The sequence below is a fragment of the Flavobacterium rhizophilum genome (assembly GCF_046000485.1).
Lineage (GTDB): Bacteria > Bacteroidota > Bacteroidia > Flavobacteriales > Flavobacteriaceae > Flavobacterium > Flavobacterium rhizophilum.
The window spans coordinates 57,672-106,366 of the sequence record NZ_JBELQB010000014.1; the positions used below are offsets into that span (position 1 = coordinate 57,672).

General features: G+C 39.1%; 32 protein-coding genes (1 of these 32 only partly in view). 21 read left to right on the forward strand and 11 right to left on the reverse strand.

Going from position 1 to position 48,695, the window contains the following annotated elements; genetic code table 11:
* On the reverse strand, window positions 1-847 hold the 5' portion of the coding sequence (locus ABS768_RS15800) for an imelysin family protein (protein WP_408075918.1). 254 nt of this gene lie to the left of the window's left edge; 847 of the gene's 1,101 nt are visible here — the first part of the coding sequence; its start codon is at window positions 845-847; its stop codon lies beyond the left edge, outside the window.
* A 187-nt stretch (window positions 848-1,034) separates the two neighbouring features.
* Here ABS768_RS15800 and ABS768_RS15805 point away from each other — a divergent pair, with 187 nt between their 5' ends.
* The 3 genes from ABS768_RS15805 to hemN all read left to right on the forward strand — a co-directional run bounded on the left by ABS768_RS15805 (window position 1,035) and on the right by hemN (window position 5,222).
* Window positions 1,035-2,222 carry an imelysin family protein gene (locus tag ABS768_RS15805; protein ID WP_408075919.1) on the forward strand — a complete coding sequence of 396 codons (1,188 nt, stop codon included), beginning with the start codon at window positions 1,035-1,037 and terminating at the stop codon, window positions 2,220-2,222.
* Between the two features lie 85 nt (window positions 2,223-2,307).
* Window positions 2,308-3,705 carry a di-heme oxidoreductase family protein gene (locus ABS768_RS15810; RefSeq protein WP_408075920.1) on the forward strand — a complete coding sequence of 466 codons (1,398 nt, stop codon included), beginning with the start codon at window positions 2,308-2,310 and terminating at the stop codon, window positions 3,703-3,705.
* A gap of 152 nt (window positions 3,706-3,857) precedes the next feature.
* A complete protein-coding gene (gene hemN, locus ABS768_RS15815) occupies window positions 3,858-5,222 on the forward strand; it encodes an oxygen-independent coproporphyrinogen III oxidase (protein WP_408075921.1) in 1,365 nt (454 codons plus the stop codon).
* Window positions 5,223-5,305: 83 nt separating this feature from the next.
* Here hemN and ABS768_RS15820 read toward each other — a convergent pair whose 3' ends face one another.
* From ABS768_RS15820 to ABS768_RS15855, 8 genes are all read right to left on the reverse strand, one after another.
* Complete coding sequence (locus ABS768_RS15820; RefSeq protein WP_408075922.1) at window positions 5,306-6,007, reverse strand: sulfite exporter TauE/SafE family protein; 702 nt, start codon at window positions 6,005-6,007, stop codon at window positions 5,306-5,308.
* A gap of 24 nt (window positions 6,008-6,031) precedes the next feature.
* A complete protein-coding gene (locus ABS768_RS15825; protein WP_408075923.1) occupies window positions 6,032-6,481 on the reverse strand; it encodes a FixH family protein in 450 nt (149 codons plus the stop codon).
* Between the two features lie 12 nt (window positions 6,482-6,493).
* Window positions 6,494-7,912, reverse strand: a complete 1,419-nt coding sequence (gene ccoG, locus ABS768_RS15830) for a cytochrome c oxidase accessory protein CcoG (RefSeq protein ID WP_408075924.1) — start codon at window positions 7,910-7,912, stop codon at window positions 6,494-6,496.
* Window positions 7,913-7,924: 12 nt separating this feature from the next.
* The gene (locus tag ABS768_RS15835) at window positions 7,925-8,881 is read right to left on the reverse strand and encodes a cbb3-type cytochrome c oxidase N-terminal domain-containing protein (RefSeq protein WP_408075925.1); all 957 of its coding nucleotides are present in this window, start codon (window positions 8,879-8,881) and stop codon (window positions 7,925-7,927) included.
* A 20-nt stretch (window positions 8,882-8,901) separates the two neighbouring features.
* On the reverse strand, window positions 8,902-9,087 hold the full coding sequence (locus tag ABS768_RS15840) for a CcoQ/FixQ family Cbb3-type cytochrome c oxidase assembly chaperone (protein ID WP_408075926.1): 186 nt from the start codon (window positions 9,085-9,087) through the stop codon (window positions 8,902-8,904).
* Window positions 9,088-9,093: 6 nt separating this feature from the next.
* On the reverse strand, window positions 9,094-11,295 hold the full coding sequence (ccoN, locus tag ABS768_RS15845; protein ID WP_408075927.1) for a cytochrome-c oxidase, cbb3-type subunit I: 2,202 nt from the start codon (window positions 11,293-11,295) through the stop codon (window positions 9,094-9,096).
* 1 nt (window position 11,296) lies between these two features.
* Window positions 11,297-11,473, reverse strand: a complete 177-nt coding sequence (gene ccoS, locus ABS768_RS15850) for a cbb3-type cytochrome oxidase assembly protein CcoS (RefSeq protein ID WP_084596082.1) — start codon at window positions 11,471-11,473, stop codon at window positions 11,297-11,299.
* Window positions 11,474-11,556: 83 nt separating this feature from the next.
* Window positions 11,557-13,938 carry a heavy metal translocating P-type ATPase gene (locus ABS768_RS15855; RefSeq protein WP_408075928.1) on the reverse strand — a complete coding sequence of 794 codons (2,382 nt, stop codon included), beginning with the start codon at window positions 13,936-13,938 and terminating at the stop codon, window positions 11,557-11,559.
* A 104-nt stretch (window positions 13,939-14,042) separates the two neighbouring features.
* On the opposite strand from ABS768_RS15855, the gene ABS768_RS15860 reads away from it, so the two are divergent.
* The 11 genes from ABS768_RS15860 to ABS768_RS15910 all read left to right on the forward strand — a co-directional run bounded on the left by ABS768_RS15860 (window position 14,043) and on the right by ABS768_RS15910 (window position 27,702).
* Window positions 14,043-14,717, forward strand: coding sequence for a Crp/Fnr family transcriptional regulator (locus tag ABS768_RS15860; protein WP_408075947.1), 675 nt, complete (start codon window positions 14,043-14,045; stop codon window positions 14,715-14,717).
* 172 nt (window positions 14,718-14,889) lie between these two features.
* Complete coding sequence (galA, locus tag ABS768_RS15865) at window positions 14,890-17,730, forward strand: beta-galactosidase GalA (protein ID WP_408075929.1); 2,841 nt, start codon at window positions 14,890-14,892, stop codon at window positions 17,728-17,730.
* A 66-nt stretch (window positions 17,731-17,796) separates the two neighbouring features.
* Window positions 17,797-17,997, forward strand: coding sequence for a hypothetical protein (locus ABS768_RS15870; protein WP_408075930.1), 201 nt, complete (start codon window positions 17,797-17,799; stop codon window positions 17,995-17,997).
* A gap of 143 nt (window positions 17,998-18,140) precedes the next feature.
* Entirely contained in the window at window positions 18,141-20,651 is a 2,511-nt protein-coding gene (locus ABS768_RS15875) for a heavy metal translocating P-type ATPase (RefSeq protein ID WP_408075931.1), read from the forward strand.
* Between the two features lie 210 nt (window positions 20,652-20,861).
* Window positions 20,862-20,945, forward strand: a complete 84-nt coding sequence (locus ABS768_RS15880) for a multicopper oxidase domain-containing protein (RefSeq protein WP_408075948.1) — start codon at window positions 20,862-20,864, stop codon at window positions 20,943-20,945.
* 369 nt (window positions 20,946-21,314) lie between these two features.
* On the forward strand, window positions 21,315-22,667 hold the full coding sequence (locus ABS768_RS15885) for a TULIP family P47-like protein (RefSeq protein ID WP_408075932.1): 1,353 nt from the start codon (window positions 21,315-21,317) through the stop codon (window positions 22,665-22,667).
* Window positions 22,668-22,705: 38 nt separating this feature from the next.
* A complete protein-coding gene (locus ABS768_RS15890; protein ID WP_408075933.1) occupies window positions 22,706-24,898 on the forward strand; it encodes a TULIP family P47-like protein in 2,193 nt (730 codons plus the stop codon).
* 3 nt (window positions 24,899-24,901) lie between these two features.
* Window positions 24,902-26,308, forward strand: a complete 1,407-nt coding sequence (locus ABS768_RS15895) for a TULIP family P47-like protein (protein WP_408075934.1) — start codon at window positions 24,902-24,904, stop codon at window positions 26,306-26,308.
* A gap of 12 nt (window positions 26,309-26,320) precedes the next feature.
* Window positions 26,321-26,830, forward strand: a complete 510-nt coding sequence (locus ABS768_RS15900) for an inclusion body family protein (RefSeq protein ID WP_408075935.1) — start codon at window positions 26,321-26,323, stop codon at window positions 26,828-26,830.
* 13 nt (window positions 26,831-26,843) lie between these two features.
* Entirely contained in the window at window positions 26,844-27,365 is a 522-nt protein-coding gene (locus ABS768_RS15905) for an AidA/PixA family protein (protein WP_408075936.1), read from the forward strand.
* A 7-nt stretch (window positions 27,366-27,372) separates the two neighbouring features.
* Window positions 27,373-27,702: a hypothetical protein gene (locus ABS768_RS15910; protein WP_408075937.1), complete on the forward strand. Its 330-nt coding sequence runs from the start codon at window positions 27,373-27,375 to the stop codon at window positions 27,700-27,702.
* Window positions 27,703-27,765: 63 nt separating this feature from the next.
* On the opposite strand, the gene ABS768_RS15915 is transcribed toward ABS768_RS15910, so the two are convergent.
* Both ABS768_RS15915 and ABS768_RS15920 read right to left on the reverse strand, forming a co-directional pair.
* Window positions 27,766-28,482 (reverse strand): LytR/AlgR family response regulator transcription factor, encoded by a 717-nt coding sequence (locus ABS768_RS15915; RefSeq protein ID WP_408075938.1) that lies wholly within the window; start codon window positions 28,480-28,482, stop codon window positions 27,766-27,768.
* Entirely contained in the window at window positions 28,479-29,507 is a 1,029-nt protein-coding gene (locus tag ABS768_RS15920) for a sensor histidine kinase (RefSeq protein WP_408075939.1), read from the reverse strand. Before ABS768_RS15920 ends, ABS768_RS15915 begins: the two co-directional genes overlap by 4 nt.
* A 192-nt stretch (window positions 29,508-29,699) precedes the next feature.
* Here ABS768_RS15920 and ABS768_RS15925 point away from each other — a divergent pair, with 192 nt between their 5' ends.
* The 7 genes from ABS768_RS15925 to ABS768_RS15955 all read left to right on the forward strand — a co-directional run.
* Window positions 29,700-31,055, forward strand: a complete 1,356-nt coding sequence (locus tag ABS768_RS15925; protein ID WP_408075940.1) for a TolC family protein — start codon at window positions 29,700-29,702, stop codon at window positions 31,053-31,055.
* A gap of 12 nt (window positions 31,056-31,067) precedes the next feature.
* The gene (locus ABS768_RS15930; protein ID WP_408075941.1) at window positions 31,068-34,301 is read left to right on the forward strand and encodes an efflux RND transporter permease subunit; all 3,234 of its coding nucleotides are present in this window, start codon (window positions 31,068-31,070) and stop codon (window positions 34,299-34,301) included.
* Window position 34,302: 1 nt separating this feature from the next.
* The gene (locus ABS768_RS15935; protein WP_408075942.1) at window positions 34,303-35,391 is read left to right on the forward strand and encodes an efflux RND transporter periplasmic adaptor subunit; all 1,089 of its coding nucleotides are present in this window, start codon (window positions 34,303-34,305) and stop codon (window positions 35,389-35,391) included.
* Window positions 35,392-35,606: 215 nt separating this feature from the next.
* Window positions 35,607-39,533, forward strand: a complete 3,927-nt coding sequence (locus ABS768_RS15940; RefSeq protein WP_408075943.1) for an ATP-binding protein — start codon at window positions 35,607-35,609, stop codon at window positions 39,531-39,533.
* Window positions 39,534-39,630: 97 nt separating this feature from the next.
* Window positions 39,631-41,019 (forward strand): peptide-N-glycosidase F-related protein, encoded by a 1,389-nt coding sequence (locus ABS768_RS15945; RefSeq protein ID WP_408075944.1) that lies wholly within the window; start codon window positions 39,631-39,633, stop codon window positions 41,017-41,019.
* 95 nt (window positions 41,020-41,114) lie between these two features.
* Complete coding sequence (locus ABS768_RS15950) at window positions 41,115-43,907, forward strand: Ig-like domain-containing protein (protein ID WP_408075945.1); 2,793 nt, start codon at window positions 41,115-41,117, stop codon at window positions 43,905-43,907.
* A gap of 136 nt (window positions 43,908-44,043) precedes the next feature.
* A partial coding sequence (locus ABS768_RS15955) for a fibronectin type III domain-containing protein (protein ID WP_408075946.1) occupies window positions 44,044-48,695 on the forward strand: 4,652 nt, incomplete at its 3' end.

Genomic DNA, 48,695 nt, shown 5'->3' on the forward strand with positions numbered 1-48,695 from the left:
GGCTTGCACCTGTTGTTGTACCGTTAAAAGCCTTACCGTTAAAAAAATCCTGTTGCGCTTTTATACCGGCAGCAAGCAATGTTTTTGAAACATCATTTTTATAGTAAGCCTCTACTTTATCGGCATAAGTAACTCCGTTAGAGAAAATACCTGCAGGGATACCTACTTTACCGCTTCTTACATCTTTCTCAAAATTCTTGATAAAGTTGTTTGTTGTAATATTTATTGAGCTGCTTACAGATGTACTGTTGTTGTTTACATAAGTATCTCTGTAGGTTCCGTTCCAGTCGTTAGTAACCTGTTCAGCAATAGTTTTTAATTGGTTTACTATAGCGTTTAGGTAATCGGCGGTTGCCTGGTTGCTGTATGAAGCAATAATTTCGCTATCTGTACCGGTACCATATATCAGGTAGTCTATCGCAGGGAACCCCTGACGGCTAAACTGTATTTGTGTACCAAGGTTATAACTCCCCGAAGCAATATTAGCCTCAATTCCGGCAACATCAGTAGGGTAGGTATTAGCGCTTAATTTAAGGTAAAGCAGGGATGCTTTTCCAAAATCATAAAGTGCTACATATTGGTAAGCGACATAAGCATCAAACCATGCAGTTCTTAATTCTGCAAGTCCTGTTTCATCAGGAGTTTGTGTAAATGTTGCAGCCTTTTCACTTAGTGTTGTAACTTTTGCAGTATAATTCTCGTAAGAAGGGATTATAATATTATCGGCCCAGTTTACAAGTATGGCACTACGGTCAAAACTAGGTGTGTTGTTAACTTCTTCATTATCATTAGATGAACATCCTAATCCAACTATTGCCAAAATAAATAGCGAAAGTACTTTTTTCATTTCTAAAAAATTTTTGCAAAAATAAAAAACTGAAACTACTTATCTATAATTATTATAAATAATTTATCCGCAATTTCATTTTGGTTCAAAAAACTGAAATTAATTCTTTTGAGATATGATATAAGTTTTTACATTTGCCTTGTTTTTAATAAATCTAAATAACATTAACCAGACAAATATTCAAATAATGAAAAAACTTACTCTTGGGTTTTCAATTGTTGCAGTAGCAGGCTTAGTATTAGCTTCTTGTAGCAGTGATGACGATCAAAGTACTCCTGCGGGGAATCAGGTGTCAAAATCAGCAGTAATAGAGAACTATGCTAATATTGTTTACCAAAATTATAAGGATGCTTATGATGACGCAGTAGCACTTGAAACAGCTATCAATACTTTTGTTGGGGAACCTACAGATGCTAATTTTACCGAAGCTAAAAACAAATGGAAAGACGCAAGGGAAAGTTACGGAACTACTGAGGCATTTCGTTTTGCTAACGGACCGATTGATGATGAGAACGGACCCGAAGGTTTGCTAAACGCATGGCCGCTTGATGAAAACTATATTGACTATGTAGATAATAACGGTACTGTTTTAAACGGTGGTATTATTAACGATACAGAAAACTTTCCTGAAATCACTAAGGAACTCCTTATTAACCTAAATGAAGATGGTGGGGAGAAAAACATCAGTACCGGTTACCATGCTATTGAGTTTTTACTATGGGGACAGGATTTAACTGCTCCTGCTGAAAATTTACCGGGACAGAGAGCATACACTGATTTTGTTGATGAAGGCGGAACAGCACTCAATGAAGACAGAAGGCGTGAGTACCTTGTAGTATGTGCCGATTTACTTACAGATCACCTTTCTTACCTTGTTGATCAATGGAAAGAAGGTGGAGAATACAGAGGTGTTTTTCTTGCTTTACCTGAAGATGAGGCTTTACAAAATATGTATTTAGGTATCGTTACTCTTGCATCTGCCGAACTTGCTGTTGAGCGTATGGATGTAGCTCTTGCTAACATGGATCAGGAAGATGAACACTCTTGCTTTAGTGATAACACCCACCGTGATGTTTACCTAAACTATAAAGGTGTGATTAATGTTTATAGAGGTGAGTATGGTGCTGTATCAGGAGCTTCTCTTGAAGATCTTGTTGCACAGGCCGATGCTGAGACAGCTCAAAATACAAATGCAGCTATAGCTACTACAGAGGCTAGTATTGCTGCAATTGCAATACCATTTGATTATGCTATCTCTGGCGGAGCAACTTCTGAAGAGGGAGCTAAAGTAAAAGCTGCAGTACTTAATTTACAACAGGAATTAGGGGCTAACTTACTGGCAGGAGCAGCTAAGCTGAACTTGGATATAGAGTAACTATTAAGTAGTTTTGCACGCAAATTAAATCATACCAAAGTGCCCTCTTTTTTAAAGAAGGGCACTTTGCTGTTACTATAAAGAAATGAAAAAAGTTATCTGTTCAGTAATGTTTGCTTCCCTTTTTATTACAGGATGTAGCAATAATGATGAAGATTATGTAAGCCTTTCTCCTGAAGAAGGAGAGCAGTATTCCGGTGGTGTGGCTACGGTAAACAATGCAACCGAAGAGGCTTTTGGTTTTGCATACACAGGGTTAACACCAGATCAGTCCACCGATTTCGGAGTGGGTAATTCTTTTTTCAGGCAAACATGGGTTTCGGCACCATCAAGCACTACTGCGCGCGATGGTTTAGGACCTTTTTACAATGCCGTTGCCTGTTCCAGCTGTCACTTTAAAGACGGTAGGGGACGCCCGCCTATGTATGATGGTGAACTGGGAAGAGGACTTCTTTTCAGGTTTAGTGTTCCGGGGGTTAATGCTCACGGTGCTGCGTTATCCGATCCTGTTTACGGAGGCCAGTTACAGGACAACGTAATTTTAGGACCTGTTCGCGAAGGGCAGATGACCATTACTTACCAAACGATTACAGAAACTTTTGCAGACGGTACTACCGTAGAACTGCAAAAGCCAACATATACAGTGACTGATCTTGGTTACGGAAGCCTTGCTGCAAATGTGCAGATTTCCCCTCGTATAGCGAACCAGATAGTTGGTTTAGGGCTCCTGGAGGCAGTACCTGAGGCTACATGGTTATCTTTTGCCGATGAGTTTGATGCCAATGGTGACGGAATTTCAGGAAGGGCAAATTATGTATATGATGTGGAAAGCGACTCACAACGTATGGGACGTTTTGGCTGGAAAGCAAATCAGCCTAATGTGAGGCAACAGGTTGCCGGGGCGCTTAGTGGTGACATGGGGATAACTTCTCCTGTATTTCCTGAGGAAAACTGCCCACCGGGTGTAGACTGCAGCACTATCCCTAACGGAGGTGACCCTGAGATACCCGAACTTGCCTTTAATAGAATGGTACTGTATTCCAGTGCGCTTTCTGTTCCTATCCGCAGGAATTATGATGACCAGTCGGTACTAAGAGGAAAGCAGATTTTTAACGATATTAATTGTGTGGCATGCCATATACCGAAAGTACAAACCGGAAACAGTTACTACATTTCAGGGTATGCTAACCAAACCATAAGGCCATATACTGATTTGCTTTTACACGATATGGGTACTGAACTGGCAGACAATGCTCCTGATTACCTCGCAACAGGCAGCGAATGGAGAACCCCGCCATTATGGGGTATTGGGTTGGTTGAAACCGTAAACGGGCATACCAACTTCCTGCATGACGGCAGGGCGCGTAACATTACTGAGGCTATACTTTGGCACGGGGGGGAAGCGCAAACTTCTAAAAACATGTTTAAGGAACTTTCGGCTTCCGAAAGGGAAGACCTGCTTAAGTTCCTTAATTCACTTTAAATTTTATTATACTATTTAATAAAATCTGACTGAAATCCGTATAGGGCAACCCGTGCGGATTTTTTTTATTTTCCAAAATCGGCTACATGACAATTGTCATTTTTTAGCAGTAGCGTGTGGCATAATTTTGATATTCAAATAAATCAGTCAAAATGGAAAATAATATACTTCAAAAATATAACGTTCCGGGACCACGCTATACCAGCTATCCTACAGTACCTTACTGGGATAATGGCGGTTTTACGGGAGACGTTTGGAAACAGAGTTTTTTACAGGCTTTTAATGAAAGCAATGCGACCGAGGGCATAAGCCTGTATATCCATTTACCGTTTTGTGAAAGCATGTGTACTTTTTGCGGATGCAACAAAAGGGTAACCCGAAGGCATGAGGTGGAAACCACATACATAACGGCGGTACTTAACGAGTGGAATATGTATTGTGATTTATTACCTGAAAAACCAAGGGTAAAGGAACTTCATTTGGGTGGTGGTACACCTACTTTTTTCAGTCCTGAAAATCTGGAAATTCTGATAAACGGGATTTTTGACAGGGCTGTAAAAGCACCTGATTATGAATTCAGTTTTGAAGGACATCCTAATAATACCACAAAAGAGCATCTGCAAAAATTATATGATTTAGGTTTCAGGAGAGTGAGTTTCGGGGTACAGGATTACGATATTATTGTACAAAAAGCCATTCACCGTATACAATCGTTTCAAAATGTGGCAAGAGTGACTTTTTGGGCAAAGGAAATAGGTTATACCTCCATAAGCCATGATTTGGTTTTCGGACTTCCGTTCCAAACCGTAGAAACTATGGTAGATACCATTGAGAAAACTAAAGCCCTGAATCCTGACAGGATTTCGTTTTACAGCTACGCCCATGTACCTTGGATAAAAGGTAACGGACAACGAGGTTATGATGAGAAGAACCTGCCAAAAGATGAGGAGAAACGTAAGTTATATGAAATAGGTAAACAACTGCTTGGAGAGAATGACTACTATGAAATAGGTATGGATCATTTTGCCCTTAAAAGCGATGCTATGTATACGGCTTACAAAGAAGGTAAACTACACCGCAATTTTATGGGGTACAGTGCTTCTAAAACCCAGCTTATGATTGGGCTGGGGGTATCATCAATTAGTGATAGCTGGTATGCCTTTGCACAAAATGAAAAAGCCCTGGAAGACTATTATAAACGAATAGAGCTTAATGAACTTCCAGTTTTCAGGGGACATTTATTAACCGATGAGGACCTGATTATAAGAAGACATATTTTAAACCTTATGTGCAGTTTTAAAACATCATGGGAAGATAATTCACTTTATTTTCCTGAGCTACCTGAAACATTATTAAGCCTTAAGGAAATGGAAAGTGACGGGCTGCTGGAGTTTGGTAAAAATAGTATTACTGTTACAGAAGTAGGTAAAGCCTATGTAAGAAATATTTGTATGGCCTTTGATTTAAGACTAAAAAGGAAAACGCCGGAAACCAAGTTGTTTTCGATGGTTGTTTAAATCACTCCTTACAACCTGACCAAAGAAAAAGCCTCTTAATCAAATAAGAGGCTTTTTAGATTTGTCGAACTATCATTTTTAAACTACTTGCAATGAGGTATTTCCTGTACATACAGGCTGGTATTACCCGGTGAGATATAAGGGATACCCAGCCCAAGTCCTCTTACAATAAAAAACACGCCAATAATGGCAACTGCATAGGGGATAAGTTTGTTTATCTTATTTCTAAAAGGAGAAGTAAGCAGAGTACTAATATATACAACTGCACTCATCATGGGGATGGTGCCCAGGCCATACAGTACCATGAATAAAGCTCCCAGTAGTGCATTTTGCATGGCTATGGCCCCAAACAGGGCAGCATATACCAGTGCACAGGGTAAAAAGCCATTAAGGAGCCCGGTTACAAATATCGCTTTATTGGTTTTTTTTCTAAACTGGGCTCCAAGGCTACTTTTTACACTACTTATTATTTTGTATACCGGTTTTGAAAAGTTGTATTTGGCAAACTTTTTTTCCGGTATGGCAATTATGGTTATCATAATGATTCCAGATGCTATGGCCATGTTTTGTTGCATTCCGGCAAGGTAAAGCCCCCTGCCCAAGAGCCCGAAAATCAAACCAAGAGAGCCATAAGCCGTGAGTCTGCCGGCATGATACAAAAGTATTTGTATCGTTTTTTTTGTTTCGTTGGATCGGTCTACCGGCAGCATCATGGCTATGGGCCCACACATACCCATGCAGTGCAGGCTTGATATTAATCCTAATAAAAGAGCTGAATATAGCATACTCTTATTTTTTAGTGTTGTTAATTAGTACACTGTGACCTCTTTTTTATTGAGGTAACCTTTACCTTCATATTCCCAGTCTACAGTAATGTTCCAGCGGCCGCCTACCAAATCACTTTTAGGTATGAGCAGATTAGAAGCAGATATTGATATTGGTTTTTCAATATCCAGCTTTTGGTTAGACGGCCTGTACAGGAACACTTTTCCTTTTATTTTGGCAGCATCAAATCCGGCAGGGAATTCTATTTCCACACCGGCTTCGGTACTGTTTATTTTTAACTGATGTTGCAGGCTTACGGCATTTTCCTGCCTGTTTAACTGATCCTGCAAAATTCTTTCCTGTTTATAGTAATCTTCTACAACCAGTTCGTTGTCATATTTACTGTCTGACTGTACCCTGAATACAAAAAACAGTATAAAGCTCATAAACAGAGCAAATGCGATTACGATTCCCGTTCCCCAGTTAATTTTCATAATCAGTAGTTTTTAGTTAAATGTCCTTGGGCCTAAAAAGTTTGTCGACTCGGTTTCTATAAGTCTGTCGCCATTATAAACCTCAAGATGTATTTTAGTTTTGTCGCTTTTTAAAAGCGCTTCGTTTATTTCCACAAATAGGGTTCCCTGTGCAGTACCCGCTTTAGGTACTGTAAAATGAGAAGCCCCTACTACTTTTATTTCTCCTTTAGGTGATTTAAGCTTAAAGTATACATCATTAAAGTCTTTTGTGGTTTTGTTTATAATTTTATAGGTAAATACATTACTTATGTTTTCACCTTTATGTTCATACAATTGTCCAGGCAGGCGTAGTACTGTTGCTTCAACATCGTTCCTTAAAAACATCATTCCGGTAAATATGCCCATCAGTATAAACAGTACGGCTGTGTAACCTTTCATTCTTGCTGTGAAAACAAATTTTTCCTTTTTGGTAATCTCATCCTCACTTGCATAACGTATAAGTCCTTCTTTAAAACCAACCCTGTTCATTACCGTATTACATTCGTCAATACAGGCAGTACAGTTAATACATTCCAGTTGGGTTCCGTTTCTTATGTCAATACCTGTAGGGCAAACATGTACACACAGTTTACAGTCTATACAATCTCCTTTGCCTGCAGCAGCCCTGTTTTCATTCTTAACTATTTTACCACGTCCGTTTTCACCTTCTCCTCTTTTATGGTCGTAAGCAACGATAATAGATTTGTTATCTAGCAGAACACCCTGAAGCCTGCCGTACGGACAGGCAATGATGCAAACCTGCTCCCTGAACCATATATAGATAAAGTAGAAAACTCCGGTAAATATCAGTAGGGCAATTAGAGTACTTACATGCTGTCCCGGCCCATCGGTAATCATTTGTATAAGTTTGTCACTTCCGGTAAGGTAGGCAAGAAACACATTGGCAATCAAAAATGATATTATAAAGAACACAAACCATTTAAGGCTTTTTTTTCTGATTTTCTCGGCATTCCACTCTTGTTTTTCCAGTTTTATCTGGGCATTCCTGTCACCTTCAATCCAGTACTCAATTCGGCGAAAAACCATTTCCATGAATATGGTTTGCGGGCAAATCCATCCGCAGAAAATACGTCCAAAGGCTACCGTAAAGAGTGCTACGAATATCACTCCGATTATCATTGAGATAACAAACAGGTGAAAATCCTGTGGCCAGAAAGGGAAACCAAATATGTTGAACCTGCGTTCCAATACATTGAACATTAAAAACTGGTTTCCGTTTATTTTTATAAACGGAGCAGCAAACAGGAAGAGGAGCAAAAAATAACTAACTAATTTGCGGTATCTGTATAGTTTACCCGAAGGCTTTTTGGGGTATACCCAAGATCGTTTACCTTCCTGATCAATGGTGCCTATCCTGTCCCTAAACTCTTCTTCCTGTATATTGCTCATGGTATTTTAGCTTTAGTTTGCTGCTACTTCAGGTGTTTCTTCAGTTATTTCCTGCTTAGCTTCTTCAGTTGGCTGGTCGCCATCGGTTTTGGTTTCATCTTTCCATATTTCCCCGTCAGGAGCTTTAGGGTCTACAGGGTTTGTACCTTGTAAAGACAATACATAACTTGCTACCAGCTGAATTTCTGATGGTTTAAGTGTACCTTTCCATGCCACCATACCTTTACCGTCACGACCACCTTCTGTAATAGTGTGGAATACATTTTTAATTCCGCCACCTAAAATCCAGTACTCATCAGTAAGGTTCGGACCAATCGCACCACCACCATCTGCCCTGTGGCAGGCTACACAGTTGGTTTCAAATATCTTTTTACCGGCTGCAAGGTCTCCTTCATCTGTAAGTAGTGTAACACTATTGGCATCAATAAGATCTTTAGCCGTTTTTTTGTATTCTTCCACAGCGAGGCGAGCTTCTTCCATTTCAATCTCAAACTCTTTTTTCTGGTCGGGTCCATCCATTATGTGGTATTTTACCAGATAAACCAAACCGAATATTATAGTCACATAGAAAAGGTTTATCCACCAAGGCGGAAGTACATTGTCTAACTCTTTAATACCATCATAATCATGATTAAGCAGTATTTCTCCTTCTTCCTCAATAGGCTTAACTTTTACAAACCAGCTTTTTATTTTTTTGTATAGTTTAGAGTCTGTAAAGTCTAAAGAATCGGCTTCGGCCAGTTTTTTCTTTTGTTCTTCGGTAAGGATACTGTAAGTAACCTTATCAATAGCACTTATGGTAATCTCAATGGCTATTTGAAGGAAGAGGAAGAAAAACAGGAATATTGATACTTCAGGGTATTTAAGGAATGCAGGCCTGTCTCCCGAATCTATAAAGTATTCCAGTGCCATGAAAACGAGGGCAAAAATTACAGGGACCCTAACGTATACCGGTATAAATTTTTTCATAGTTATAAGTTTATGTTCAACTATTGGTTGTCGTTGTCGTTATCTGAAAACGGTAGGTTACTCATTTCGTTTATCTTATCTTTTTTGTAGGTATACACCCAGGTGTATAGTGATACAAAGAAGATGAAGAAAATAAGCAGCGATATGATAGGGTATATCTCAATCCCTGAGATAGTATCCATATTGTGTTTTATAAACTTTAGCATGGCTTATTATTTTGAGTTATCGGCAGTAGCGGCCGGTTTAATTTTAATATCAGTACCCAGGCGTTGCAGGTAAGCAATAAGTGCTGTGATTTCCCTGTCTTTCATAGGGACAAACTCTTCGCCGTTTGCCTGTGCAGCCTTTTTGCTGGCTTCATAACTTTTTACAAAATCAGGATCAACATGAAGACTTTCTTCAATTTTTGCAGCCTGTTTGTCCATAGCCTCTTGTGCATTGGCAATATCCTCATCGGTATACGGTACTCCAAGTTTTACCATTACCTGCATTTTTTTCTCAATTTCGCTTCGGTCCATTTTCTTGTTGTCAAAAAGCCATTTGTAAGACGGCATTATAGAACCTGCCGATGTACTTTGAGGATCCCACATGTGGTTAAAGTGCCAGTTGTCACTGTATTTTCCACCTATACGCATCAGGTCTGGTCCGGTACGTTTAGAGCCCCATAGAAATGGATGGTCGTACACATATTCGCCTGATTTTGAATATTCCCCGTAGCGTTCTACTTCCGATCTGAACGGACGTATCATTTGAGAGTGACAGTTAACACAACCTTCTCTTATGTACAGGTCACGACCTTCAAGCTCCAGTGGAGTATAGGGCTTAACTGTAGAGATGGTAGGTATGTTTGATTTTACCATTATTGTAGGTACTATCTGGATAATACCACCTATTAGTATAGCGATAGTAGCCAGTATGGTAAGTTGTATAGGTTTTCTTTCCAACCAAGGGTGGAATTTCTCACCTTTCATTCTTTTACCTGTTATTCTTTCAAGGGCAGGAGCTTCGGCAAGTTCATCTTCAACAGTCTGTCCCTTACGAACCGTCATTATGATGTTATATACCAATACCAGTAAACCGATTACGAATAGTGTACCACCAATGGCTCTCATCCAGTACATTGGCATAATCTCCTTCACAGTTTCAAGGAAGTTACCATATTTGAGTGTGCCGTCCGGGTTAAACTGTTTCCACATAGATGCCTGAGTGAATCCGGCAACATACATTGGTAGTGCATATAATATAATACCCAGAGTACCTATCCAGAAATGGAAGTTGGCCAACTTAACAGAGTATAGTGATGTTTTTGTCATTCTTGGTATTAACCAGTAAATCATACCAAAGGTTAGGAAACCGTTCCATGCCAGTGCACCTACGTGAACGTGAGCCACAATCCAGTCGGTAAAGTGAGCAATGGCATTTACGTTTTTAAGCGAAAGCATTGGTCCTTCAAACGTAGCCATACCATATCCGGTAACGGCAACTACGAAGAATTTTAAAACAGGATCTGTACGTACCTTATCCCATGCTCCCCTTAGGGTTAGCAGTCCGTTAATCATACCTCCCCATGACGGAGCGATAAGCATTACAGAGAATACCACACCCAGGTTTTGAGCCCAGTCCGGCAGGGCAGAGTATAACAGGTGGTGAGGTCCTGCCCATATATATATAAAAATTAACGACCAGAAGTGAATAATAGACAGCCTGTATGAATATACCGGTCTGTTTGCCGCTTTTGGTAGATAATAATACATTAAACCAAGGAAAGGTGTTGTAAGGAAAAATGCCACGGCATTGTGACCATACCACCATTGTACAAGAGCATCCTGTACACCGGCATAAACCGAGTAACTTTTCATTCCGTTTACCGGAAGTTCAAGGCTGTTAAAGATATGCAGAACAGCAACTGTTATAAATGTTGCTATATAAAACCAAATAGCTACATAAAGGTGGCGTTCCCTTCTCTTTAAAATGGTACCTATCATGTTGATACCAAAAACAACCCAAACAATAGCAATTGCAATATCTATAGGCCATTCCAGTTCGGCATATTCTTTTGAAGTAGTATATCCTAGAGGAAGTGATATGGCTGCAGCCACAATAATAAGCTGCCAGCCCCAAAAGTTTACATTACTTAAAAAATCGCTAAACATACGCGCTTTAAGCAGCCTTTGCATAGAGTAGTAAATCCCGGCAAAAGTGGCGTTACCCACAAAGGCAAAAATTACTGCATTGGTGTGTAAGGGCCTTAACCTACCGTAGCTAAGCCACGAAATACCTTCGGTTAATCCCGGAAACATGTACATAGAGGCTATTAGCAAGCCCACAAGCATCCCTACCACACCAAATACTATTGTGGCATAGAGGAATTTTTTAACTATTTTATTGTCATAATAAAATTGCTGCACTTCCATATTAATTTGTGTTATTGTGATTGTTTTCTTTTTTCTTTAGTTCGTCGTCAAAAAGCATTCTTACAGACGGGGTGTAGTCATCGTCATACTGGCCGCTTTTTACGGCTTTTATAAAGGCAAAACAGAATAGTATTGCCACAACGATACTGATGGAGATTAGTAAATAAATGACACTCATACCTAATTAATTTGTGTTAACAAAACTACTGTGGGGCAGCAGGAAAAAACATGATATTTGTCATGCCCGCACATTTTTTTAGATTAAATTTTTGATTCTTTTTTAGCATAATAATTACTCATAATAGTCACGAAACTTATTATGGTTATGGTACTTAGCGGCATAACAATGGCAGCGGTTAACGGAGATAGTTTTCCGCTTATGGCAGCCGTAAGTCCAAAGACATTATAGGTTAGCGAAATACCAAAACTCATTTTGATGGTTTTAATCGCTTTTTTTGATAGTTTAAGGAAGTAAGCAATACTTTCAAATTTCGTAGCATCCAGTATACCATCGCAGGCAGGTGAGAACACATTAATATCTTCAGATACTGATATACCTACATTACTTTGTGCCAAAGCCCCGGCATCGTTTAATCCGTCGCCTATCATCATTACGTTTTTGCCTTCCTTTTGCAGGTTTTCTATAAAAGTCAGTTTCTGTTCCGGCTTCTGGTTAAAAATGCATCGTGTACCGGGAGGCAGTAATTGCTTGAGTATTTCGCGCTCCCCTTCGTTATCGCCCGACAGTATTTTGAGTTCGTAATTATTACTAAGGTTTTCAAACAGGTTTTTTACACCATTGCGGTAACTGTTGGCAAAAACATATTTCCCTTTAAATTCACCGTCAATACTTATATATACTGCTGTTTGCAGGGTAAGTTCTTTGTTAAGGCCTATAAAATGAGACGAACCTATTTTGATTTGCTTACCGTTTATTATTCCTTTAATACCCTTGCCTATGATTTCGGTAAAATCATCGGTAAGTAATGTATCTGTAATTGGGAGGAAGTCGTATAATCTCCGGCTTAGCGGGTGATTAGACCCTCTTAATACGTTTTTGATAAGCAGGAGTTCGTCATCACTAAACGGAGTACCCTCATATACTATATCTGATTTCTTATTGGTGGTTATCGTACCTGTTTTATCAAAAACTATGGTGTCTACTTTAGCCATCTGTTCTACCACCGTGGCATTTTTGAGGTATAGTTTTTTACGCCCCATAATGCGGAGTATATTGCCCAGTGTAAAAGGTGCACTTAATGCCAGTGCGCAGGGGCAGGCTACAATAAGTACCGCGGTAAACACATTAAAGGCGGTATTAAGATCTATAAATGCCCAGTAAGCAAAAGACAGGCCGGCAATAATAAGTAGGGCAGGTGTAAAATACCTGCTTATGGTATCGGTTATGGTTTTGAAATCCTGTCTGTCTTTTTTTGTAAATATATCATTGCTCCAAAGCTGTGTAAGGTAGCTTTGTGATACCGAGCTGAGCACTTCCATTTCTATGATTTTGCCTATTTGTCTTCCTCCTGCAAAAAGCTTATCGCCCGATTTTTTATTTATCGGGTCGGCTTCTCCGGTTACAAAGCTGTAATCAATTGCCGTATCGTAACTAATAAGTATACCATCTACAGGAATAAGTTCCTGATTACGTATAAGCACCCTTTCTCCGGCAGTCACATCATAAACCGATACAGATGTTTCACTTCTGTCTGGCAGTATTTTGGTAACCGCAATAGGGAAATAGGATTTAAAATCCCTTTCGAAAGAAAGGAAGTTGTAGGTTTTTTGCTGGAACAAACGTCCTAACAGCATAAAGAATACCAGCCCCGTAAGACTGTCAAAAAAGCCCTGCCCGTAACCGAAAACAATATCTACAGTACTCCTTATAAACATGACTATTATGCCCAGGGCAATAGGTACATCTATATTGAGCATTCCGGCTTTAATGCTTTTCCACGCCGATACATAATATCCGCTTGCTGCATAAAGGAAAGACGGTAGTGAAAGCCCGAAAATCAACCAGCGGAAAAAGCCTTTGTAATTGTCCAGCCAGTATTCTTCCATCTCAAAATACTCAGGGAAGGATAACAGCATCACATTACCAAAACAAAAAAAGGCTACTCCAAGTTTATAGATAAGTTCGCGGTTTACCTTTTTTTTGCGGGTTTCATAATTGTCCAGACTTATGTAAGGTTCGTAGCCTATATTACATAGTAGGTGTACAATCTCTTTAAGGGTTGTTTTTTCGGGATTAAAAACAATACGTACCTTTTTATTATGGAAGTTTACCTGCGAACCACTTATACCAATATTAAGCCTGTTGAGGTTTTCCAGTATCCATATACAGGAGCTGCAATGAATATGCGGAATGTAAAGTGAAATAATATGGGTGTCCTGTTCATGAAATTCTAACAGGCGGTATGCAATTTCCTGATTTTCCAGAAAATCGTATTTCCCGCTAATTTCGGTTGGTGTTGCACCCGGTGTTTTTTCAAAAGAATAATAATCTGTAAGCCCGTTAAGGGTAAAAATCTCATATACGGTTTTACAGCCATTACAGCAAAAAGACTTATCGTCAAAAACAATTTCATCTTTATCTGCATAGCCTAACCCGCAATGATAACAATTTTGCGTGTCCATAATCTGCTCATTTACCTAATACAAAGGTGAGACACCGACAAAAAATAAAATATGATATTTATCATACAATGAGTACATTTGCACAACTAATCAATAATTGCCCTATGAGTAAATGTGACCAGTGTATTGTAAGGGAATTCAGCTCGCTTAAAGCGCTGAATAAGGAAGAGCTACTCAAAATGGCCAACTGTAAAACATCTTACATTATCAAAAAAGGGGAGCCTATTTTTACTGAAGGTGAAAATGTTAACGGCATTTTTTGTGTAAAGGATGGTGTTTGCAAACTCTCAAAACTTAGCGAGAACGGTAACGAGCAAATATTAAAACTGGTAAGTAAAGGTGAGCTACTGGGACAACGCTCTATGATTAGTGACGAACCCGTAAACCTTAGTGCTGTGGCACTGGAGGATATGGAAGTTTGTTTTGTACCAAAAAGCGAGATACTTGGCTTTTTTAATGAAAACAACCAGTTTTCCATGAATGTGATGAAATCCATTTGCGGAGATTTAAAAGAAGCCGATGATCATTTGGTTAATATGGCTCAGAAATCAGTTAGACAAAGACTCGCTGAAACACTGCTGGAACTTCACGAAACTTTTGGTACTAATGAAGACAAGAGCCTCAGGATAAAATTATCCCGCGAGGAAATTGCCGGAATGGTAGGTACGGCAACCGAAAGTTGTATTAGGCTATTATCAGAATTCAATAAAAACGGACTAATCGAACTTTCCGGTAAGAAAATAACCCTTAAAGATTTAAAAAAGCTAAGAAGCATGTAAGTAGAGCTTAAATTCTTCTATTAATAAATTAGGAACCCTTACAGTAAACTGTAGGGGTTTATTTTTTTTTGTAAAAAGTGTATATAAGTTGGTAATATGACAAAATACTATAAACTGTACTAATGTAAAAAAGGTATTTTTACGGGTTTAGCATCAAAAATCAATAGTAGTTATGGGGAGTGCCTTGAAAAGGATAAAAGCTTTAGGTTTTGTTTTATTACTTACCATGTGCTGTTTTGCACAAAATAAAAACACAAGGGAAAAGATACAGATCGATAAAGGCTGGCGATTTAACTTCGGGCATCAGTATGATACCGAAAAAGACTTTAATCACGGTACAGCTTATTTTTCCTATTTAGCCAAAACAGGAAACGGAGACGGACCTGCAGCTCCGGGTTTTGACGACAGGGCATGGCGACAACTTGATATACCGCACGACTGGGCTGTAGAGCAAACATTTACCGAAGAAGGTAGTTTTAGCCACGGTTTTAAAGCTGCCGGGAAAGGATTTCCGGAACGAAGCATTGGTTGGTACCGCAAAAAGATTGAGATTCCCCAAGTTGATTTGGGCCGTATTATAACATTAAAGTTTGATGGTGTTTTTCGTAATTCTAAAGTGTTTTTTAACGGATACTATTTAGGAACTGAAGAAAGCGGATATGACAGTTTTGAATATGATGTTACTGATTATATAAATTATGGAGGAGAAAACACCATTGCTGTGAGGGTTGATGCCTCTATGGAGGAAGGCTGGTTTTATGAGGGAGCAGGTATATACAGGCATGTATGGCTTCAAAAAACAAATCCGTTACATGTGACTCTAAACGGTACTTATGTAACAAGTGATGTATATACTGATTACGCTATGGTTACTGCCAAAGTATCGGTAGAAAATAAAGGCAACTATAAAGGAGATATACAGATAGTACAAACAGTGTTTGATCCTATGGGTAAACAAGTAGATTTGGCTACAGAGAACACAGAGGCACCGGGGTTTTATCAAACAACGGATGTTACTTCTATATTCAAAACCTTCGATGCCAAGCTGTGGGATTTGGATAATCCTAATTTATACTTATTAGTAACCGAAGTGAAACAGAACGGTGTAGTGGTAGACAGGTATGAAACCACATTTGGTATTCGTTCCATTCGTTTTGATGCCGAAAAAGGTTTTTTCCTTAATGGGAAGAATATAAAACTCAAAGGAACCAATAACCATCAGGATCATGCAGGAGTGGGTACTGCAATGCCCGACGGACTACAATACTGGCGTATCAAGCAGTTAAAGGTGATGGGTAGTAATGCTTATCGCTGTTCGCATCATCCGCCAACACCCGAACTACTTGATGCCTGTGACAGGCTGGGTATGCTTGTTATAGATGAAACCCGACTTATGGGTATAAACAAGGTACACTTGGAAAGCGTGAAGGAAATGATTGAGCGCGACCGTAACCACCCAAGTATCATTTGCTGGTCGGTTGGTAATGAGGAGTGGAATATTGAAGGCAACATAAAAGGGGAACGTATTACACAAACCATGCAGGAGTATTCCCATAGTATAGACCCTACAAGGCCTGTAACGGTTGGTATTAGTAGCGGGTTTAGGAGTGGTATATCATCGGTAGTGGAGATAATAGGCTATAACTATCTTGGTAATGGTGATATAGATGCCCACCGCAACGAATTTAAGCAACAGCCGGGTATGGGAACCGAAGAGGGATCTACATTTGCGACAAGAGGAATTTACTTTACTGATGATGAGAAGCATTATCAGGCAGCTTACGACCGTAAACCACGGCCTACTTTTTACAGCATTGAGGAAGGTTGGACGTTTTATGCTCAACGCGATTACCTTGCAGGGATGTTTATTTGGACAGGTTTTGATTACAGGGGAGAACCAACACCATACGGATGGCCATCGGTTACCTCATATTTCGGTATGATGGATGTGTGTGGCTTCCCTAAGGATAATGTATATTATTTAAAATCCTGGTGGGGTAATGAACCTGTATTACATATACTGCCACACTGGAACTGGAAAGGTAAAGAGGGAGAGGTGATTCCGGTTTGGGTGTATTCCAACTGCGATGAGGTAGAGCTTTTCCTTAACGGTAAAAGTTTAGGCAAGAAGACGATGAAGGTTAAAAGCCACCTGGAGTGGAATGTAAACTATCAACCCGGTAAGCTAAAAGCAATAGGATATAACAACGGGAAGAAAACACTTGAGCAAATCAGCGAAACTACCGGAGAGGCTAAGGCTATAAAACTTACAGCCCATAAACAAACATTAACCGGTAACAGCGATATAGCTATGATTACCGTTGAGGTGCTGGACAAGAAAGGATTACATGTACCAATAGCCGATAATGATATTACTTTTGAGATAAAAGGCGGAGGTAAAATAATAGGTGTGGGTAATGGTAACCCAACCTCTTTAGAGCAGGACAGATTTGTAGATGATATAAACTTAGTGAATATCAATAACCTGCAGGAGCAGGAACTTACTACAGCAACATTGCCTGATGAACTTTCGGTTTATGCTGATGATAATTGGAACGAAGCATTCAATGACAGAGATTATAAAAAACAGGCTCCGGCTTATGTATATAAAGGCACATTCGAACTAAACGGAGATCTTACTAAGGATAAAGTTACCTTTTTCTATCAGAAAATAGGAGTGGAGTCGACCGTATTCATAAACAGTAAAAAGGTGAGTCCGGCTATAGATGATACACAAAAGTTTGTGTTGGCTCAGTCACTGTTGCAAAAAGGTACAAACACTATACATATAATTGCCACTCCGGTCTACAAAGAGCACGATTGGGATGTTGTAAATACCAATCCGGGAGTAATACAGGTGGTTACCCCGGCCAGAAAATGGCACCGAAAACTGTTTAACGGTTTAGCGCAGGTAATTGTACAAACAGACGGTAGTGGTAATGATATTATCTTATCTGTAAAGGGAGAAGGAGTAAAGACTGATGAATTGCAAATTAAATGTGAAACCAGATAGTAGGCTATTGTTAAATTTGTTTTTTGTAGTACATTTAGCAGGTAAAATAACCACTATAACTAAAATATGAAACTGAACAAATTAACTAAGGTAGCTTTATTATTGGTTTTTGCGGTGGCTTTTACAAGCTGTAAAAGCACTACTACTGTAGCAACATCAACTAAGTCAACTAGTGTTTCCGCAAAAAAGAAAACATTACCACCCGGACAGGCAAAGAAACTTAACGGAGATAAGAGTGCTAAAATGTACACTCCCTCACGTAACTAAACTAATAGGCGCTTTACACAGTAAAGCGCTTTTTTTTGCGTAAATTTTAAAGAATAAACCAAAAATTACATAAAAGCTGTTGTTCTGATAAGTGGTACCTTTATATTAATACTTTAGGTATCATTTTTTTATTATAACACACTATGAAACATACATATAGCATACAAGGTATGAGCTGTAACGGCTGCCGTGGCAAAGTAGAAAAAACCTTAAATGAAATAGAAGGAATTGAAGCACAGGTATCGCTTAATCCTCCGGTTGCCGAGGTTACTATGGAAGAGCATATCCCTCTTGAAGAACTTCAGGATAAACTATCTCAGGCAGGTAATTATACTATAAGTACAGAGCCACCAGAGGAAAATGAAAATCATCATCATAACGAACATAAAAACCACAATAATCACAATCATTCACATAAGGTTGAGGATGGTAAATACTATTGTCCTATGTTTTGCGAAGGTGACAAAACGTATGATAAACCCGGGAGCTGTCCTGATTGCGGAATGAACCTTGAAAAAGCCCCTGACCTTACCCCAAAGAAAAAACAGTATACATGCCCCATGCACCCTGAAGTAATAAAGGATGAACCCGGGGCATGCCCTATTTGTGGTATGGATTTGGTTCCGTTAGAACCGCAGGAGGAAGAAGACGAAATCTACAAAATGCTTGTAAAGAAGTTTAAAATAGCGCTTGTTTTTACTATTCCGGTATTTGTAATTGCCATGGGAGAAATGATTCCGGGTAATCCTATTTCAAAATATGTGTCGCATACGGTTTCAAACTGGATCCAGTTTGCTTTGTCACTTCCGGTTGTGTTCTATGCCGCCTGGATGTTTTTTGAAAGAGCGTGGGTTTCTTTTAAAACATGGAAACTAAATATGTTCAGTCTTATTGGTGTGGGTGCTGCCGCCGCGTTCATTTTTAGCGTGTTAGGGTTGTTATTTCCGTCAGCTTTTCCCGATGAGTTTAAGGGACACGGAGGGAGTGTTTACCTGTATTTTGAAGCAGTAACCGTTATCCTGACATTAGTTTTACTGGGACAGTTGCTTGAGGCGAGGGCACACAGCCATACCAATACCGCAATTAAGGAACTGCTGAAACTTTCGCCAACAGAAGCTACGATAGTAATTGATGGTAAAGAGAAAGTAATTGATATAAACGATATAAAAGAGGGAGACGTTTTAAGGGTAAAACCCGGAGAGAAAATCCCTGTAGACGGTGTAGTTAAGGAAGGCGGTAGTAGTGTTGACGAATCCATGATTACAGGAGAGCCTATCCCCGTAAGTAAAAATGAGGGGGACAAAGTAAGTTCGGGAACTATAAACGGTTCAAAATCATTTTTAATGACTGCAGAAAGGGTAGGGAAAGATACCCTGCTTTCACAAATTATACATATGGTAAACGATGCCAGCCGTTCGCGTGCGCCAATACAAAAACTGGCAGATACCATTTCGGGATATTTTGTGCCTATTGTAATAGGTATTGCCATTATAACCTTTATAGTTTGGGCTATATTTGGATCACAACAGGCTTATGTGTTTGCATTTGCTAATGCTGTTGCAGTACTTATTATCGCGTGTCCATGTGCTTTAGGGCTTGCCACACCTATGTCGGTTATGGTTGGTGTGGGCAAAGGAGCTCATAACGGAGTACTAATTAAAAATGCCGAAGCACTGGAAAACATGGCTAAGGTAAACGTACTGATAACCGATAAGACAGGTACCATTACCGAAGGGAAACCATCGGTACAAAAAGTAGTTACTGTTGGTGCCATTAATGAAAAACACCTTTCGGGTATTATCGCTTCGCTAAACCAGCAGAGTGAACACCCGTTAGCACAGGCTATAGTAAATTATGCCGATAAGCTGGGAGCACAGCTAAGTCCGGTTAAAGATTTTGAAGCTGTTTCGGGTAAAGGTGTAACAGGTACTATTTATAATAAAAATATTGCCATAGGTAATAAAAAGCTATTGGAGCAAATAAATGCAACTGTTAGTGATAAGGTAGTACAACAGGTAATAGGCGAGCAGGAGCAGGGCAAAACGGTATCTTACATAAGTATTGATGGCAAAGTAGAAGGTTTTGTTACCATTACCGATGCCATTAAACAAACCAGTAAAAAAGCCATTGCAGCCTTAATGGAGCAGGGTATTGATGTGGTAATGCTTACGGGCGATAATAAAAACACCGCAAAGGCTGTAGCCGATGAATTAGGGTTAAAACACTTTATGGCCGAGTGCCTGCCTGAAGACAAGCTTAATGAAATTAAAAAGCTACAGGAACAGGGCAAAGTTGTGGCTATGGCGGGAGACGGTATTAACGATGCCCCTGCACTAGCTAAAGCCGATGTAGGGATTGCTATGGGAACAGGAACAGATGTAGCTATAGAAAGTGCCCAAATTACTTTAGTAAAAGGCGATCTTCACGGTATTGTAAAAGCAAGGGAGTTAAGCGAAGGCGTAATGCGTAATATCAAACAGAATTTGTTTTTTGCCTTTGTATATAATGCACTGGGTATCCCGCTTGCGGCAGGAGTGTTGTACCCGCTGTTAGGAATATTACTTTCACCAATGGTTGCGGCACTGGCCATGAGCCTTAGTTCGGTATCGGTGATTGTGAATTCCTTACGAATTAAAAACCTGAAACTACATTAATCATGAGGAAATTAAAACAAATAGCTATGGAGTTGTTTTTATAATTCCCGTATGCGACCTGCATTTTATAGAAGGTGATACTGCTGTTATACGTGTGTATAATAATGCAAAGCACTAAATATCTATACACTGGTACGGGATACTCCTGCAAAACGAACAGGATGGTGTACCTTATTTAACTACTGCCCCATAAAGAGTAATACTGTACACATCTATAAATTCCCCCTAAAACAGAGTGGTACCTACTGGTACCACTCTCATGGCATGTTACAGGAACAGTTAGATATGTGCTAACTAAATACTGGTCGCTTTCTGCATATTATGACAGTGACATGGGCTTAGGTAGAGGTGTTACTTTTACCTATTAGAATATAATAATTACTATTTAGAAAAATATAAAATAAAAAAGCAGGGGTACAGTAGTTTAAGCTATTGTACCCCTGCTTTTTTATTAATTATAAGTGTTGATTTTTACTGGTTAAAATAGGTCTGTTTTTTCTCAAGTAATAGTACTTGGATTTTAAATATTTGAAATTCAGGTAGTTCTACGCATAGTTGTATGGGTTTTAATTCGAAAATTTGTATATGTCTTTTTCTGACAGGCTAAACTTTTAATAGAGAGCCTTTTTCTTCACTCAATAATCACTATAAAAATATACAGACATGAGAACTTACGGTTACGATTATTCTTTTGCACTTTCAACAGATGAAGTAAACAAAATACTAAAAGATAATTTAGAGAATATTGATTTTGAACTAAAGTATTCAGGGAAAGATTCACAAAGCGGATCGACAATAACGTTAGACGGAAAAATGGCTCCCTGGCAAATAATAAAAGGTGGACAAAACAGCTTGTTACGTTTTTCGGTACCCTTTTCAGATGGTTTTATGTCAATTGAAGGGCCTATATCAAATAGCTACGATCTAACTAATGTAACTGTATTAATAGAGGTTACTTTAGGATGGGTAGGTTCGGGAGATATTCAGGAGACCAAAGGAAGCGGTAGCCTTACCAAGCTAATTTTCTCTCCTACAATGACAAATGATCCTGATACTTCAGGGTATGTTGCGGTAGTAAATGTACTTGATCCTGATAAACGACTGGATACTATTGGCACAGGACTTATAAGGACTTATACAGCAAACATTTTATTTGAAAACAAGGACAAAATCAACTTTATTTTTGCCGATGTGTTCCCTAAGCCTAATAATGTAGGTTCCTGGTTAACACCTTATAAATGGCAATATTACTATAGTACAGGGAAATCGTATGATGCTCTTTGTTTTTTATGTCTGTTAAGCGATAAGGCATGGCCCGAATCGCCCGCATTTGACTCTGAAACACTTACAGAAGGTAACAACTCTGTTATACTGGTTTCTCAGGAGGCATTTTTCCAACATGTTGTTTTACCATCTATAAAAGATACTTTCCCTGGGGGGAACTTTAATCTTAATGTGAGCACAGATGAAAGCTGTACTATAACAAATAAAGGTGACTTCAATGTAAAAACGAGTAAAGGGAATATAACTGCAAGTTCATTTAAACTTACAACGAGTGATTCGGGTAATGGTCTAAAAACCATAACATCAGGTGGCGGGCCACTTAAATTTTTCTTTGGGCTGAGTAAACTTCCTAATGCCAGTTATTCGTGGAGTTGCGAAAATACTAATCCCCTTGTTTATAAAAACGATCGGATAAGTTTTCAAAAAGATAATCATCCGGTAACACATCATAATCAGGAAATACCATGGTATGACTGGGTATTACTTGTAGTTGTGGGTATTACTTCATTACCGGGACTTATATCATTTATAGTAGACTCTATAAATGATTTTTCTGATGATGTGAACAATGTTGGTATGGGTAATATAAACGACAAATTAGGAGATTCTGTCTCTAATTCAATGGTTAATCTTGCCAACCTTATTAACTGGTCAACAAAAGACGGACAAAGTTTTAAACCCGGTACAGCCGGTTTAAATGGTGCTCTCTATGTATATGGAAATCTTAACTAAAAAAATAAAAATTAAATCCAACTTAAAAACTAAACATTATGAGTGAATTAGCAACAGCAACAGCCACAACAGGTTTGCCTATCCCAGAGGTAGTTACACAACTGCCTGTTAATAAAAATGCAGATACAAACGACTGGGATACTGTATTTGCAATTAGATTTAATGATGCCAATACAGCTATATCTGATAGCTGGAGCAAAGTGAATGACAAAGCAAAAAATGTTTTGCAGGCTGCTAGTGATGATCCATCGTTTAAACTTGACGGTAAGTTAGGACCATGGCAGTTAACCATTGGCGGTGACGGTAAAAACATAAGAATGGGATGTCCTTTTGTAAGTGGTACATTTAATTCAGGGTCTAAACAATATGACGTAACCGGCTATGAGGTAGTAATTGAAGTAGGTATGCAGTGGGTTCCTGATCCCGATCAGTTTGCCTTTTCTATTGGTGATAATGATACAGTAAGTACCATTAAAAATGATCTTAATAACAATAAGCTTGATGATACACTTATTGCCCAGTTTAAGAAAAACGGGAAAACACTTTCTTCATCGGCTACAGCATCTGTAATTAATCAGGATGAGGATTGGGTTATTACCGATGGTAAGGTTAATTATTATATTTTTTATTATACAGATAAGTTTGATAACGAGTTTTTACAGGTTTATCAGTTTGAAGATGCATGGAAAAATAACCTGAAAATTCTGGAAGAGTCAATAAGTCAACAGGAACCGGCTGTAGTTATTGTAACCATTAAAAATAATAAAACCGAAGGTATAGCGGCTGCAGTACTACAGGATTTATTAAGCGAATGGTTTAATACTAATATTGGTGAGTTTAACCATGTGTTCAGTTCCCTTGATTTAAGTCCGAGCCTTTCTGAAAAAGATAACTATCACTGGTTAAAACCAACAGGCACCAGTTATGCAGTTACTGATAACGGAACTTTGGAAAACAGTGTGTTTGGTGTACTTACCATGACACAGGGTAACCCGGCACCGGCTAGCCATCAGGTTTCGCCAAATGCTATTCCTAACGGAGATGGTGTTAATGCAGGTTTCTTAATCAGTGGTACTTCATTTATGAAAAACATGATGTTGGCAGGTGCCCGTACTGTATTTGATAATGCCCCCGAATCTTCATTTGATATTAGTAACGACGGACTTACTGTTACTAATAATAAGAAAATTGTTTGGGGACGCTTTAAAAAAGATGATAAGCCTATGTATTCGGTTTCATCATCATATGCTTCTCAATTGGATAATAACCAGCTTCCTGAAAAAATGGTGGCCGACCTGAAAGGCCAATGGGTTGGAAATCCTAATGGAGGAGGAAGTTATGTTCCGGGAATTATGGTAGAAGGTTTTAGTGCTCATATGACACAAAAGGGAATGAACTGGTACCTTTCCAGTTCAGATGAAAAAACAGTATACCTATTGGAGGTAAACCCTAAAGACAACACTAAAATTGATATGTATACCTCAATCATTGTTACAATAGAGGCTAAGCAATTTAAAATGAGCCTTGATAACAGCTATCTGGAAATACAATTTATAGACCTGCTATATCCTGAAAGCTGGGAGTATGATGTACATATTAATTATACAGAACAGGTATCATTAGGGTTAAAAGAGGTTCAAAACAAGCAAATTTTCTATTTTGACAAGGTCACTAAAGACATGACTATTAATGTGACTAAAACAAAAGTAGCCATTACTGTAGGAATTGTAGAAGATTCTATTTTGGCAGCCATTGGTTTAGTTGCCGCCATTGCACCGGTAATTGATGGATTAAGAGCAGCAGCTTCTATTGTAGAGGTTACTGAAGATGCAGGTAATGCTGTAATTACAACAGAAGAGTTTGTAGAGGCTACGGAAGAAATATCTGATGTAGATCAGGAACTTAACGAGACAAATGGTCTGTTAAACGGAGCAGAACAGGTAAGAGGAGGATGGCCGGCCTTTAAAAATGCTTTTACAGCTACGCGCTGGAAAGTTTTAGGAGGTATTGCAGGAGCAGTAGGAGCGGTTGTAGGAGGACAGGCAGCTATAGAGGCTATTATGGAAGCTATGGCTAAAAATGAATGGGAAAAGGTTCCCGGCTTTGATGAGTTTGCAAATACAGCAATTTACCCATACAGCTGGCCTGGTGTAGATTCTTACGATTTGAAAAAGGCAGCATTAGCAGCTTCTTTACAAATTGGTTTGAAAACACAATCTTCAAATAAATAAGTTATGACAGATACTGATGGCAAAGCAGTATATACATTTGGCTGGGATACCTCTTTCGGTATCCCTGTGCCAGATGCTAATAAGGCTATAGTAGACAAAAAGTCATCACCTAAAAAATTCAGTTATGGTGAAAGTAGTTTTTCACTAACATCTGATTTTGGTAATTGGCAGATTTGTGAAGGAGGCTCCGGCAAAAACATTCGTTTTACAATACCCTTGTCTAATATCGTGTTGACCTATACCAGCAATAATAATGTGGTTAAATGCGATTCGGGTACAGCTGTAATGGAAGTAAATATGCACTATGTACCCCATAACGAAACAGCTGCGGCAGATGGTGTAAAAAGTAACCCAAAGGCATTAATTGTAAAAAGTACGAGTGATTCAGAGTCAGAACCCGCAGCGGTATTAGTCTCTTTAGAACTAAGTAAAGATTTGGGAACCGTTTCTGAGGCTATTATTCAGGAAGGTTTAAAAAACTGGCTTAATGAGAACCTGGAAGAGTTTAACCACATTTTCAGCGTGGTAGACCTGGACAGGATGATAGATCAGGGAAAGTGGGGTTTTGTTACTCCTAACTATACCGGTTATGCTTTTTTAGATGGTAAAACGCTTGATGATAGTATTTTGGGAGTTTTAACCATGACTGGAGACAGAAACGGGGATGAATTGGCTAATCAGGTATCCAATGATATTATTCCCGAAAAAAGTAAGGCCGGTTTTTTGGTTTCACAAAAAAGAACCCTTTCTGATTTGGTAAGGCCGGCTATAGAGCAGGCTTATCCGGGGCTTAATAAAGATAACTTTCTTTTAAATGATGCCGGAACAAAGCTTTATCTAAAAGAAGGTGTCTCGGTAAATATACAGCCTGTAGATCACGATGGCTCTACTTACCAACCTGTGCTTAAACAGTTAAGTGTAGAGTCTGACGGACAGATACTAACATTACAAAGTTATACCGAAACAGAAATTGTAGCAGGTATAACCGCTCAATGTACGGCAACAAACTGGTATAAAATTGAACTTGGAACTTCAGATAAAGGGCAGACATTAAAGTTTATTGAAGCGCAACCGGCAGATATTGTGCATAATATTCATCAGTCAGAAGGTTCAATAATAACCCAAATAATCATAGCCATTGTAGCTGCAGTAGCATTAATAATACTTGCTATTGTAACCAGTGGTGCGGCATTAATTGTAGGCGGGCTTATTGCAGGACTAATTTTAGGTGCTGATATGATAGTTCCTGATGTGATTAAAGCGGTAAATACCGATACATCTCCTGCAATAGATTTATTGTTGATTAATGCTGTAAGTCCTATAAAATGGACAGACAGTTCTGATTTTAAACTCAATTATGCCAGCCTCAATGTCTCAATGCAGTTGGGAGGCGATCCTTTATTCATTTAAAAAACAATTATTATGGCAACACAGGAAATAATAGACGTATTGATAGCAGTTGATACAGAAACTATAATAAGTAAATTTGGCACTAATACCGATCCTAATAATCCGGTACAGATTACAGATGCTTCCCTAATATTCATGATTACAAAAAGCGCTGATGCAGTATCAGGGAATGCAGGGAATGAGCTTAAAATTGGTGCTAAAACTCTTGATACCATTAGGTGGAGGGAAACATCTTTATCTCTTAATGCGGTATATTCGGCATTATTATACAAGTTTGTGGCGACCTCAGGAGGAGATTTAATTTCACCACCTATACCTTTACTTGCGGAAGATCAGGTTCCTTTACCAGATCCGTCTAACCCAACAGTACCGAAAACCCAAACAATAGAAACTTATTTCTGGAACTCTACCGTTTTAAATCCGGGTAATGTTATCTACCATTTTAACTTTATGATTGTAGACAGGTCGGGTAATGTTCAGGGATATTACTGGTGGGATCCGTATATCCAGATAACAGATTAATACCTTATAAATTATGGGTGCTAAGGCAGTAAATGATAATCAGGGTATTGTTGATATTCTAATGATTGTGGATGCAGAAACTTTAGTTCAGCAGTATCCAAAAGGTACTGCTGATAACCCTACTGTAGTCCCGGAACCTTTAATTTATCTTGTAACCGATTCTCAGTATGTAGATTTCGGACAGGCTTCTAAAGAACTGAAAATTAATATTAAAACACTTGATGAAATCAGGTGGCGGTCTACAACACTCTCAATGAACAGTTCTTATTATAGCTTATTATACAAATTTGAATTAAAAAACGGCGATCCTATAATATCCACACCGGTACCGTTATTGGCCAAAGTACAGGTTCCGTTACCTGATATGAGTAACCCTACAGTACCAAAAACTCAGGAAGTGGAAAATTATTTTTGGTCTTCAACCTCCTTAAGTGAAGGGGAAATAACCTATACTTTTTACTTTATGATTTTGGATAGGGATAATAATCCTTTGGGGTATTATTACTGGGATCCTTTTATTAAAATAACTAAATAAACAAATTATGGATACTAATGAAAGAACAGTACAATTAAAAACATCGGTAGCTTCTTCGGGAAACAATAAAGAAATTGTACATATTGGTTTTAAACCAATGGGAGATACTATTCCCACTGCCGAAGATTATGGTACACAGGGAGAGGAGAATAAGCAAAAGCTCAATGCTTTTTTAAAATATATGAAATCAGTAGATGAGCAGTTTTTCAAATGGCTTGAAGCCGATGCCCAAAATGCTATTCTGTTTACTAATAATCCTGTTAAAGCTTTAAAAACGGCTATTCCGGGGTTTGATGAAACAATACTTAATAATCTAAGTAAAGATATGTTAAGATAAAATTGGTTTTATTAATTCAATATGGCTTAGATAAAAAAACTACTTACTAAGTAAGTAGTTTTTTTAGTTATTGTTATTTATGTCTTTAAGTCTGTCGGTTATTTCGCGCTTATAGGTTATTCCAATGGGGATTGGAGTGCGTTTTATAACTACATAATCCTTATTCATTTCATCTACCTTATTAATGGCGATGATGTAGGATTTGTGAGCTCTCATAAAAAGTTCTGAAGGCAGACTTCTTTCAAGATCCGCGGTGGTTATGGTAGCTATGAAGTTTCGTTTTGAAGTTACTATTTTTACATAGTTACCGTAGCTTTGGGTATACAATATGGTATCAATAGGAATGTCAATATTGTCACTGTCTACCTTAACGCTGATATTATCAGGTAAAACTTCGGTAGATTGTTTTCCCTGTGGTTCTCCGTTTTCAAAAAATCGGTTTATAGCCTTTACAAAACGCGGATAATAAACCGGTTTAAGCAGGTAGTCCAAAACACCATATTCATAGCTTTCCAACGCAAATTCACTATATGCGGTAGTAAGTATGGTTTTTGGAGGATGCTGTAGTTTTTGTAGCAGTTCCAGTCCGGTAATATCGGGCATATCAATATCCAGAAACATCAAATCCGCATCGTTTTCCTTTAAATATTCTAAAGTGTCTTCACCATTATAGGCTTCAAATACCAGTTCCAGCGATGGGTTTTGTTTTATATAATTGCTAAGCACATAATGTGCGGCAGGCTCATCATCTACAATTATGCATCTTACCGCCTTTGTCATAATCTTTTCAGTTTAACTTTAAGGGTAACGGTGTAGGTGCCGTTTTCCTCAATAGTCAGTTCGTGGTCGTTACCATAAAGTAATTTAAGGCGTTCCTTGGTATTTTTAAGACCTATTTTTGTAGAAACGATTTTCTTTTTCTTTGTAGGAATAGAGTTTTTAACCATAAACTCCAGCCTGTCGCTATTCACGTTTATATCAATATCCACAAAACAGTTTTCGGCTGTACAGGTTCCGTGCTTAAATGCATTCTCAATAAAACAGATAAGAAGCATCGGCGGAATTTTATAGGTATTCTCAAGATCTATGGATGTGTTTAGTGTAATGTTACAACGGTAGCCCAATCGTTCTTTTTCCAACTCTACATAACTGCTTACAAAATTAACCTCGTCTTCCAGTGGTACACATTGTGTTTCATGGCTTTCTAACTGATAGCGCATTAACTGTGAAACGTGCATAATAAGTTCGGGTGTGCGTTCAGGGAATTGCATGCTTATGCCATACAATGTATTAAACGTATTGAAAAGAAAGTGGGGGTTAAGTTGCTCCTTAAGGGAGTTAAGCTGAGCCCTGTTATAAAGCAGTTTTTCGTTATCCAGTTTTTTACTGTCGCGGTAAAACTTGAGTATAAGGGTAACCGATAGTATACAAATTAAGGTAGCTACCAGTGTAGCGGCCTGAAAGATGTAGCTTTTCTGTTCGGAAGTCTTATACAGAAAACAGTTTTTATAAATCCATAAAGTAGCAACCTCATAGAGAAATAGTGAGAATACCGAAAGTAAAGCCAAACTGGAAACGATATACAATAATGGCTTGTGCTTTTTTAAAAGTATAGGAAGCAGGAAAAACCTGTTTAGCTGCGCGTGCGAATATAACAACAGGAAGTAAGCACAACCCGACCATACACCGCGCCATGACTTAATTAATATCCAGTCGTTAAGAGTAAAAAGAACAAAGGAGAAAACTAGGATAAACAGCTCCTGCCACCATTTTTTCTCCAAAATGCTTTTTATATACTTGTTCATTAATCTACATTTTACTGCAAAGTAAGCACTTATACTTAAATATACACTTAAACGCATGACGAATTCAATTCGTCATTTAAAACGGCAAATGCCCAAATGCCCATTATACATTTGTGCTGCATTAATCAATTTCTTTTAATAATCCTTACTTAACTATTCTTTTAAATGTATTTCAGGAAAATTATCTTGTTATTGCTTCTTTATTCAGTAGGGGGAAATTCGCAAACCCTCACTCTTAAGGATGCAATAGAGACAGGAATGTCTAACTACGGTATTATTCAAGCCAAACAAAACTACAGCGATGCTGCACAGCAAACGGTAAAACAGGCTAAAAGGGATTACCTGCCTAATCTAATCTTTGCGGCACAGCAGGACTATGGTACCGTTAATGGTCAAAATGGTCCGCTATATGGTTTTGGCGGACTCGGGGTAGCCTCATCTGGGCTTCCGCTTGCCGAACAAAATTGGAACGCTGCCTTTGGTGCGCTATACCTTGTAAATGTGAACTGGGACTTTTTCACTTTCGGTAGGGCCAAGCAACGTATTAAAATCGCTAAAGCCGATGCCGAACGTTACCAAAAAGACTATGAACAGGAAAAATTTAACCATAAGATAAAAATTGCAGCGGCTTATTTAAACCTTTTGGCAAGCCACAGGCTTATGATTTCACAGCAAAAAAATCTTGAACGCGCTGAGGTGGTTCACCATAATGCAGCGGTACGTGTTAAGAACGGACTGTTACCGGGGGTAGATTCGACCCTTGCGGCAGCCGAGGTTTCGAGAGCAAAAATTGCTTTAAACCAAATTAAGCAACAGCTAAAAATTCAAAATAATGAGCTGGCAAACTACATGGGTATTGAGGCAAGGGATTTTGATATTGATACCACATTTGTCACTAAAGTGCCGGGCGGACTTTTAACTGCCGAGGTGCAAAGCGACAGCCTTAATCCTATACTGGAATTTTACAGGAGCAGGATTGAGGTAAGCAAAAGCCAACTTAGTTTATATAAAAAAGAATACTATCCTACTTTTTCATTGTTTGGTGTTTTTCAGTCACGAGGTTCGGGCTTTAATGCTGACTATGCCACAAATCAAAACTCCTATACCAAAAATTATTTTGATGGTATAGACCCCGTTAGGAGTAATTACCTGCTGGGGGTAGGAGTTACGTGGAATCTCACCACTATAGCCCGTTCTTCTAAAAAAGTGGCTGCCCAAAAGCTCATAGCACAGGGACTACAGCAAGAATACAATGCCATAAGCAATGAACTCAAAACCCAGATTGATGCTGCCAATACCCGTATAGATTATGCCCTGCAAAATTATGATGAGGCTCCACAACAGGTAAATGCCGCACAGCAGGCGTACAATCAGCGTACAGCTCTTTACAATAACGGACTTACTAACCTTGTTGATGTAACACAGGCACTGTATACACTAAACAGGGCAGAGACCGACAGAGATGTGATTTATACAAATGTGTGGCAGGCCCTGCTGATGAAAGCAGCCGCAACAGGCGACTTCAATCTTTTTATTAACGAATTCTAACAGCATCAGATAATGAATTTAATCCGATTTGCACTTCGCAAACCCATATCCATACTCGTACTCGTTGCCGGATTGTTCTTTTTCGGTATTGGAGCAGTGAGAACGGTTAAGGTGGATATCCTGCCAAAAATGAACATGCCGGTACTTTATCTGGCACACCCGTTTGCAGGTTATACGCCAGACCAGATGGAATCTTACTTTGCAAAAAACTATATCAATATAATGTTGTTTGCCAATGGCGTAAAGTCCATTGAAACCAAAAACCTTCAGGGGCTTACTCTAATGAAAGTAAGCTATTATGAAGATACCAATATGGCACAGGCGGCAGCCGAATTAAGTGCACTGGCAAACAGGATACAGGCTATTTTCCCACCGGGATCTCAACCGCCGTTTGTTATCCGTTTTGACTCGTCTACACTACCTATCGGGCAGTTGGTATTGAGTAGTAAGGAACGTAGTAATAATGAACTTCAGGATTTGGCAAACGTATACGTACGTTCATCGTTTACCTCAATTCCGGGATTATTGTCTCCGGCACCTTTCGGGGGTAGCCCAAGGACAATTGAGATTAATGTAGACCCTGCACAGCTTCGTGCTCACAACCTTACCCCAGATCAGGTTGTTGAAGCCATAAGGCTAAACAACCAAACAGCACCTCCGGGTAATGTAAGGGTAGGCGATATAAATTATTTGACCCCAACAAATAATACCATAAAGGATATAAAGGATTTTGAAAAAATCCCCCTGTTTAAGGGCGGAGTTCAAAATCTGTACCTTGGCGATGTGGCCACCGTAAAAGACGGAGCTGATGTTACTACAGGTTACGCACTGGTAAACGGAAAAAGATCGGTTTACATAAACATTGCGAAAGCAGGAGATGCCTCTACATGGGAGGTAGTTAAAAACCTTAAAAAGGCACTGCCAAAAATACAAAGTACCCTACCGGAAGATGTTAAGGTAAGTTATGAGTTTGACCAGTCGGTATATGTTATCAACTCTGTTAAGAGTCTTATTACCGAAGGGGTTATAGGGGCAGTACTTACCGGGCTTATGGTTATCCTTTTCCTTGGTGACAGGCGTGCGGCACTTATTGTAATCCTTACAATTCCAATATCAATCATATCGGGTGTTTTCTTCCTGAAACTGTTTGGGCAAACCATTAACCTTATGTCCCTTAGCGGACTGGCACTTGCCATAGGTATTTTGGTGGATGAGAGTACCGTAACCATTGAGAATATTCACCAACACCTCGATATGGGTAAACCCAAGGCCCTCGCCATTTGGGATGCCTGTAAGGAAATAGCCTTGCCTAAGTTATTGATATTACTTTGTATACTATCGGTATTTGCTCCGGCATTTACCATGATGGGTATACCGGGAGCATTATTTTTACCGCTTGCACTGGCAATTGGGTTCTCCATGATAACCTCATTCCTTTTATCACAAACCTTTGTACCTGTTATGGCCAACTGGTTAATGAAAGAAGGCGGACATGCAAAACACAATCATGCACATTCGCATAATGAGAAAGAAGCTGCTGTTGAGAAGCAGGCGTACTCTGAACGAGAAGATTATAACGATAACGGAAAAATAAGCCGTTTTGAAAAATTCAGGATGGGCTTTATGAAGCTTATTGACAGGCTTATGCCAAAGAGAAAAGCCATTGGTATTGGCTATCTGGTTGGGGTAACGGCTATAGCAGTTATGATACTGGGGGTAATAGGTCAGGATGTATTTCCTAAAGTAAACTCTACACAGTTCCAGTTAAGGCTTCGTGCTCCTGATGGTACACGATTAGAACGAACCGAAGAGAAAGCTATTACCGTACTCCACGAAGTGGAAAACATGGTAGGGCAGGAACATATAGGTATCTCATCTATGTATGTTGGTACACACCCTTCGTTATTCTCGGTAAATCCAATCTATCTTTTTATGGCTGGTCCGCATGAGGCAGTATTACAGGTATCACTTAAAGATTACCATGCCGATATGGATGACTTTAAAGATGAACTTAGGGCGAGAATCAAAAAGGCTGTGCCCGATATGAGAGTGTCTTTCGAACCAATAGAACTTACCGATAAGGTATTGAGCCAGGGATCGCCTACACCAATAGAAATAAGGCTGGCAGGTAAAGACAAAAAACGCAATGAGGAGTATGCCGAAAAGATAATGGCAAAAATGCGTGATGTGGAATATTTTAGGGATGTACAGATAGCACAGTCTATTCACTATCCGGCACTGGATATTAATATAGACAGGGTTAAGGCGGCACAGCTTGGGGTTGATATGAGTGATATTTCGCGTTCACTTATTGCATCAACATCTTCATCGCGTTACACCGAAAAGAACACCTGGATTGATGAAAAAGCCGGACTGGCTTACAGTGTACAGGTACAGGTACCTTTAGATAAAATGAACACAAAGCAGGATATTTCAGAAATTCCAGTATTACGAAATTCGGCAAGGCCTGTACTTAGCGATGTGGCTACTATTACGGAAAGCGAAACACATGGTGAGAATGATAACGTTGGGGCTATGCCTTACATATCTATCACTGCCAATATAGACCATACCGACTTGGGTACGGCCTCAGGCGAAGTGAATAAGATTATCGCTTCTCTTGGCGAATTGCCAAGAGGACTCTTTATAGAACCGATAGGGCTTAGTAAAGTACTAAGTGAAACTATGGATAGCCTTAGGGTAGGATTACTGGTAGCCATTGTGGTTATCTTCCTTATGCTTGCGGCAAACTTCCAGTCGTTTAAAGTTTCGCTTGTTGTGCTTACAACAGTACCTGCGGTAGTACTGGGAGCATTATTACTGCTATTGGCAACAGGATCTACACTTAACCTACAGTCGTATATGGGTATAATTATGTCGGTTGGTGTATCTATTGCCAATGCGGTACTCCTGGTAACTAATGCCGAGCAGCTACGCATGGTTAGCGGTAATGCGCTACAGGCAGCAAGAGAGGCAGCATCCATACGTTTAAGGCCTATTATTATGACCAGTGTGGCCATGATAGCCGGTATGTTACCAATGGCTATAGGACATGGGGAAAGCGGTGAGCAGGTTTCTCCGCTGGGCAGGGCTGTAATTGGCGGACTAATGTTCTCAACTTTTACAGTACTGGTAATCCTTCCGTTAATATTTGCCTGGGCACAGGGTAAGGCAAGTACCCAGTCGGTATCACTGGATCCGGAGGATGAAGAAAGTAAGTTTTATGTATCACCATCAGAAAGATAATATGAAAAGATATTCAGTTAAAAACACCATACTATTACCGGGTTTGCTCTTATTGATGGCAGGCTGCGGAAAAACAGATAAGGAAGCCGTTACAGAAAGCAAGGCTCCTGTTTTAGAAACATTTAATCTGCAAAAAGAAATACTTTCTTCAAGTGTTTCCATTCCGGCAGAAATGACTGGCTTTCAATATGTAGACCTATATGCTAAAGTGAGCAGTTATGTAAAAGAACTTAGAGTAGATATAGGGAGCAAAGTGAAAAAAGGGCAACTTCTTATTGATCTTGAAGCGCCTGAGATTAGTTCGCAACTGGCTGCTGCCGAATCACAATTACATAGTCAGGAAGCAGTATATACGGCTAGTAACAGCACTTATAACCGCTTTTTGGAAACTAGTAAGGTAGAAGGTACTATTTCTAAAAATGATCTTGAGGTGGCACTGTCACGCAAAAATTCTGACTATGCTAAACTTCAGGCGGCAAAAGCCGCCTATAAGGAAGTACAGATAATGCAGAGCTATTTACAGATAAGAGCACCGTTTGACGGAGTGGTAACAGCCCGTAACATTAATACCGGCGCTTATGTGGGGCCAGCAGGTAAAGGATCAGAACTACCGTTACTAACCGTACAGGACGATAAAAAACTCCGACTTTCGGTAGCAGTACCCGAGACGTATGCGGCTTACCTTAAACATGGTGACAGTATAAGTTTTACAGTAAGATCACTACCTAACCAAACGTTTAAGGCAAAAATTGCAAGGATGTCGGGCGCACTGGATGCAAGACTACGATCTGAAAGGGTAGAGATGGATATTGAAAATAATACTTTACTATTACCGGGTATGGTTGCCGAAGTAACCCTGCCTTTAAAATCTGCGGACAGTACGTTTGTGGTTTCTAAGTCGGCAGTAGTAACTTACAGTGAAGGAACTTTTGTGGTGAAATCGGTTAATGGGAAAGCCCACAGGATTGCTGTAAAAAAAGGAAGAACCGAAGGTGATAAGGTAGAGATTTATAGTGATAGTTTAAAAGTAAATGACAAGCTGGTTAAACTTGCCAGTGAAGAAATAAGAGAAGGTTCAGCCTTAAATTAATTTAAGGCAGGTTGGTTGATTTGGTAAGGGAGCTTCGGCTCCCTTTTTTTATGTATAATTATTATACATTTTGTTACTAAAACATATTTTTTTTTACTTCTTGTTAAAAAGCCGTATAAACCACGCTGATATTAGTAAAGTTTTAAATCCTTAACATTTAATTAACTATCTTGCGGATGAGATTTATATAAGCCATACCTTAAAAATTACCCGCTTTGAAAGAGTTAATAAAGAAAATAGTACCCCTGTTTTTATTATTTCCGTGTATACTGTTTTCCCAGAATATAAGGCATATTTCTGTGGCAGACGGTTTGCCTCAGTCGTTTGTGTCAGGTATAGTTGAAGATAGCGATGGGTTTATCTGGGTAAGTACCCATAATGGATTGGCAAGGTATGACGGGCATCAGTTTAAAATCTTTCAGAATAAACCTAATGATACCACATCCATTTCGTCTAATTTTATTACCCAGTCCATAAAAGACAAGCACAATAATTTATGGCTTAGGTATGATAGTGGTGCCATAGATGTGTTTGATATGGCAAGTCATAAAATAAACCATATCCTTACAACCGATTTTCTGGACAATAATAAACTGGAAATATACAGGAGAGGATGGCAGGTAGCATCTGACTGTTCTTTTTGGTTTGCAGGGAAAAATAATACGGTATTTAACTTTATGCTGCCTGAAAAAGGTCAGGAAAACATAAAAGTATCCCATTATGAATTTAAGGATACTACTGTTTTAACTTTAATGGAAGACAGTAAAAAAAATATGTGGGTACTAACCTACAAAGGGTTAAGCTTATACAATGCTTCACAAAAAAAGTTTGACCGTTTTGCGTTTCCATTTGAGGCAGATTTTGATAATAATTTTGATTTTGGGGAAGAAATTCCACGACTTACCGAAAGGAAAAACGGTGATCTGATATGGCTTGATAAAAATAATTTATATTTTTTTAATCCTGCTAAAAAAACATACAGTAAGCTGGATTTGCCTGAGAAAGCCACCTTTAACGGGAAGCTACTTACCGAAGCGCCCGACGGTAAAGTATATTTTCAGATAAACAAAACAATATACAGTTATGATGATAAACAGGGTATTGAAAAAAGCACTTATATAGATGTTATAAATGACAGGGATACTCAGGCTCTGTTAGTAGACGGGGCAGGGCTTTTATGGCTTGGGGCCAATACAGGGGGAGTGTATCAAATAGATTTCCAAATAGACTTTGAGGTTTTTAAGTATAAGAAAGATTTTGCCGTAGATCTGCTTGAAAAAGAACTGGGAATATCGGTTTACCACTTTTTTAATATAAATGCTAACGATAGAGGACTTTTACCTCCGGCTTATTATTTACGATCGGTACACGATAGTAAAAGAGGGATAACCTGGATTGCTATTAACAGAACGGTGGGATATTTTGATGATTCTGACAAAAAACCGCAAAAACTTCCAGTGCTTCCAACGGAGGTGTATGGAGAATTCAGACCAATAAAAGGCATAACGCTCTCTAATGATAACAGGCTTATTGTTATAGATGAAGATAATAACATTTACGGCTGTAAGGAAGATATGTCTGGCTGGGATAAGCTATTTAAAACCCAACAGGTTAAAAATAAATTAGGTTTTATAGTTAACCCAACTGGCATATTGGCAAGAGATAACAAATTATGGGTAACAACCGAATATAACGGACTGCTACATATTGATGTTAAAAAAGGCAGCATTAAACATTTTGCTAAAGGTGAGCCCAATTCGCTACCTGTAAATAAACTGTATGGTATTATGCCCGACAGGAAACAGGCTAACCTTTTTTGGATTGCAACGTCACAAGGGCTTTTAAGTTTTGATAATAATACCTATAAAACTAAACTGTACTCGGTTGAAGACGGATTTCCCGATAACATAATCTATTCGGTTTTAACTGATAGTGAAGGGTATGTATGGATGGGAACCAATAAAGGCCTGTGTAGGTTTGACCCAAAATCGCTAGAGGTAAGAACGTTTACAGAACGTCATGGATTACCATGTTATGAGTTTAACAGATTCCATCAGTTTTCATTCCCTGATGGTAAAATAGCGTTTGGAGGAATAGAGAGCGGGGTGGTGTTTAACCCATTATCTATAACAAATGATTTATACAACCCCAATACTGCTATAACGGGTATTAAAATTAATAACGAACCTTTTACAGGAGAGAGTGCCAAAGCCGAGAATACTATTACCAGTATTGATTTACCTTATAATCAAAATACACTATCTGTAGAATATGCAGCGCTTGAGTTTAACCAACCACAGGATATACGATACCGCTACAGGTTAAAAGGGTACGATAATGACTGGATAGTGGCAGGTAAAAAAAGAGAAGCTATTTATACAAAAGTACCTCCCGGAAATTATCAGTTTGAGGTGAATGCTACCAATACAACCGGAAAATGGAGTACTAAAATTAAAGCCATAGCCATTAGTATTTCTCCTCCTTGGTGGAAAACATGGTGGGCATTTACACTATACATTATTGGAGCGGTAGCATTAACCGTATTTTTTATTAGTTACAGTATAAAACAGGGACTGGTCAAAAATGAGATACTACTTAAACAGAAAGAAACTCAGCAGCTAAGAGAAATGGACGAGGTAAAAAGCCGTTTCTTCTCAAATATAACCCATGAGTTAAGAACTCCGCTTACACTTATTATGGGACCGGCAGAACAATTAAAAACAATTGATAATAAGGAACAACAGGAACAGCTATTATCTATTATAAGTAAAAATGCCAATAGCCTTTTAAACCTTACTAATCAGTTACTGGACATTGCCAAACTCGAAGCAGGAGCCTTAAAGCCTTATATGTTATGGGGTGATATTGTTACTGCTGTTAAACAGGTAATTAATGTATTTAGTGAGGAGGCATCGGCTAAAAATAATGAAGTTGTTTTTGAAGGGCCACAAACTGCCGAATACTTTTTTGCGCCCGATATACTGGAAAGAATACTCTATAACCTTCTTTCAAATGCCCTAAAATATAGTTATATAGGTGATAAGGTATTTGTACGACTAACTGAGACCGATAGCGGAATAATTCTTGAAGTAAAGGATACCGGTAGGGGAATTCCAAAAGAAGAGCAGTCTAATATTTTCGATAGGTTTTATCATATTGATGGAGAGAAGAAAGAGATAGGTACGGGTATAGGGTTATCATTAGTGAAAGAATTGGTTGAACTGCAGGACGGCACAATAACCTTTACCAGTAGTGATGACCAAAAGGATCATGGTACATTGTTTACGGTTTTACTTCCGTATAAAAGGGCCACTGAAGCAACAATACCTAAACCTGAACTTCACGTGGTTGAAGATGAAAATACAGAGGTGTCGTCTGATAAACCTGTTATATTACTGGTAGAAGATAATAAGGAACTGGCAGCATTTATAGAAGGGAGCCTTAAGCCTCACTATACTGTTTATCACGCTTTAGACGGGCGCGTAGGGATAGATTTGGCACTGAGTATTATGCCCGATTTGATATTAAGTGATGTACTAATGGAGGGAATGGATGGCTTTGAAATGTGTAAATATTTAAAATCAGATATTAACACCAGTCATATTCCGGCTATACTCCTTACTGCAAAATCAGATTTAGGAAGTAAGTTAGAAGGACTGTCTTATGGTGCAGATGATTATATTACCAAACCCTTTAACATATCAGAGCTATTACTGCGTATAGAAAATAGGCTTGAACTTCAAAACAAACAACGCAACTTTTTATATAATCAACTACAATTACTGCCTAAGGAAACCGAACAGGAAATTATTGTAGCAGAAGATCCGTTCCTGCAAAAAATGTATGATATTATAGACAGCAGGCTGGACGATGAAACCTTTAGCGTGGAAGAGCTTGCTTCATCATTAAATATGAGCAGAACGAGTTTACACCGAAAAATTAAATCACTTACTAACATGAGTACGGGTGAAATTGTAAAGGTGTACCGACTTAAAAAAGCTGTTTCACTACTACATGAAAATTACAATATATCTGAAGTTGCCTATAAAACAGGGTTTGGTAGCCCTTCTTACTTTACAAAGTGCTTTAAAGAGGTATATTCCTTAACACCAACGGAATATATTCAAAAAAACGCGGGTTGAAACAATTGTTACAGCATTTGAAACAATAGTTATACCGTTAAAGTTTAAAAAATGTGAGGTTTACATCATTAACATTTTTTTAAACTTTATTTTAACTATGAGTAAAACTACGTTTCCTGGAAATACTTATTTATCTATTTCCGGTTTCAAAAGTATTTTTAAATTTTTGATGGTTGGTTTCCTTTTAACGGGAGCGTCAAAAATGAATGCACAGCAAACTATTACTGTGTTTGATGAGGTACTCTTTTATGACGGTTATGCAGCGACCGTAGATGAGCCTGTACCTGCAGGAGTGTTTCGTTTAAGCAACTCCTGCTTTACACGTAAACTTACTAATGATGAGTTAGCACTTTTTGGAAATACGCTAACTATGAACATTGTTATTAAAGCAGCGTGTGATAATTATGACAGGATAGGCAATGTTAACCTTGCATTGGTTCCAAAAGATCAGGAATCATATGCTTACGGAGAGGTTGAACGTGTTGAGCTTGGTCGTTACATCACTCCGTTTATGAACAAGAATATTCAGCCAGATGAGGTGCCTTATTCATTTGAAATGGATAATGTAGCACAAATTTTTCAGGACCCGGCCGTTTTAGCCGATTACGATTTATGGATTGAACTTGAATTATTTGGAGTTCCTTATGCTGCTAACGAGCAGGTTACGGGTTGTGCCGGTAGAAGCGATGTATTTTATGGTACACTTGAGTTTGTGACTGATGTTGACACAAGCGTGGAGTATGGTGATAATTTCTTTTTACCACTTTCATTTAAGTATGCTTTAAGGGATTATACCCTTGATGGTACAGATGAACTTGGCGAAACTGTGAGAACTATAAACTTTACGCTTGAGGAAGATGTTCCAAATGCGCATTTTTATCTTATCACTTCAAATCACGGAGCTAACTCAGGAGGAGAGGAGTACGTAAGAAGGTGGCACTATATTTATTTAGATGGTGAGCAGGTGCTTAGTTATAAACCTGGCGGATTATCTTGTGAGCCTTTTAGAGATTATAATACACAACCTAACGGGATTTATGGTAACAGTCCTATGACAGCTGCACAATGGGCTTCATTTAGTAACTGGTGTCCTGGTGATAAAATTCCGATTCGTGTTATCGAACTTGGCGATTTGACAGCCGGTGAGCACTCTTTTAAAATTGATGTTCCCGACGCTGTGTTTAATGGCGACCAAGGGGAATTCCCAATGTCTGTATACCTGCAGGGATTCAGTATGACACTAGATACTGAAGACTTCACTACTATGGACTTTAGTCTTACACCAAATCCTGTGACTAACATATTAAATATTAACGTACAGGAAACTGATGTTGTGAATGTTATTATAACATCAGTAACCGGACAAACCGTATTTGAATCTAAAGCGTCAACACTAGACCTTTCTTCACTTCAAAGCGGTATGTACATTGTAAAAATACAATTTACCAATAACCAAACTGCTGTAAGAAAGATAGTTAAAAACTAATCAGTGTTAAAACTATTTAGCGGGGATGAATATTATTTTTATTCAGTCTAAATAGTTTTAATTTTACAGCCAAAATAACCAAATACCAAATCATTATGAAAATCAACTTTACTAGAAAAGATGCTGTGCGCACCATGCACATGGCCTCACACTTTTTAAGGAAGAATTATATCCCGTCACTAGTGGGATTGTTCTTACTTGTTGCCGGGCAGGCTTCTGCTCAGGAGTATTGTACACCTCAGTTTACATCAACAGCAAACCTAAGTTGTGATAATTACAAACTTAGAAATGTTATAATAGGTGATATTAGTAACGATGTTACAAGTGCTGGCTGTACAACTTTTGATTATCTTTCTTTAAGTACTACACATGCACCGGGAGAAACGGTAGATTTTTCTATTACTATAGGAAATTGGATGTCGTTTGCTATATATGCTGATTTTAATCAGGATGGAGATTTTGATGATACTAACGAGATGCTTTTTGCAGGTCATCCTGAATGGGTTACAGCTATTGAGACAGTTACATCAACTTTTGATATTCCTACAGATGTTACTACAGGTACATACCGAATGAGAGTAGTAGGTATATGGGGAGATAATGCAGATAACCCTCCGGTAGGTGAAGGTCAGGCATGTGCTACTTTTGTTAGGGAGGGTAATGGTAACTACCATGACTATACTTTAGTTGTGGGTGAGGCCGCTGCTACATATAACCAAGCTGTAACAATTACTTCAGGATTTAACCAAGACATTATTGCAAATGGAGTAGGTAACGCATCCGAAAGTACAGATATGAGCTTTGATCAAACCAATACGCGTGCATTGGTATCATTAGATTTCCAGGCTACATCCGGAGCTACTTTCCCTACTTACGGTTTACCTGCAGATGGAGTTATAAACAGTGCCACTACCACTGATGTTATTTTCCAGCTTGCAGATTACTCGGGCAATAATGCGCTATTCCTTACACCTGATTATATAGGTACAGGTACTAACACAGGTACACTCGAATTCTTAGCTCAAAATGTAACCGATGTATATTTTCTTGCAGCTTGTGCAGGTGGTGGTATGCAAACACTACCGTTTACGGCTACTGTAAACTTTAGCGATGCATCCAGTCAAACTGCTTCACTTACTGTAAACGACTGGTACAATGGTACCGGGACTGCTATACAGGGTATAGGAAGGATAAATACAAGTAACAACAACCTTGAAGGTGATGCTACAAACCCAAGGCTTTATGAAATAGCTTTAGCTATAGACGAAGCAAATCAGGAAAAAACAATTACCGGTATCACTTTTACTTTTAATGGTGACAGTACTGCTGAATGGGCTAGCGAAATCCGTATGTCTGTACTTGCAGTAAGTGTAACAGCTACAGAAGTTGTTACTTCAGGAGAGTGTGTATTCACTCCACTTTCATTAACAGGGTTTAACCACGATGTGGTTGCCGAAGGTACAGGTGGAGACGCTAACGATAAAACTACACACCCTGTAGATGGTGCTAATGCATTTTATGCTCAGGATTTTGTTCCTACAAATCCTCATAGTTCGGGAGCAAGTGCTGCTGCTTATGGTGGAGGATTTCCAAATGATGGGTTAATATCAAGCAGTGCTACAGAAGGTTTAACCTATCAATTGGCTTCTTATAACGAGAATAACGGACTTGTACTAAGAAACACTACAAGTAATACAGGAACACTTGAACTTACAGAGCAGAAAAAAGCTGAGAAAGTATATATTGCCTGGGTAAGTGCCGAAAATACTAACAATGTTGATGTTCAGGTTAATTTTACCGATGGTACTTCACAAATATTTGCTAACCAAAATGCTACCGACTGGTGGTCTACAAGTCCTGATGCCTCTACGGTTGCAATGGGGAGCATAGGTAGGATATCGGTTATCACTACAGCAGGTTGGGCACCATTAAACAGTTTTAGCGGGCTTACACAAACCCAGCTTTTCCAAACAGAATTTACTCTTGATGAAGAGAACCATAATAAGCTTATCAGCTCTATAGAATTCACTAAAGAAACATCTACAAACCCGGCAGCAACTACTGCTGTAATTGCAATTAGTATTTGTGAAACACAATCGGTTACTGTAGAGCCTTCTGTAGTAATCACTACTCAGGATGAAGTACTTCCTGAAATTACTGTAAACGAAGGCACGCTTCAGTTAGAAGCTGCTGTTACTCCGGAAGAGGAGACTGTGGTTTGGACTGTAGAGCAGGGAGCAGAATATGCTACTGTTGACGAAAACGGACTTGTAACTGCTGTTGCAGATGGTACTGTAGTAGTGAGAGCCACACTTTCTTCGGATGAAACAGTATATGACGAAATTGAAATTATAATTTCTAACCAAAACATTGATGTAACAGCTGTTGAAGTTGTTGTTGAAAATGATGCAGAAGCTACTATTACTACAGAAAACGGAACCCTGCAGCTTTTAGCGGTAATAACTCCGGAAGATGCTACAGTTACCGATGTTACCTGGACTGTAGAAGCAGGTACTGATTTTGTTTCTGTAGATGATAATGGTCTTGTAACGGCTTTAGCTAACGGTACTGCTACCGTAAGAGCTACATCTGTAGATAATACCGATGTTTACGGTGAACTGGAAGTGGTTGTTAACATTGAAGCACTTGGTACAATTGATTTTAATGCTACTACATTTACGGTATATCCTAACCCGGTATCATCAACATTATACATTAACGCGAACAGTAATGTTAACGAGGTAAAAGTATACAACATGCTGGGGCAGGAAGTTTATACTGCTGCTTCAAACGAGGTTAACTTACAGGATCTTCAGTCGGGCTACTATGTTGTAAAAGTAAGTTTTGATAACAGTACTACAGCTACAACTAAAATACTTAAGAACTAAACCCTAACTAAACTATAACTGTGTAATTCAGTTTCCCTTCAGGTTATTTTACCTGAAGGGGCTGTAGCACAGTAATATTTCATTTTTGGAAATGAAAACTATAATGCACATAATTAACTACAAACTATAAAATCTTATGAAAAAGATAGCAGGAAATTTATTCATGCTTTTCATGCTCTTTACAGCTATGAGCGGTTATTCGCAGTTGGCTCAGGAAGGGTTTGAAGACACCTCTGTCTGGCCACCTACAGGCTGGAATATTTACAATAATGGAGTTGGGCCTGTACAGGCATGGAAGAGAAGTACATTAGGTAATACTGTATTACCTTCTTACGAAGGGGATTATGCAGCCTTTATTGATAAAGAAAATGCAATTGGAGATATACCGGCACAAGACTGGCTGGTTACACCACTGGTATCACTACCGGTTAATGCACAATTACGATTTTTCTCAAGGTTAAGCATTAACGGAGACGACGGTAGCATATATCGCATAATGGTCTCTACAGATGCAGATCCTTCAAATTTATCTGCATATACTCAGGTTGAAGAATGGACTGAATTGGAAATAAATCCAACTCAGCAGGAATATAACGAAATAGTGGTTTCGCTTTCCGGTTTTGCTGCCGCAACAAATGTTTACATAGCATTTGTAATGGAAGGTGATGATGCCGACCGATGGTTGGTAGATAATGTTTCGGTTACAGAAGAATGCGTTGCTCCAACAGCTCTTGCAGCAAATAATGTTGGAACAGAAACAGCCGACCTGTCTTGGGACGGTGGTCTTGCCAGTGAATGGGAAGTAGAAGTGCTTCCTACGGCAGATGCTCCTACAGGTACAGGTGTATCGGTTACCGGAACTGCAGAATATAATGCAACACTTCTTACCGAAAATACTGATTATAAGTTTTATGTAAAAACAATTTGTGAGGAAGATGTAAACGAGAGCGACTGGGCAGGACCTTTCTTTTTTACTACTGTAGGTTTAGGTGATACCTGTGCTGCTCCAATTGAAATTACCTCGCTGCCATATTCTGTTACAGATAATACCTCTAATTATGGAGATGATTACAGTGGTTCAGCAGGTGCTTCAGGTTGTGGTTCTACATCTAGTTATTTAGACGGAGACGATGTTGTATATGCTTATACACCTGCTTCAGACGGTGTAATAAGTTTAGATTTAGATGATTTGGGTACTTATGTAGGCATGTTTATTTATGATGATTGTGCCGATATTGGTAATAACTGTTTAGAAGGTGTAGTAACTGGCTTTAATTCACAGCCACTTTCGCTTTCAACAGTTGCTGTAACAGGGGGTACAACTTATTATATTGTTATATCTACCTGGGCATCACCACAGTCTACACCTTATACCTTAACAGTACAACAGGTAAACTGTCCTCCTCCTATAGGGCTATCGGCTTCAAATATGGGCTTGGCCTCTGCCGATCTTACTTGGGATGCTAACGGTTCTGCTTCATGGGAAGTGGTAGTGCAGGAAGAAGGCGAAGGTATACCGGCAGGAGCTGGTATAACTACTACAGTGAATACAGATTATAATGTTACTACCGAGTTTGACAGTACTCCTTTAGCATCAGCTACAAATTATGAATATTATGTAAGGGCAGATTGTGGCGATGGTACTTTTAGTACATGGTCTGGTCCTTTTGTATTTAGTACAACCGTTTGTGATGCTGCAGATCAGTGTACATATACTTTTATCCTTACCGATAGTTATGGTGACGGATGGAACGGTAACACAATAAGTGTACTTCAAAACGATGTTGAGGTAGCAGTATTAGGACCGGGTTTTAATGGTACAGGACCTTTTGAGGTGACAGTACAGGTGTGTAATGATATGCCTATCGAAATTTTCTGGAATTCAGGAGGTAGTTATGCTTACGAAGTGGGGCTTATTGCCAGAAACGGATTCAATCAGGATTTCTATACTAAACCTGCAGGTACAGGTTCTCAAAATACATCATTATATACAGGAACTGTAGATTGTGATGAACCATTATGTTTAGCTCCTGTAGGTATTACCGTTTCAAATGAAACGACTACAAGTGTTGATTTATCATGGAATGATGTTCCGGGATCATATGAATATTTCTATGTAGAGGCTGGCGAGCCGGCACCATCGGCAACAGATGTTGGTACTCCAACTACAGAAACTTCGGTTACAATTAATGATTTAGATCCTTCTACAAATTATGACTTTTATGTAAGATATGTATGTGCAGATGATTCTCTTACCGAATGGGCAGGGCCTACAAGTTCACACACTAATGTTTGTGAGCCTGAAGACCAGTGTATATTCACTTTTGAGATGACAAGCGAAGCCGGAACAGGCTGGCAGGGTAATACCATGACAGTTTCTCAGGGAGGTGTAGAGATTCAGGTAATAGGCTCCAGTTTTACCTGGGGTACATCGGCAACGGTAGATATCCCGCTTTGTCCGGATGTTGATATTGAGGTGTATTGGAACACATCGGGTTCTAACCCGGTAGACAAAGGACTTATTATTTACAGTCAGTATGAAGATATATATTCAAAACCTGCAGGCTTAGGAGCTCAGGGTACGGTAGTGATTGCAGGTACGGTTTCATGTGACGAGCCTACATGTCCAAAACCGCAAAATATAGAATTGGTAGCTACTACTTCTTCATCAGCTACATTTGGTTGGGACGAAATGGGAGATGCGGGCACATGGGAAGTATGGGCACTTCCTGCAGGATATCCTGCACCAACAGATGCGGGAGAGGAAACAACAGAAAACCCTCATACAGTTACAGGACTTGATTCGGCTACAGAATATGTATTCTATGTAAGAGCTAATTGTGGAGATGCCGATGGGTACAGTACATGGACAGGTCCGTTTAGTTTTATTTCGGCTATTGAGAATGATGAGTGTGACGGAGCAGTAATGGCTTCAGTAAATATGACAGATGAATGTGTAGACTTTACAGAAGTATCATTCTTAGGAGCTACCGCATCTACAGAGCCGGTTTGTGCTGGTGTTAACGGTGGTGATGTATGGTATGACTTTGTTGCAGGAGAACCAACACATATTATTACCCTTAGTAATTTTGAAGTAGGTGACACGTCGGCTCAGCCATTTGTACTTGCTCTTTATGAAGACGCTTGTGGTGATGCCCTTGGTGAACCACTATATTGTAGTGAAAGCAATGCTATTAATGCGTTAGGACTTACAGTAGGTGCTACATATAAGGTAAGGATTTCCCTTAACTCAACCACCCCAAACAATTCCCTTCATGTAAGTGACCTATGTATTACAACTCCCGACACTAATGGTAATGGAGCCTCACAATGTTTAGTAACAACAATCAATTCTGATTTTGAGGAGCCTATATTTGAGTTAGGAGGATGGGCTATGTTCCATCAAAATGCAGTACCGGGTTGGAGAACAACAGCTACAGATGGTATGATAGAGTACTGGGGCGATGGCTTTAACGATGTGCCTGCTTACAGTGGTAACCAGTTTATAGAGCTTAATGCAAATCAGGTAGCAGGTGTGTACCAGGATTATGTTGCACCTCCCGGAACTGTTTTTGAATATGGTTTTGCACACCGTGGGCGTATGGCTGTTGAGACCTGTCAGCTTAAAGCAGGGCCTCCGGGAGGTCCTTATCTTCCGGTAGGAGATCCTGTTTCTACAGGTACGAGTGACTGGAGTTACAATACAGGTACTTATATTGTTCCTGCTGATCAGGATGTAACACGTTTCATTTTTGAATCAGTTCCTACAGCCGGAGATCCAACAATAGGTAACTTCCTTGATGCCATTACATTTAATGCTAACACGGGTATTGTTACACCAAGCCCGCTTAATATAGACTGTTCTGATCCGATAGCTAATATTGAAGCTATAGGTGGAGGTACGTGGGTAGCTTATGATAATAACCCTTCAACAACTGTGATAGAAGATCCTAATAGTAATACAACTACAATTACAGGATTTACAGTTCCGGGTGATTATTATTTTGAATGGTCTACACCTTTCTGTAACAGTACACTTGTAATAACTTATTCGGGAATTGATATTCCTGCTCCGGTTGTTAGTAATGTTACCTATTGTGAAGGTGCAGTTGCTTCAGCCCTAACAGCAGAAATACTTGAAGGATATACTATTAACTGGTATGATTCTGAAGACGGAGTGGCGCTTACTGAAGCACCAACACCAGATACATCTGTTACAGGTACAATTACTTACTATGTAAGTCAGTCAAACGAAAACGGATGTGAGAGTCCGCGTGCAGCTATCGAGGTATCGGTTATTGCTATACCGGTTGCAGATGCCATGGACGATGTTTCTGATTGTGATGCTTTTGTGCTTCCTGCATTAAACGAAAATAATAATTACTATACAGGGCCTGATGCTACAGGTAGTATGCTTGCAGCCGGAGATGAGTTAACAGAGGGTCAGACTGTTTACATCTTCGCTCAGGTTCCTGGTACAGATTGTACAGATGAGACAAGTTTCGTTGTAGATATAGTTCCTACTCCGATTATTAGTGTTAGCCAGGGTTGTGAAGGCGGAATTTATATGCTTGAAGTAGCTCTTGATGAAAACTATACAGAAGATACAGTTAACATTGACTGGACTGATGCCGGTGGTGCCACTATAGGTACAGGTTTAACCGCTACAGCTACAGAAGTTGGTGTTTACACTGTAACTGTAACTCCTGCCGGAGGCGATATCTGTTCATCATCATTTGAACTTACTGTTGATAATGTTGCCTGTATGATTCCTAAAGGTATCTCTCC

Bases quoted from the DNA above. Each gene is read 5' to 3' on its own strand.
- ABS768_RS15805 (WP_408075919.1), top strand. From the start codon at position 1,035: ATGAAAAAACTTACTCTTGGGTTTTCAATTGTTGCAGTAGCAGGCTTA.
- ABS768_RS15810 (WP_408075920.1), top strand. From the start codon at position 2,308: ATGAAAAAAGTTATCTGTTCAGTAATGTTTGCTTCCCTTTTTATTACA.
- hemN (WP_408075921.1), top strand. From the start codon at position 3,858: ATGGAAAATAATATACTTCAAAAATATAACGTTCCGGGACCACGCTAT.
- ABS768_RS15820 (WP_408075922.1), bottom strand. From the start codon at position 6,007: ATGCTATATTCAGCTCTTTTATTAGGATTAATATCAAGCCTGCACTGC.
- ABS768_RS15825 (WP_408075923.1), bottom strand. From the start codon at position 6,481: ATGAAAATTAACTGGGGAACGGGAATCGTAATCGCATTTGCTCTGTTT.
- ccoG (WP_408075924.1), bottom strand. From the start codon at position 7,912: ATGAGCAATATACAGGAAGAAGAGTTTAGGGACAGGATAGGCACCATT.
- ABS768_RS15835 (WP_408075925.1), bottom strand. From the start codon at position 8,881: ATGAAAAAATTTATACCGGTATACGTTAGGGTCCCTGTAATTTTTGCC.
- ABS768_RS15840 (WP_408075926.1), bottom strand. From the start codon at position 9,087: ATGCTAAAGTTTATAAAACACAATATGGATACTATCTCAGGGATTGAG.
- ccoN (WP_408075927.1), bottom strand. From the start codon at position 11,295: ATGGAAGTGCAGCAATTTTATTATGACAATAAAATAGTTAAAAAATTC.
- ccoS (WP_084596082.1), bottom strand. From the start codon at position 11,473: ATGAGTGTCATTTATTTACTAATCTCCATCAGTATCGTTGTGGCAATA.
- ABS768_RS15855 (WP_408075928.1), bottom strand. From the start codon at position 13,938: ATGGACACGCAAAATTGTTATCATTGCGGGTTAGGCTATGCAGATAAA.
- ABS768_RS15860 (WP_408075947.1), top strand. From the start codon at position 14,043: ATGAGTAAATGTGACCAGTGTATTGTAAGGGAATTCAGCTCGCTTAAA.
- galA (WP_408075929.1), top strand. From the start codon at position 14,890: ATGGGGAGTGCCTTGAAAAGGATAAAAGCTTTAGGTTTTGTTTTATTA.
- ABS768_RS15870 (WP_408075930.1), top strand. From the start codon at position 17,797: ATGAAACTGAACAAATTAACTAAGGTAGCTTTATTATTGGTTTTTGCG.
- ABS768_RS15875 (WP_408075931.1), top strand. From the start codon at position 18,141: ATGAAACATACATATAGCATACAAGGTATGAGCTGTAACGGCTGCCGT.
- ABS768_RS15885 (WP_408075932.1), top strand. From the start codon at position 21,315: ATGAGAACTTACGGTTACGATTATTCTTTTGCACTTTCAACAGATGAA.
- ABS768_RS15890 (WP_408075933.1), top strand. From the start codon at position 22,706: ATGAGTGAATTAGCAACAGCAACAGCCACAACAGGTTTGCCTATCCCA.
- ABS768_RS15895 (WP_408075934.1), top strand. From the start codon at position 24,902: ATGACAGATACTGATGGCAAAGCAGTATATACATTTGGCTGGGATACC.
- ABS768_RS15900 (WP_408075935.1), top strand. From the start codon at position 26,321: ATGGCAACACAGGAAATAATAGACGTATTGATAGCAGTTGATACAGAA.
- ABS768_RS15905 (WP_408075936.1), top strand. From the start codon at position 26,844: ATGGGTGCTAAGGCAGTAAATGATAATCAGGGTATTGTTGATATTCTA.
- ABS768_RS15910 (WP_408075937.1), top strand. From the start codon at position 27,373: ATGGATACTAATGAAAGAACAGTACAATTAAAAACATCGGTAGCTTCT.
- ABS768_RS15915 (WP_408075938.1), bottom strand. From the start codon at position 28,482: ATGACAAAGGCGGTAAGATGCATAATTGTAGATGATGAGCCTGCCGCA.
- ABS768_RS15920 (WP_408075939.1), bottom strand. From the start codon at position 29,507: ATGAACAAGTATATAAAAAGCATTTTGGAGAAAAAATGGTGGCAGGAG.
- ABS768_RS15930 (WP_408075941.1), top strand. From the start codon at position 31,068: ATGAATTTAATCCGATTTGCACTTCGCAAACCCATATCCATACTCGTA.
- ABS768_RS15935 (WP_408075942.1), top strand. From the start codon at position 34,303: ATGAAAAGATATTCAGTTAAAAACACCATACTATTACCGGGTTTGCTC.
- ABS768_RS15945 (WP_408075944.1), top strand. From the start codon at position 39,631: ATGAGTAAAACTACGTTTCCTGGAAATACTTATTTATCTATTTCCGGT.
- ABS768_RS15950 (WP_408075945.1), top strand. From the start codon at position 41,115: ATGAAAATCAACTTTACTAGAAAAGATGCTGTGCGCACCATGCACATG.